Here is a 46,875-nt window from a genome sequence, read left to right as displayed (position 1 = left end):
ATCAACCGGCTCAAACGCCACCGGGCACTGGCCACCAGGTTCGACAAGCTCGCCGCCCGCTACCAGGCCACCGTCCACATCGCCGCCATCAACGAATGGCTCTGATCAACTTTGAAACAGGCCCTAGATGCCTCGGCCATCACGGACGGCGACAGACTGACCTACCGAGCACGCCACCACCGCATCGGACCAGCGCGGCGCGCGGTCCTCCTGGCTTGGCTCCATCACCGAAGCCGGTACAGCTCACCAATCACCTTCGAGGGGCGTGGGGCGCCGATGTGGGCGTCCGGGCGGTTAGTGTTCTCGCCGATCCGCTTGTGCGGTTCTCTGCCAGAGGGCGGTTGGTTGGAGGTTCGGGCAGCCAGTCGCGGGTCGGGTCGTATTCCAGCCATCGGCTGCGTCCGGCCTCCGCGGCACAGGCGGCGGTGAGGCCGTCCAGGCCCGGGTGGCCGTTGCCGGTGCGCCACAGCAGCGACCAGGCGTACAGCGGCGTGGGGTCGACCAGCGGGACGGAAGACAGCCCGGGAATCTCCGGTAGGGGCACGTCGGCGGGTAGCAGCGAGAAGCGTCGCGGGTCGCCGGCGATTTCGGTGAGGAAGTGGACGAGCCCCAGGTTGATGCCCGCGGCCCTGTCCGGGATGTCGAATCGGTCGGCGAACTGGTGGAGGAAGTCGAGCCGGTCCAGCGTGCCGGGCACCCACAGCAGGCTGCCGCGCAGTTGGTCCGGTCGCAGCGCCGGTTCGGCGGCGAGCGGGTGGTCGGTGCTCAGTACGGCGTCCACCGGTTCGAGGCGGACGAGGCGGTGCGCCAGCCCGGCGTGCAGCGGGGGGTGGACGCGACCGAAAGCCGCATCGATGTCGCCGTGCAGCAATGCCGCCGTCACCGCCGGCAGATCGCGGCCGTGTCCCAGTTCCAGGTCCCCGGCCGGTCCGGCGACCTGGGCGAGTGTCCGCATCGGGGCGTAGAGGTGGCCCCAGACGTCGATGCGCAGCGAACGGTCCTGCCCGATGGCCGCGGCGACGCCGGCGTCCGCGGCGGCGAGGATCTGCCGGGCCGGCTGGAGGAACCGTTGGCCGGCTTCGGTGAGGAGTATCCCGTTGCCGCCGCGCTGGAACAGTCGCGTCCCAAGTAGCGATTCCAGTCGCGCGATCCGTTTGGACAGTGCCTGCTGGGAGATGGCGAGCGTCCCGGCGGCCCGTCCGAAGTGCAGTTCCTCGGCGGCGCGTACGAAGGCACGTACCTGCGCCAGGTCGAGATCCATGGCTCTCACCATAGGTGACAACCGATAGTTGTCGGATACTTCCGGCTGTTGTTGGATCGCGGGGCGGCCGCGGGGGTTGCATACGCGGCATGCGAAGACTGATTCCGACGGGGAAGGCGGCGCGCCCGGTCGCCTTCACCGATGCTCCCCAGCCTGTGCCGGAGCCCGGTGAGGCGCTGGTCAGGGTCGAGGCGTTCGCGCCGAACCGGGGCGAGACGTTCCTGCTGGAGAATCCCCGGGCGGGGCTGCTGCCCGGCAAGGACGTCGCGGGGCTCGTCGTGCAGGCCGCGGCCGACGGCTCGGGACCCGGCACCGGCGCCCGCGTGGTCGGGCATCCGGCGCGGGGCGGCTGGGCCGAGTACGCCGCCGTTCCCACGCACTCGCTCGCGGTGCTGCCGGACGGCGTCGACAGCGTCCGGGCGGCGGCCCTGCCGCTGGCCGGAATCACTGCCCTGCGGCTGCTGCGCACGGCCGGTTCCCTGGCGGGCCGGCGGGTGCTGCTGACCGGTGCCTCGGGCGGGGTCGGCCACTACGTCACGGAACTGGCCGCCGGGGCCGGGGCCGAGCTGACCGCGGTGACGGCCACGCCGGCGCGGGGCGAGCGGCTCGCGGAGCTGGGCGCGGAGGTGGTGCACGACGTCGCGGCGGCCCGGGAGCCGTTCGATATCGTGCTGGAGTCGACGGGCGGTCCGGACCTGCCGATCGCCCTGTCCAAGGTGCGTCCGGGCGGGCTGCTGGTCTGGTTCGGGCAGGCGAGCCGCACTCCGGTGACCCTCGACTTCTTCGATCTGCTCAACGGACCCGAGCGGGTCATGATCCAGCACTTCCACTACGCCGGCGCCCCTTACGGCTCGGACCTCGCGGCCCTGGTGCGCCTGGTGGAACAGGACCGGCTGCACCCGGAGATCGGCCGGACCGCCGACTGGGCCGAGACCGCCGCCACCCTGGTCGACCTGCGCGAGCGCCGGATACGCGGCAAGGCCGTCCTGCTGACCGAAGGAGCGATGTGAGCGTCACCGATTTCGCCGCCGCGCAGTGGACACGCGCCACCGGCGCGGGCGTCGACCCCCACGAATACCGACGCGTCACCGACGGCCTCGCCTCCGTCACCGACTGGGGCCCGGCCTTCACGCGCACCGGGAACGCCTACCTGCGGCGCGCGGAGGAAGCGGGCTCGTCCGTCTCCGCGGGCGAGCACCTGCTGACGGCGGCCCGGTGGTTCCACCTGGCCACACTGGCGCCGTACGCGGAGGCCGCCCGTGCCGCCGCCGCGGCGGACCGCGCCCAGGGCAAGGCGATCACACTGCTGGAGCCCGGTGCCCGGGAGGTGAGCGGAGAGGGTTTCACCGGCTGGCTGCGCGGCCCCGCCGACGCGCCCGCCACCGTGGTCGTCGTCCCCGGCTTGGACTCGGCCAAGGAAGAGTTCCTCGACCTGGCGGCCGCGCTACTGGCCAGAGGACTGGCGGTGTTCGCGATGGACGGCCCCGGGCAGGGCGCACTCGCGGCCACGACGACCCTCAGGCCGGACTACGAGCAGGTCGTCGGCAGGGTCATCGACGCCCTCGGCGTCACCCGCATCGGACTCGTCGGTCTAAGCCTCGGCGGCTACTTCGCCGCGCGCACGGCAGCGCTGGAACCGCGCGTGGCGGCGGTCGCCACCGTCAGCGGCCCCTTCCGCCTCGACTGGGACGCATTGCCGCCGCCGGTGAGGGACATCATGACCGGCCGCACCGGCGGTCCCGACGCGGCCCGCGGGTTCGCCCGCCAGGTGGACCTGGCAGCCCTCGCGCCCCGCATCGCGGCCCCGCTGCTGGTCGTGGACGGAGAACAGGACGCCATCCCCGGCGTGACGAACGGCGAGCCGCTGGCCCGCCTCGCGCACGGCACCTACCTGTCCGTCCGGCACGGCGACCACCTGCTCGGCAACGCAAGGCCCGACTGGCTGCCCCGCCTCTGCGACCACATCGCCCACGCCCTGATCGGAGTACCGGCATGAACCGCTTCACCGGGAAGACCGTCCTCATCACCGGCGGCACCAGCGGCATGGGACTGGCCACCGCGCACCGCCTCACCGATGAAGGCGCCCAGGTCATCGTCACCGGCCGCACCCGGGCTCGGGTGGACGCCGCCGTCCGCGACCTCGGCCCCAACGCCTCGGGCGCCGTGGCCGACACCGCCGACCTCGGCGCGGTGAGCGCGTTGATGGACACGGTCCGGGACCGTCACGGCCACCTGGACAGCCTGTTCGCGAACGCGGGCACCGGCACCTTCCTCCCCTTCGAGCGCATCACCGAGCCGGACTTCGACCACGGCGTCGACGTCAACTTCAAGGGCGTGTTCTTCACCGTCCAGAAGGCGCTGCCGCTCCTGGTGGACGGCGGCTCGATCGTCATCAACGCGTCCTGGACCCTCCACCGCGGCAACAGCGTCCTCACCCTGTACTCGGCGACCAAAGCCGCCGCGCACAACCTCGCCCGCACCCTCGCCGCCGGACTCGCCCCGCGGGGCATCCGCGTCAACTCCGTCAGCCCCGGCTACATCGACACCCCGATGTATCCCGCCGCGGCACTGAGCCCGACGGAGGCGCAGGCGGTCACCGACCGGATCGTCGCCGGCCGCTTCGGGCGCCCCGACGAGGTCGCGGCGGCCGTGGCCTTCCTCGCCTCCTCCGACGCGTCCTACATCAACAGCCAGGACCTCGTCATCGACGGAGGCCTGGTAGGAGCCGTACCCGCCTGACCGCCCGCCCGTCCGGCAGCCGAGCACGTCGAGTCATCCGCCGGCCGGACCTCCATCCGGGGTCATCGGCCTGCCTGCCGATTGGGCCACAGGGTCGAGGGACCGGGGTCACTCCAGTGAGTGTTCGGCCCCTCGGCCTTCGAGGGCACAGAAGCCTGGCCCCGCAAGACGAAGGCCCTGGAGCTTGCTGTTCCGATACGGACCAACCCCCGCGCGTGAGGAGTAAATGCGTCCGCGCCTTCTGGAGAAGGCATGCCATGGCGAGCGGACGGCCAGCGGGTCCATGTTGGCTCGTTGTTGGCTCGGCGGCATCGGTACAGGACGGCACCCGGCGACACAGCCCGACACCGAAATCGGGCCGTACGCGGACGGAACGGCACGGCGCAACACCATCTACCCCTGGGTATCCGGATGTCTAAGCGCTTTTAATCCGTAGGTTGTGGGTTCGAGTCCCACGCGACCCACCACCGTTGACTAGGGCGGACGCCGTACCCGGCGCCCGCCCTCTCTCGTCCCGGTTGCAGTTCGGGTTGCACTTCGGCCTAGATCAGCCCCAGAGCGCGGCCCCGATCCGCCCCATGGCGCCCGCCGTGAGCCCGTCCGTGGGGTGGGTGTAGCGGCGCGTGGTGCTGAGTTGAGCGTGGCCGAGAATCCGCTGGATCACGTGGATGTCCACCCCTTGCTCCCCCAGTAGCGTCCCTGCGGTGTGCCGGGCGTCATGGAGCCGTTAGGCGTCGGCTCGGATGCCCGCGGCCGTCAGGAGGGCTTTCCACGCGCCCCAGTCGGACCGCCGTTCGATCGGACGGCCGTCCGGCAGGCTCCACACAAGGTCCCAGTCGTGCCAGTCGTCGCCAGCGGCGTCCCGCTCGGCCTCCTGCGCGGCCCTGTGCGCCTTGAGCGGCCCAAGCAGCAGCGGCGGCGGGATCGGGATCTCTCGCTTGCGCTTGCCCTTGGGCCGAATGAACTCCCATCCCCACCCGTTCCGGGCACGAACGGGCGTGTGATGTGCAGTCGGGCGGGCAGAGCTTGGGGCACTTCCCCTTGGCGTGCTGGCGGCATCTGGCGGCGCACCGTACCCGGCAGACGTGGCGCCGGCCGGACGTGCGCTTGACTTTGGGGCAGTCGTCCGGACAGGGCCAGCGGTGGAACCGCTCGCCGCACGCGTGGGCGTCCTCGCACCCGTGCCGGTACGACTTGAACTTGATCTGCCAATGGACCTTGATGACGCCCTTCTCAAGGTCGACGTACTTCCAGCGCAGGCCCAGGGCCTCGCCCTGGCGCAGGCCGAGAGCGAGAGCGATCGACCAGCGCGTTCCGTTGCGCTGCTCGCTCGCCATGGTCACGAGCTTCCGAGCCTGCGCAGCGGTCAGCGTGTCTCCTCGGCCTGCGGCGCGTCCACAAGAGTGGCCACGTTGCGCGCGACGACTTCGCGCTGTGCGGCGACCTTGAGAGCGCGCGACAGGATGCGGTGGATCTGGAGGATGGTGTTAGCCGCCAACCCTTGCTCGGCCAACCACATGTAGAAGGCATCCAGATGTTCCGGGCGGAGACGGTCAAGGCGGTGGTGCCCTAGTCCGGGGATGATCCACTGCTCGACCTTCGGCCGGTAAGTGCTGTCCATCGTGGACGTGCTCACCCTGCGGATGGCGATGGTGTTCAGCCACGTCGTCATCCACGCGGCGAGGGTGGGTGTCCTACCGGGCTGACTCGTCGTTGTGGGGCGTCCAGGGCGTGGCCGAGCCAGTCGCGCGCCTGCTTGGTGATCTCGCCGCCGGCGACGATGTTGGCGTGGTCGACCAGGACGCGTTTGCGATAACGCTGGAGCCATCGCCAACCACATCGGTGCCACGGAGGCGGTCGAGGCCGTCTCCGTGGCACCGACGCGTGAAGCTCAGATGCCGCCGTGGCGGACGCCGAGCAGGATTCATGCGGGCCGAACCAAGAGCAGCACTCCTGCCCGGCACCGGCCTCGGGACCGTCCATCACCGCATCGCGGGCCATCTCGAGGACTCGCTGCTGAGCAGCGAGTCCCACCTCCTGGCCGGCGCGCCGGTGATCTGGCTGTCCGCGACCGTCTGGAACGCGCCGGAGGGCGAGGCATGGCGAAGCGAGCGGCGGGCGCGGCGGCGGCTCGGCGACCAAGGGCGTGTCCGTTCACAAGCGCGCCCGCAGGACAGCGGATCCTGCGAACACGGCAACACGGCCCGACCTGGGGCCTGGATTGGCCCGTCCGGGGGAGAACAGTGGTTCTCGCGGGGGAGGTCCGGCGGACGGGCAACGGCGATCTTCTAACGGACGGGTTCACCGTTCACGAGAGGACGCCATGTCTCGGATCAAGACCGGGCTCAAGGTCAAGCTGTTGATGGTTGCCGCGCTGACGGCGCTGATTGCGGGGGCGATGCTGGCCACCGGCCCAGGCTCCGGTTCCATGGACGGGTCCAAGAACGGCGCGGCCGACCAGCGGAGCACCGGGAGCGCGCGATGACCGCGGTCACCGAGGCGCCGCCCGCCACGACTTGGGCGAAGCCCGCGAGCCACGCGGACTCGGTGTACTCCGGGATGAGCGGGCCGGTGCCACGCTGGGCCGACTGGGCGGCGCAGGCGACGATGTGGTGCGCGCTGCCGTCGGGCATCTGGCGGATCCTGTTCGCGCTCGGCCTCCCGGCAGGGTTCACCGGTTCCCTGGACCCGCAGGGCGAACCGGAGCTGCTGGCCTACGTGGTCGTGCTGACCGTGGCGGCCGAGGCGGTGGCGTTCCTGAGCCTGGGACTGGTCCGGCCGTGGGGCGAGATCTGGCCGCGGTGGGTGCCGGTCCTGCGGGGGCGGCGCATCCGTCCGCTCGCGGTGGTCATCCCGGCCGCGCTGGGCTCGGTCGCGCTGATGGTGACCTGGGCGAAGCTTTTCAACGGCTTTGGCACGGGCGACCCTGAGGAGGCGCACGGCGCCAAGCTCGTGATCATCTACGTCTGTTACGCGCCGCTGCTCGCCTGGGGACCGCTGCTGGCGGCGGTGACCGTCGCCTACGCCGTCCGTCGTCGGCGGCACGGTTGATCATGAGCGCCTTCAGAGTCGGGCCCTCAGAGGCGGCGACGGCCCCCACCGCGGTGCTGACCCGGCGGCGCCACCCAGCCACTCCCCGCGGTCCGGAGAGCTCGGCAGGGGCCGGCAAGCTCACCGGGGAAGGCCGAAGCGCCCACTCGACCCGGGCGAGCGCGGAACACGGTGGGCTTGTGGACGGGGCGTGCCCGGGGCTCAGGTGTCGGCCGGCTGCCGTCCGCTGTCTCCGAGGGAGATGAGCAGGCGGCGTAGCAGCGCGGTGAGCTGATCGCGTTCGGCGTCCGACAGGTGTTCGAGAAGCCGGCGCTCGTTGGCGAGGTGGTGTTCGACGACCTGGTCGGCCAGGCGCAGGCCCTGTGCGGTCAGGGAGATCAGGACCCGGCGCCGATGTGCAGGGTCCACCTGGCGGTCGACCAGCCCCTTGTCCACCAGCCGGTCGACCCGGTTCGTCAGTGCCGCCGAACTCACCATGGCCGCGGTGCTCAGTTGCCCGGCGGTGAGGACGTGGGGCGGGCCGGAGCGCAGCAGTGTGGCCAGCACGTCGAACTCCCAGGGCTCGAGGCCGTGCCGAGCGAACTCGTCCTTGACGGCGCGTTCGAGCAGCCGTGACGCCCGGGACAGGCGGCCGATGACCGCCATGGGAGAACAGTCGAGGTCGGGCCGCACCGCCCGCCACTCCCGAAGGATCACATCGACTCCGTCCTGCTGGGTCGTGTCCGTCACGGTCGTCCCTTCTGCTCGGGGTGCTTCGCCCACAGACTAACTCCTCGCCGTCCAAGAGTTTGACGTCTAGAAACACTGGTGATTAAGATTTCGACATCGAAATTTTCGAGCAAGGAGCATGCCATGCGCATCCTGATCGTTGGGGCTCGCGGTTACGTGGGGTCGGCCGTCGCCGAGAGGTTGTCGGCCAAAGGGCACGAGGTGGTGGAACTCGTCCGCCCAGGCGGCGACCGGCCCGAAGGACCGTACGAACGGCGTTTGGGTGACCTGACCGACCCCGGCTCGCTCACCGCGGCGGTCACCCCCGACATCGACGCGGTGATCGATCTGGCCACGCCCACCGGTGACGCCGCCACCGACGCCGCGGCCATCGCCGCGCTCACCAACCCGCTAGGCGGCACCGGACGCGCGTTCGTCTACACCAGCGGCGTCTGGGTCCTGGGCGCCACCGGGGCGGCGGCCGCCCACGAAGACATGCCCACCAACCCGATCCCGATCGTGGGATACCGACCCGGCATCGAACGCCAGGTGCTCGCCACCGCCCAGGACGGCGTCCGCGCCACCGTGATCCGTCCTGGCATCGTGCACGGCCGCGGCGGCGGCATCCCCGCCCTGCTGGTCGACCTGGCGCGCAAGCACGGCGCGCCCCGGATCGTCGCTGATCCGGCGGTGCGCTGGCCGATGGTCCACATCGACGACCTGGCCGACCTCTTCGCCACGGTGGCCGAGCAAGCGCCCGCCGGAACGCTGTGGCATGGCGTGACCCAGCAGGCGGTCCCGGTGCGGGAACTGACCATCGCCGCCGGCCAGGCCGCCGGGGTCCTCGGCGAGCCGCAGGTCTGGCCGCTGGACCAGGCGCGAGAGCAGCTCGGCACGCTGTTCGCCGATGCCCTGGCACTCGACCAGTCCGTCAGCGGCCAGCGGGCACGCGACCGGCTGGGGTGGCAGCCCCGACACCCCGACGCCGTCACCGACCTGCGCGAGGGCTCCTACCACTGAGCCTGGCAGGGCCCGCCTGCCGCCTCTCTCCGGACACCGACTCATCTGACGACAGCAGCTATCGAAGGAGCAGAAAATGAGCATCGAAGTCTTCGGCGCCGCCACCGACCAGCAAGCCGACATCGACGCGATCGTCACGCTGGTGGCCGCAGTCGAGCACGCGCAGCAGAACGAACTGCCCGAGGCGTTCATGGAACTGTTCCGCAGGCAGGATCCGGTATGGACCACCTCCCACGGCATGCGGCTGGCGGGCTGGGAGACCATCAGCGAGTTCACGCACAAGGTTCTGCCCGGAGCGATGAAGGACTCGACCGCCTCCTACGAGGTCGTCCGCATCCTCTTCATCCGCCACGACGTGGCCGCCGTCAACGTCCACCAGCGCCCGATCGACCTGGACGGCCGTCCGCTGCCCGGCGCGCCCGAGGGCCGGCCGCTCTACGTGCTGGCCAAGGACAACGGCGAATGGAAGATCGCCGCCGCCCAGAACACCCAGGTCAAGAGCGACTGAGACGCCATCCCCGCTGCCCTTCCACGCCGAGGTGGAAGGGCAGCGGCATTTCTCGCAGCGGAGTCGGTGCACGACCCGGAAACCCGCGAATGGGGCCCGGTCGTGGCACGAACGCCCAGGTCGTGGCGTCCCGGAACCCGTCCCCGGAACTCCGGCCTGAGCTGCACGCGCAGGCGGTCGGTTCGCGCCGCAGTGGCTCCCCGGCCCCTCACCCGGCTGCGGTCCCGTCGCCGGGGCTTTTGCGGCCTTCCACTCCGGCACCCATGGTCCCGCAGCGATGCTCCCGTCTGGAGTGCGAATGTCACCGGACGACCGGTCCTGGACATGGGCACGGAGCCGATCGTTGCCGACCGGCTTCGCCGCCTTGGGCCGCCGGGCTCGGGTCTGCTCTGACCGTCAGGCCATCCGCTGAAGGAGGGTGTCGGTCAGCACACCGGCGGCCCAGTCCATCCACGCTTCGCGGGTCCAGCCACGTTCGCGGGTGAGCAAGTGATAGGTCTCGGGCGCGAGGACGGCCAGGGCGATGTCGGCTGCCCGCCTGGCGTCCAGGTCCGCGCGCAATCCGCCCTTGGCGGCGAGCTCTCTGGTGAAGACGGCGAGGACGGTGTGCCGTTGCGTGATGTTGGTCTGCCACAACTCGGCGATTTCGGGATCGGTGGCGGCTGCTGATCGAACCACCTCCAAGACCGGCGCGACGCGGGCGTGGATCTCTGCGGTGGCCTGGGCAAGGCGACGCAGCATCTCGGCGGGTGGTGCCGCCAATGCCTGCGCGACCCAGGGGCGATCGAGGGTGGCGACCGGTGCCGTGTCGCCGGCCACCTCGACGTCGAGCAGTTCCTTGAGTATGGCTCGTTTGGTCTCGAACGTGAAGTACAGCGTCTGCACGGCCACCCCCGCCCGTTCGGCGATGGCCTGCATGGTCGTCGCGGTGTAGCCGCGGTCGGTGAACAACTCCCGGGCGGCGGCGAGCATGCGGGCGCGGGTCTGGGCGGCCCTCGCCGCGCGAACGCCGGCCTTGGGGCGTGCCGTCACATGACCTCCCTTGACTAGAGCGACACTCTAGCGTAACTTCCAATCACTAGAGCGCTACTTTAGCGAAAAGAGACGCCGGGAGGGCGGGCTTCCCGGGGCGGCGCCCCGGGCCCTCCTCGGCTGCCCGCCCGCCTTCACGTCGCCACGTCCGAACCCCTCATCCGCCGCGCCGGACTCCGCAGAAGGGACACACCGATGACCCATGCCCGCCCACCAACGGCCACAATGAACAGCCGCCGCCCCGCCTCGCTGACGACCGTGACCGCGATCGTCGGGGCGATCCTGTTCCTGGCCGGGACGATCCTGCATCCGGCCCGCGACGGCCACGGCGTCGCCGAGGCCGGCGACGTGTACGGCATCACCCATGCGATCCAGGCCATCGGCCTGGCCGTGCAGGCGATCACCCTCACCTGCCTGGCAGCCGCCTCGCACCGCTTTCCGGCATCCCTCAGCGCGGCGCTCGCGGGCACGCTCGCCTGGCTCGCTCTGATCGTCTACGACGGCTCGCACAACCCGGTCACCGCCCGATACGCACCTGAACTCGTCCACACGCCGGTCGATCTCGACCCGGTCGGCGCGCTGCTCGCCCTGCCCGCACTACTGCTCTTCCCGGCCGGCCACGCCTTGCTCGCCACGGCGCTGATACGCAGCGGGACCCGCTTGCCCGGGCTGCTGCTCGGCGCCGGCGCGCTGACCTACTGGGCCGGGGGCCTGCTTGTCTTCGCCGCCGGCCCACGCTCACCGTTCATCCAGATCCTCGAAGTCGTCGGCGCGGCGCTGTTCTCTCTCGGCTTCGCCCTGCTGGGTCGTGCCGGGTTCACCGGAAAGCCCGCGGGGCAGGCGACGTGACGACCACCGTGGTCATCATTGGCGCGGGCTCAGCCGGGCTCGCCACCGCAGCCGCACTACGGCGGTACCGGATCGACCCGGTCATCCTGGAACAGGGCGACGCCGTCGGCACCTCCTGGCGGCACCGCCACAGCGAACTGCGCCTGAACACCATCCGCTGGCTGTCCGACATGCCCGGGCTGCGCATCCCGCGCTCCGCCGGCCGGTGGGTCAGCCGCGATGACTACATCGCCTACCTCGAACGCTATGCGCAAAAGCAGCACCTCGACATCCGCTTCGGCGTCCACGTCCAGCGGATCGTTCCCGCCCCCGGCGGCTGGCAGGTCACCACGAACGACGGGGAGCTCCACGCCGACCATGTCATCGTCGCCACCGGCCACGAGCGTGTCCCCCGACTGCCCGACTGGCACGGGCGGGCGGGCTTCACGCGGCCGATCCTGCACGTCGGCGACCTGCACCGAGCCGCCGACCTCACCGGAGCCCAGGTCCTGCTCGTCGGTGCCGGCAACTCCGGCATCGAGATGGCCGGCCACCTCGTCGACGCCGGCGTCGCCCGGCTTTGGCTCTCCGTCCGCACACCGCCGAACATCTTGCCGCGCGAGCTCTACGGCGTACCGCTCCACCCGCTCACCCTCGCACTGCGCCACCTGCCCGAACGGCTTCGTGACGCTCTCGCCCTGGCCGTTGCCCACCGCGCGTTCGGCGACCTCAGCCGCTACGGCCTGCCCGCCGCGAGTCAAGGCCCGTTCCAGCGCATGCGCACCACCGGGGTCACCGTCGCGATCGACCAAGGTTTCGTCGAACACCTCACCGCCAGACGAGTGCGCATCGTCAGCGCCATCGACCATCTCGACCGCGCCGAGGCGGTCCTCCAGGACGGCACCCGGCTCCAACCCGACGTCATCCTCGCCGCCACCGGCTACCACCCCGGCCTGACCGACCTCGTCGGGCACCTCGACGTCCTCGACCACCGCGGGCGGCCCACCAACGGCACCAGCCAACACCCATCCGGGACGAACCTCTGGTTCATCGGCTACCATCCGGCGATCGAAGGCAACCTCCGCCAGCACCCCATCGAGGCCCGACGGATCGCCCGCGCGATCGCCCGGCAGCAGCGAGGCGGGGATACGTGGGCGACTTTCGCGGAAATTGGCCGGTACCGGGCACAAGCAGTCCCGGGCCGCGGCACGCGGGAATCCAGGTGACGCCTGGGCGGGAGATGAGAGCGGCCCCGCACGCGTCGGCGTGCTGGTGAGGGTCCGCAGGACTCTCCGGGGAGAGGTGGCCCCGGTCTTCGGATCGGTGGCGATGATCTTGTCGCCCACGCGGACGTCTTCGATTGCACGGCGGCTGCCGTCCGCCATGAGCACATCGGTACCGGGGACGAAGCTGCTGAATCTGCACAGTCTCTCGACCCGGCGTGCGGCGTAGACCATGCGCTCGATCGTGCGGACGAGCGCCTGGGCGACGGAGACGGCGGCGCGGAACGCCCGGTAGCCCGTGGCGATGCGCCAGATCGACTTGCCGATCGCCTTGGCCTTCAGCCCGAGACCCAGGAGTTTCAGCGGGGGAATGGCGTTCAGCGCGGTGAAGAGGCATCCGGAGATGCGTGGTAGCCGTGCTCGCGGTGCTCACCTACGCCAAGGTGGTGCGGTGGTCCGAGCGCCGCGCGCCGGTGGAGGTCGCCGCGAAGGACGCTCGCGCCGGCCTCGGACGGGGGACACTGATCGGGGTCGGGATGTTCACGGCCGTCATCGCGATCATCGCCGTCTTCGGTGGCTACCGCATCGACGGCTTCGGATCGGTGGGCGGCCTGGTCTCCCTGCTGGGGATGATGGCCACCGTCGCCGTGACCGAGGAGCTGGTCTTCCGCGGGATCCTGTTCCGCATCGTGGAGGATCGCACCGGCACGTGGCTCGACGCCGGCGGCATACGGGACGGCATTCTCCTGGGGCGGGCGGGCGGGCGGCCGGGAGCGGCGATTTTTTGTGTGTTTCGGTAGCGCGGAGACGTCCTGGACAGTCACGGGTGACCTCTACGCTGCTCTGCCGTACCCGATCTTCGGCAAGGAGCCATGGAGACCGACCTGAGCACCGCATCGGACGAGAACACCCTGGACTTCCCGGCCGCCTGGCGGCGCTCGCTGTATCCGCGGCGCGGCGGGCAGCCGGGTTCCCGGATTAGGATCGACCGCTCCGCGAGCGCGACTTTACGGGAGCGGTTCGCCCAGCTGGAGGCGTCGGCACCGCTCGCCGAGCGGGCCGGTGTCAGCGCGGAGTCGACCGAGGCGGCGCACGAGTACGTGTCCGGCGGTGCGAATCCGCTCGGTGCGGCCGTGGTCGCCGTCCTGCTGACCGACGCCACGGCCACGGCTCCCCACCGGCGCGGGGAACCGATCGCGAAGCCGCTGGCGGACGCCTGGGTGAGCGAGCACGGGCTGACCTTCGCCGCCTGCGCGTTCGCCGAGCTCAGCGGGCTTTGCTGGGGCAACCACGGGATCGCCGCCATCGAGGACCTGATGGAGGTTCGCGGTCACACGGTCGGGTCGACCGCGCTGCCACTGACCGGTGCGCGGTTGCGCGGCCTGCTGGCGGCCGCCTCCGACGAGGAGTACCGGGAGGTGGTGGAGCGGCTGGCGGAGCATCGCCGTACCCCGACGAAGCGGGTGGCGGTCTCCTTCATGGTGCCCGACCGGCACGACTGGGTGGAGGAGTGCTTCGCGGCGACCCAGCATTACGACCACCGCGGCTGGGGCTTCTGGAGGATGCTGTTCGCGTCGCTGGGGTCGTCCCGGCACGTCGATCTGGCCATCGGGGCGGTCCAGGCGAACAGAGGGTTGCTGTGGTCCTGGGACCGGTCGCTCGCGATCACCATGCTGGACGGGGTCGGGGACGCCATCGCGCCGCTGTTCCTCCAGGCGCTCGACCTCGACCCCAGCCAGGAAACCGTCCGCAAGAGCGTTCTGTCGGTCCTGCCGAGCGACGAGGCCTTCCAGGGCCTGGTGGAGCGTGCCGACCTGGTGGACCACACCGGCCGCAAGATCGTTTGGCCTGCGCTGCTCGACGCGATGCGGCGCTTCCCCGTCCGGGCGCTGCGCCTGCTGGCACCGGCCGCGTCCGGTTCGCCGCAGCTCGGCAGGCTGCTCACCGAGCACGTCAAGGCCAACCGCGACCTGGTGGCCGAGGCTCTGCCCGGCCTGGCGCCCGAGGTACGCCCGGTCATCAGCGAGCTGCTCGACGGCGACAACAGGCTGCCGGACGCCCCGGCGGACGCGCTGCCGCCGCTCCTGGTCGACCCGCCGTGGGCGCGCACCACCAAGCCGGGCGTGGTGTCAAGGCTCACCCCGCCCGGGCCCGCGATGCGCTGGGCGCCCGGCGAGCGGGACCGCTGGGCGCAGCCCGATTCGGATCGCAAGCCGGAAGGGTGGAGCTGGGACGAGCTCGCCGACGATGCGATCGCCAAGGGGTATATCCCGTACTCTTCGCTGCAAGCCATGATCATCTACTGCTCCGAGGGCAAGGCCCGGTCGCTGCCGCCCATGCGGGAGCCGAAGGGACATGTCGCGATGAGCTGTGCACGGCAGGTGGCGGCGCGGTTCGAGCTTGAGGGACTGCCCACCGCGATGGCGGCGACCAAGGACGATCCGGTCGAATACGCCGATGTGCTGATGCCGTTCCTGGACGTCGGCGTGGCGCGGTTGATGGCCGGGTACCTGCCCCGGCCGAGCAAGGATCGGCGGGAGGTGGCGCTGGCCTGGTTCGACCGGCATGGCCTGGATGCGGTACCGCTGCTGGTCCCGGATGCGGTGGGTCGTCCCGGCGCGCGGCGGCGGGAAGCTGAGGAAGTGCTGCGGCTCCTGGCCCGCAAGTACCCGGCCGAGGAGATCGCCGAGGCGGCGGCGCGGGCACACGGTGACGAGGCCGCGCGTGCCGTCAAGGCGCTGGTGACGGTGGACGAGCTGGAGCGGCTGCCGGCCCGCATGCCGTCCGTGGGCACGTGGGCGAGTCCGCACTTGCTGCCGCAGATCCGGTTGCGCGGCAGGCAGGATGCGGTCCCGGCCGACGCCACGGGCCACGTGCTGACGATGCTGGCCATGTCCACACCCGAGGAGGTCTACGCGGGCGTGGACGTGGTCCGGGAGCTGTGCGATCCGGGGTCGCTGGCCGGGTTCGGGTGGGCGCTGTTCCAGTTGTGGGAGCAGAGCGGGGCACCTGCCAAGGACAACTGGGCGTTGGCGCAGCTGGGATGGCTCGGCGATGACGAGACCGTTCGCAGGCTCACCCCGATCATCCGCGCCTGGCCGGGCCAGAACGGTCACCACAAGGCCGTGGCCGGGCTGGAGATCCTGGCGGAGATCGGCACGGACGTGGCGCTGATGCACTTGCACGGCATCGCGCAGAAGGTGAGGTTCGAGGCTCTCCGGGACCACGCCCAAGACAGAATGAGGAAGGTCGCGGACGGGCTGGGCCTGACCTCCGAGCAGCTGGCCGACCGGCTCGTCCCCGACTTCGGCCTGGACGCCTCCGGCGGGCTCGTCCTGGACTACGGGCGGCGCCGCTTCCACGTCGGCTTCGACGAGAACCTCCGCCCGCTGGTGCGGGACGAGGACGGCGCCGCCCGCAAGGCACTGCCCAAACCGGGCGCCAAGGACGACCCGGAGCTGGCGCCCGCCGCCTACAAGCGGTTCGCCGCCCTCAAGAAGGACGTGCGGATGGTGGCCGCCGACCAGATCCACCGCCTGGAGAAGTCGATGCTCGCGCGGCGCCGCTGGCCGGTCTGCGACTTCCGGCGCCTGCTCGTCGGGCATCCCCTGCTCGGCCACATCGTGCGGCGGCTGGTCTGGGTCGCCGAAGACCGGGGCACGGCCACCGCGTTCCGCGTCGCCGAGGACGGCACGTTCGCCAACGCCGCCGACGACGTCCTGACCGTCCCGGACTCCACCGCCATCGGCATCCCGCACCCCGTCGACCTGGACGGGTCACTGGAGGCGTGGTCGGCGCTCTTCTCCGAGTACGAGATCCTGCAACCGTTCCCGCAGCTGGAGCGCACCGTCCACACCCTGACCGACGCCGAGCGCGCCGCACGCCGCCTGGAACGCTTCCAGGGCAAGACGGTCGGCACGCGCACGCTGGACCGGCTCGGCTGGCATCGCACCGTTCCCATGGACGCGGGACTCCAGCACGCCTTCTATCGAGCGGTCCCAGGCGGCCGTTCCCTCAACATCAGCCTGGACCCCCCGATCGCCATCGACGAATTCGACGCGTTCACGAAGGAGATCTGGCTGGACGACTACACCCCGAACGACTCCCGTGCGATTCCGTACGCCGAACACCCCTTCGGCGACCTCGACCCGGCCACCGCATCGGAGGTGCTCGCCGAACTGACCGCCGCGATGTCCTGACCCGAACGCACTCGCAGGTGTGTGGCTCACAGATCAGTCGCTCACCGGCCAACCGTGCTTCCCACCATTGGGGCATCAGGAGGCTCGTGAGTAGCCGGCGTGTCACGGTCAATCGGGTTCCGATGTCGATGTTCCACAGCCGGACGGTGTCGCCGCTGCTGCTCGCGTCCAGCCGCGTAGGAGATCCGTGCGTTCAGGATGGGGGGTGCGGAGTTCGGGCGGCCCAGCAAAGGCTCCGGCAGGTTCTGGTAGCTGACCGGTCGGACGATCGTTCGATCGACGCGGTGCCGATGTCCGCGCCCCGTGCACGCGCGGCGCCGGGGCGACCCGGGGGCCTGGGACCACCCCCCGCGCGGGCATGGTCGACAGAATGCATGAGCGGCGGGGCTCCCTGAACGCGGTGGATCTCGGTCGTTTCGCTCGTTCTTTGCCCCGTCCGCGCGTCCCGTGCCACACCACATGGTCAAGAAGTGATCGGCACCTCGCGCTCATGGACGCGTTCCAGGAGAACTACAGGGATCTCCCGGGTGATCCGCTGCTGGTAGGTCGCGTACTCCGGCATGGCCGACACCATCAAGCGCCACAGGTGTGGACGCTCTGCCGCGGTGGCGGGACGCGCGCGTGCGGGGAAGGTCTCCGTACCGACCTGCACGGTGACGTACGGGTCGGCGAGCAGGTTGAGATACCAGGCCGGATGGTGGTCCGCGCCGCGGTTGGAGGCCGCCAGGACGTAGCGGTCGCCGTCGCGTTGGTAGACGAGTGCGGTGCGGCGCAGCTCGCCGGATTTGCGGCCTCGGGTCGTCAGGAGCAGGTCGTTCACGCCCGACCTCGGTCGGCCATCGGTCTCCTCGAAACGGCGGATGTGCTCGGCGACCCAGGCGTTCGGGCTGTCGTGGACCTCGGGCATCACGCCTCCCGGATGCTGACGGCGGCGCTGTGGTGGCGGGGGTCCTCGATCTCGTCGAGCAGCGCGATCGCGAAGTCCGCGTACGTGATCCGGTCGGCCGGGTCGCCGTGCTCGGCGACCCGGTACCGGCCGACGCGCCCGCCATCGTGGTCGAAGTCACCTGCCGGGGCGACGTACGCCCAGTCGAGGTCGCAAGTCCGCAACTCGTCCAGGCCCGCCGCGTGCCCGAGATAGAAGGAGCGGTACTCGTTCGGGTAGCCGGGCTCGTCCATCAGCGGAACTCCGGACGCCCCGGGCAGGACCGAGGCAAGACCGACCACCACCAGGCGGCGCACCCCTGCCTTCGCCAGGCCGGTGGCCAGGGCACGGGACGACGCGGTGAAGAAGTCGTGCGGCGGCACGGACAGGCCCGCAGCGGCGCTGATCGCGGCGTCGTGCCCGGCGGCCGCCTGCTCGACGCTCACCGCGTTCGTGACGTCTCCCGCCACGACGTTCGCGCCGGTCAGGTCGCCGTGGCGTGCGGGATCGCGCACCACTGCGGTGACCCGGTGGCCACGCCGGTGCGCCTCGGCGACGGCCTGCCGCCCGGCCCGGCCGCCCGCACCGAAGATCACGATGTTCATGGGTGATCGCCTCTCACCAGGGCCGGAGCCATGTGCGCCGGCCGGTGCACGGACGTTATCGAGGACCGCGGTTACCGCCGAGATACCGCAGTTATCGTGAGCCCATGAGTGAACCCCTGCCCGCCGACATGTTCGACGAACTGTGCCCGTCCTCGCTCAACCCGATCCGGTTCGGCGACAAATGGGCGGCGCTCATCATCCGCTGCCTCGAGCACGGGCCGCGCCGGTTCTCCGAGCTACGCGTGGCGCTGAGCCGCATCACCCCCAAGGTCCTCACCACGTCGCTGCGATCCCTCGAACGGGACGGCCTGGTCAAGCGCACCGTCTACGACGAGACCACCCCGCGTGTCGAGTACGAACTGACCCCGCTAGGCCGCAGCATGCTCGAGCCACTGGCGGCCGCCTGCGCCTGGGCCGAGGAACACTGGGACGAACTGCTCGACGCTCACGAGTCCTACGACAACGCCACCCGCCTCAACCGCGCCGGATAATGCGACACACAGCGGCCCCGCGCTGCCTCACCATGTGGACTTGACACCGCCGTGAGTGGGGGCCGGCGTTCCTTGCCATGGACAGCTCCCGCGCCGGCTCGCGCGCGGGCATCCGGTCGGACCGGCCCGCTACGGTATCTTCCCGTGGAAGACACTCTCCACGAGATGCCCGCGTCGTGGCTGGAAAAGGTTCATCCACGACGCGGCGGCCGATACGTTCCCAAGGTCGAACTCGACCGGTCCGCGCCCCAGCGGCTCGCCGACTGGATCCACCGTGAGACGCAGCGGGTCGAGGAGGCGATCCGGAGGAGCGCGAGGCCCGACCTGGTCGAGAGCGCCCGCCGCTACCTGAACGGCGAGGTCGACGCGACGGGAGCGGCGGCCGTTTTCCACGTGCTCGCCCTGCCTGTCTGCGACCCCGGATCCCCGGCCTGGGTCGCCGACGCCCTGACCTGCGAGCACGGCCTTCCGTTCGCCGCGTCGGCAACGGCCCGGACCGGTGATCTCGTGCTGGGTGACCACCGGTACGTCTCCGAGCCGGAGGCGTTTCTCCGCCGCATGCGGACGTTGCTGGCCGTCGCGGACGACAACGACCACGCGGCCGCGGTCGAGGCCCTGGCGCTTTGCATGGAGTCGTACAGGGCGGCCAGGCAGGCCACCTACCTGGCCCCCACCCGGCACGACTGGGTCGAGATGTGCCTCGACCGCGAGATCCGGAGCAGGCTGCCAGTACCCCGATGGGAGGTGATGTGCTCGCTGGGCACACCCGAGCACGCCGACCTGTGCGCGACCGCGCCCCCCCCGCAACCTGTGGATCAGCACCGACGTGGTCGCCACCATCGTCGACGGTCCGCGGTCAGCAACCGGTGTGGTCGCTGGGGGCGTAGCGGTTCCGTATCCGCCCGATCTTTCCCGATTACCGCGGGGACCCCGTTTCTTGAGAGACGTTTCTGCGCGATCAAAGATCCGGGGCGGTGCGGCCGCGAGCAGGCCCGCCCGCGTCGTGCGTCGGTTGTCGGGCTGCTTAGGCCCGTCTCACGTCCGGGGTATCGCCACTGTCGGGCCCCTGCCCGAACCGCGACCGTTCCCGGCGATCACTGATGCGGAGGAGTTCACCGAAATGCCTTGCGGCGACGGCCCGTTCGACCGGCGCGGTGACCTGGGCTCGGTCCCTTAGGGGCAGATCGATCCGTCAACCATTCTGCCACGGGGCCGTGTGGGCCCCGGCCGTGACCAGTTGCGCAACGGCGGCGCGCGGGTCGCCACTGACGACCAGGCTCTCGCCCACCAGCACCGCATCGGCGCCCGCCGAGGCGTAGACCAGCAGGTCTCCCGGGCTACGCACGCCGGACTCGGCGATTTTAACGACGTCCTCGGGGATCAGCGGGGCAAGCCGGGCGAAGACGTCACGGTCGACCTCCAAGGTCTTCAGGTTGCGCGCGTTGACCCCGATGACCTTGGCGCCCGCGTCCAGGGCGCGGGCCACCTCCTCCTCGGTGTGCACCTCGACCAGCGGGGTCAGCCCGAGCGACTCGGCCCGCTCCACCAGCGACACCAGGGCATCCTGGTCCAGCGCGGCAACGATCAACAGGGCCAAGTCCGCGCCGTAGGCCCGCGCCTCCCACAACTGGTAGGAGGTGACGATGAAGTCCTTGCGCAGCACCGCGACGTCGACGTTGGCGCGCACTGCGGCCAGATCGTCCAGGCTGCCGCCGAACCGCCGCCCTTCGGTCAGCACACTGATCACCTTGGCGCCGCCCGCCTCGTATTCGCGGGCCAGGGCCGCCGGGTCGGCGATCGCGGCCAGCGCACCCTTGGACGGGCTGCTGCGTTTGACCTCGGCGATGACCGACACACCTGATTCGCGCAGCGCCGCCAGCGCGTTGCGCGGCGGGTCGGCCCGGCTGGCCTTGGCCTTGAGGTCGTCGAGCGACACCGCCTGCTGCCGCCTGGCGATATCGGCCCGGACACCGTCCATGATCTCGTCGAGCACCGTCGGTCGGGCCACGTCGCTCGGCGCGATCCGGGCCCGCCCGATATCGGCCCGCTCGACTGCTGCTGCGGCGTCTTCCGCACGAACACGGGCGCTCAACTGCCGGGTGGTTTGATCACCGAGCGTGCTGGCCGCGAGCAGCACGTCGAGTTCTTCCGCATCATCAGACTCGTTCACGGGGTCGGGTGCGTTCACGACGGGTTGCCTCCCTTCGCCCGGCGGCGGTGGCGGTAGAGCAGCCCTTCGACGGAGCGGGCCGTGGTGCCGTCCCCCAGCACCTCGGCGATCTCCGCATATTCGTAGCCGTCGGCGGCCAGAACCACCACAGCCTGGAGCCTGGCATCGCCCAGGTTCCGCAGGGCTTGCCTCGCCTGGTCCCTGATCACCGCGATCTCCTCAGGACCAGGCGAGGACTCCATCAGCCGTTCGTCGGGTTCTGCGGGGCGTTGGTCCCACTGATCCAGCGAGCGGTGCCATGCGCGGTACGGCTCGGTGAACTGGTAGACACAGCCCCGGATGAAGTAGGTCTTCAGCCCTGCCCCCCGGTCAGCGTCCCACTTGCCCGCGACCAGATGGCGGTGAAGCCGATTCATCGCCCGAGCCACCGTTTCCAAAGTCAGCTCGAACTGGTCCTCCCGAGACCAGTCGAGCGGCGGCGGCAGTCTTATCCCCACCTCAGCACACTTCACGAAGATCAGCCCCGACCGTAGCCAGGCCTGGAGCACAGCGATCCCGTAGCGCGCCATCTCGTTGGCGAACGCATGGTAGGCGGGACCACCGAAGCCCTTGGCCGCCAGAAACTCCACCAACTGCCGGTCGGCCTTGAGCCGCGCGGCGTCATCGAGGCCGTCCCCCATCCGCTCCTCTTTCGCCCCGCCTGCCTGATCGTGGTCATTGCATCCCACACCGTCTCTGGAGATTCCGCTCCGTCTTCACAGTGATAGGGCCCTCGGCAGCCGCACCCCACAGAACCTCAGAATCAGGCCCGACCCGGCCACCTGCGTGGGCTAGGAGAGCGCATCACCCTATGCCTTCGGCAGAAGGATAACCAGCAAACCACAGGACCGAAGGAGCGGTGATGATCGGACCCGAACCCAAGGACAAGTCCCTGATGAGCACCAGGGCGGCCCTGGTGACGCTGTTCGCGGCGCTCGCCGGGATCGGTGCGGGACTGCTCACTCTCGCATCCGATCGTGGCGCGGCCGACTCCATCCTGGCCGGCTGCGGCGTCGCCGGAGCCGCACTCGCGCTCTTCAACCAGGTCATTTCCGATGACTGAAGCAGCGCTGGGCTCTTGACCGCCACCCTCAGTAGCTGTGGCAGGAGTTCAGAAATCCGAGCCGGCGATTCGAAACCGACAGTCCGCACGCCGGTCCAGGCCGCCTGGGAATGTCAAGAATAGTTCGGAAAGTACGGCTGTCGCTCACCGGCCGCCCGCCGGATCCGACGGGCGGCCAGCGTGCGGTTCAGGTGGGTCAGCGATGCGGGAGCGTTCCGGCGTGCGAGAGAAGACAAAGCCGGTCTGTTGTCGACAGCTCTGGCGGGTGCGTGATCTCGCGACGGGCCCAGAGGGCTTCTAGAGTCGTGACGAAGGCGAGGCACGGCCGCCACTCAAGGCGCATGTCCTAATTGTCCAACTCTTCAAAAGTGCTCCAAATCGTATTACTCGCTCGTAGAACACCAGGCCAGCCAGCCTGCTCCCGCGCACGCGGGGATGGTCCCGGCCAGGCGACCGCGGGCGTGGCACTGGCCCGGTCGGGCGACACCTACCGTGTGCTCGTCGAGGGTGACCTGTTCGATCAGGCGGCCCCAGAGCGGGCATCCGAGGAGCGCGAGGAACTTCGGGCCCGGCAGCGTTCGGCGAACCTCACCCGGGAGGAACGCAACGAGGTACGCCGCACCCAGATCATGGAGCACCTTGGTAAGGCCGCCGACATCGTCAAGCAACTCGGCGAGGAGGCCCCCGACCACCCCGCCAAGTGACCGAGCACCCGTTCGGCACCCGCGCCGACTGGAAACTGATGCGGGCCAAGATCAACGACCTCAACGACACCTTGGTGAACGTAATCCCGCCTGAGCTCGCGGGTGGCGTCTCAGTGTCCCGTTGCGGTGCGGTCCATGATGGAGCCGATGGTCATGGTCATCCGGCGGCGGCCGGCCAGCCGTCCCACGTGCGCCATCAGCCGGTTCCGCCTGCCAGTGATCACGCTGGGTGGCGGGTTGCGCCGGTCCAGAGCCCGCAGGGCGATCTCGACGACCTCCTCCGGGTGCATCCGCCCGGTGCCGCCGTCGGCCCCGTCCCCGGCGACGTCAAAGAACTCGGTCTCGGTCGCGCCTGGTGACAGCGCCATCACGCGCAGCCCGCTGCCGCGCGACTCGTACCACAGCGCCTCGGTGAAGCTCAGCACGAACGCCTTGGTCGCGCCGTAGACGGCCATGGTCGGGGTGGCCTGGTAGGCGGCCATGCTGGCGACGTTGACCAGCACGCCGCCGGGCCGAGTCCGCAGCCGTTCGATGAACACGCGGCTGAGTTCGGTCAGGCTGGTGACGTTGACGGCGATCTCGGCGGCCAGCCGCTGCGGGTCGGCTCGGTGAAAGGCGATGTTGGTGGCGAACCCGGCGTTGTTCACCAGGCTGGTCACCGTGAGGCCCCGCCCGGTCAGGGTGGCGTCGAGTTCGGCTGCGGCACCGGGGGCGGCCAAGTCCACGGCGATCGGGGTGGCGGTGACGCCGTACGCCGTCGCGAGGTCGCCGGCGAGCCCCTCCAGTCGGTCCAGGCGGCGGGCGGCGAGCACCACGTCGGAGCCGCGGGCGGCGAGCCGCCGGGCGAACTCGGCTCCGATGCCCGAGCTGGCGCCGGTGATGAGGGTGGTCTGGCCGTGGTAGTCGACCGGTGTCATGACGTCTCCAAGGTTCGGCGCAGGATGTAGTGGCACCGTAGGTCCGCTTGGCACTGAGTGTCAAACAGTCACTGAGGCCTTAAGATGTGAGGATGGGGGATTCCATCGAGCACAAGCTGTGGGCGCGCACCCGCCAGGCCGTCCACGCCGAAGTCGCCCGCACCGCGATGGAGCTGTTCCTGGAGCGCGGCTTCGAGGCGACGACCATCGACGACATCGCCGCCGCGGCCGGCATCTCCCGCCGCTCCTTCTTCCGGTACTTCGGCACCAAGGAGGACCTCGTGCTGGGCGACCTGGCCGCCCACGGCGAACGGATCCGCGAACTACTGCAGGCCCGGCCCGACAGCGAGGACGCCTGGACCGCGCTGCTCAACGCGCTGCTCAACGCCCCTCGCCTCGGCCGAGACCAGGCGACCATGCTGAAGATCTCCAAGATGCTCTACGGGACACCGTCACTGCGCGCCCGCAGCATCGAGAAGCACTTGCACTGGCAGGCACTGCTCACCCCCGAGATCCGCCGCCGCCTCGGCGCCGCGCCCGGCGACGGGCAGGACCTGCGCGCCGACGCGATCGTCGCCTGCGTGCTCGCCTGCCTGGACGTCGCCGGCGAGGCGTGGACCCGAAGCGAGGGCGCCGAACCCCTGGAAGAACTGGTCATGGCGGCCATCACGGCAGTACGCCAGAGCACGCCGGGCACCTGAACGCCCCGCACTCTCGGCCACCGACGGCTCCTGCGGGGAACCGGCCATCGCGGGTGACCTGCTCATCAGAGAGAAATTCGAAGGGCATGGGCCCCGCCGGGCGCCCCCAAGCGCCTTCGGGGGAGGCCCCACGGCCACCCGCGCTGGGCCTGGCACCACGCCTTCCCCGAAGGGCCTCACCGCCCGGGAGGGGCGAGGGGATCCGGCAGCTCCGCTGGCCGAGGGGGTGGCGAGATGCCCAGGACGAGGGACCATCCCCGCGCGCGCGGGGCGCGGACGAAAGTCTCAGCCTCACAGAACGAAACGGCCCCGGAGCTGGCATGCCCCGGGGCTCTTGTTCGTTACGGAGGTCGGTCTGCTGTGACCGCTGGGGCCGAAGGGACGGGAGCCAGGAGAGTGCCTCGGCCGCCGGGGCCGGTTCGTGGTGGTGTCGGTGTCGTGAGTGCCGGGGGTTCAGGCTGCGGGTGGGGTGATGTGCCCGGTCGATCCGGCATGACCGGTCGGTGATTACGCCCAGGCGGGATCACGGCCGGTCAGGCCGAGGATGCGGTCCAAGGCGGGTGCGTCGGCCGGCACCGCGACCTGCGGTCCGTACATGCCCATCTCCCGCCCCTGCTCCACGTTGGCGAACACCGTGTCGTGCAGATGTGCCAGCAGGTCGGCGGGCAGTTGCAGGCGCTGCCCGGTGGCGACTGCCAGGTCCCAGGCGTGCATGGCCAGCTCGCCGGTGATCATGTCGCCCAGGACGGGTGCGGGCAGCGTGTGCGGTGTGCCCATGCTCGTCTCGCCCTCCCAGGCGCTCGGCGGCGCCCACGACGAGGTGATGTCGTCCAGCAGGGCGAGCAGGCGGCCGCGCCAGTCGCCGGTCGTCAGGTCGATCTCGGACTCGGTGGCCGCCGGCTGCGGAACGGACTCCTTGCGGCCGCCGCCGGCGAGCGACGGCCCCCAGAACAGGAGGTGGTTGACCAGTGCCCGCACGTCGTATTCGGTGCACGGAGTCTTGTTGGAGAGCTGGGCGTCGTTGATGGGGCGGGCGACTGCCGCCATGGCTTCGGCGGCGTTGGACAGATGCGACATGGCGAGGAGGCTAGGTGGCGCCTGCCGGAGGGGTATTGGACAAAGGCGACATAAACTTTGCCGTGTGGGGCGGGACGTTCGTGAGCTGCGCGGTGCGTGGACCAGGTATCAGCGCCACACGTTCCACGACCCGTCGCCGGCGCTCGCGCCCTGGGTGGAGCGGTACTGGGAGGCTCGCTGGGACTACGCCGAGCCCTACCGACAGAAAATCGTGCCGTACCCGAATGTGCACCTGTCATTGGGCGGCGGCCGTGCGGACGTCAACGGCGTGTGCAGCGGCTACCGGATCAAGATCCTCCAGGGCCGCGGCCACGTCTTCGGTGTCGCGTTCCGGCCGGGCTGCTTCCGTCCGTTCCTGGGTGCCTCCGTTTCGACGATCACCGACCGGGTCGTCCCGGCGGCCGAGGTGTTCGGCCCGGACCTGCCCGCGACGCTCGACGTGCCGACCGTGGACGCGTTCCTGCTGGAGCACCTGCCAGACGACGACCCCCGGGTACGCCAGGTGGTGGCCGCGGTCGAGCTGATCGCCAAGGACAAGGCCGTGACCAGGGTCGAACACCTCGCCGGCGAGCTCGGGCTGAGCATGCGGGGGCTGCAACGGCTGTTCGCGGAGTACGTCGGCATCGGGCCCAAGTGGGTGATCCGCCGCTACCGCCTGCACGAGGTGACCGCACGCATGGCCGCCGGCGGGGCGATCGACTGGGCCGCGCTGGCGGCCGACCTCGGCTACGCCGACCAGGGCCACTTCATCCGCGACTTCAAGGCCATGTTCGGCGAGCAACCGACCTGGTACGCACAGCGGTACTAGCCCGCCTCCCCGGATCCGAGGGCGCGGGCCCGCACCGCGTTGATCTACTCCGGCCTCGGCAAGTGGGGAGGAGTCGAGGACGGAGACGCCTGAGGACTGGGGATAGGGGGTTGCCAGCGGTTGGCCCAGCGTTCGAGTCGCATGAGGTCTCTGCTGAGTTCCTGCCCGTCGGGGGTGAGGGTGTATCCGCGTTCCGCGCGCTGGACGATGCCGGCCTGGCCTAGTTCGGCGAGCCGTTGGGTGAGCACGCTGGAGGAGATGCCGTCACATCGCTGTTGGAGTTCGCGGAAGGTGGGCCCGGGGGTGTGGGTCAGTTCCCAGATGATGCGCAGTGCCCAGCGCCGACCGAGCAGATCGAGCAGGGCCATGATCGGCCGTCCGGTCCTCGATCCTCGGACCGGCCTGCCGGGCAGCGGCGTCGGCGGTCGGGTGTCTGGCTGGTCTGAGCCGGGTGTCACGGTGGCGCTCCCTCCCGCGAATGCTTCTGTTTCCGAAGCAAGCAATGCTACCGTGCCCCTGTGCCTCGATTTTCAAAGCAGACGGTACCGCCGCGCATCGCTCCCCTCGAACCGCCCTACGATGCCGAAACCGCCTCGGCCTTGGAGGCGCTGGGTCCGCCTATCGCCCTGTTCAGGATCTTCGCTCGTCGGCCGGAGCGGGCACGCGGCATTCACGGGTGGGGCCGGTACTACCTGTCACGCCAGTCGGCGCTGTCCTTGCGGCATCGCGAACTGGTGATCGACCGCACCACCGCCCGTTGTGGAGCCGAGTACGAATGGGGAGTCCACATGGCCACCTTCGCCGCAAAAGCCGGCCTTGACGCCGACCAGATCCGTTCCATCACCGTCGGGGCTCCGCACGACGCCTGCTGGACCGATCCGGCCGACCGCGCGGTGCTCCACGCCGTGGACAGCCTGTGTGACGCCAACGACGTGCCGGACGAACACTGGCAGGAACTGACCCGCACGATCGGCGAGGAAGCGGCCGTGGACCTTCTCCTGGTGTGTGGCTGGTATCACGCGATCTCCTTCGTCGCGCGCGTCCTGCGCCTTCCTCCCGAACCCGGCACCCCGGCCTTCGACGACCATCGGCGCTGAGATCGCCCGCTGGCCACCACGGGATCGCACGCGGGCGCAGGTACGGCTCGTCACCGTTAGCTGCACCTGGAGGGCAGCGGCGTCCGTCTCGCTTGACCTCTTGCGCGTCAGTCCGGCAACCAGTGCAGCTCGCGCGCCAGGGTTTCGGCGACGGCGCGGATGCGGTGGTGCAGTGGCGACTGCTCGCGTGGGAGGACCAGGTGGATCGTCAGGCTGGGCGCGCCCCGCAACGGTCGCCAGGTGAGACCGGCCGGTTGTGCCGTGGCCGCGGCCTCTCCGGCCGGGGCGAGTGTGACCCCGTCGCGCAGGTCGCGCTGAGACATGTCGAAAGAGACCGCGGGCGTGTGGAATCGGGGGTGTGGTCGGACGTCTCGAAACAATGCGGACAGCTGATCGTGGATCACGGGGTTGGCCGCACGGTCCGGGAGTCGCAGCGGATACGCGGCCGCGTCGGCGATCTCGATCTCCGGGTGTTCGGCCAGCGGATGGTGCTGCGCCAGTTGGACCCCGATGCGAGCACGCCGCAGCAGGAACCGGCGCACGCCACGGCCCGGCTGTTCACCGCGGGTGATCCCGGCATCGATGCGGCCGTCGCGGCCGCGCGGGTGAAGTTCAACTCCTGCGCCAGCACCAGGAAGTACCGCAGGCTTACCGTGTCCGGCGCCACGCGCCCTCCCGCCGATTGATAACGATCCGTTCTGAGGCTATCCCGTACCGGTCTTTCCCTCGACCGCACATCCAGCTCTAACCTGCACATATGACGATTCGACCGGCCGCAGCACTCATCGCCGGAATCGATCGATCTGAGCGTCAATTTCGGAGTCGGACGCGTCCGGCCGAACACGGGAGGTTTCCATGGCCAAGGGCTACTGGGTCAGCGTCTACCCCGCCGATTCCGACCCTGAAGGGCTGGCTGCCTACGACGAGCTGGCCGGTCCGGCCGTCCAGGCCGGGGGCGGGCGCAACCTGGCCCTCCTCCCGTCCCGCGGCGGTCGAGTCGTCGCCCACGAGGCCGGAAACACGCAACGCGTCGTTCTGATCGAGTTCGACAGCTTTGAACAGGCCGTCGCGGCGTACGAGAGCGAGACGTACCAGAAGGCGCTGGTGGCCCTCCCCGACGGCTTCGAGCGCGACTTCCGCATCATCGAAGGCATCGGCTGACCGGCGAGCCCGGCCATCACCGCTCTGCGAGACGCGACGAACCCGTCGGCCTGCGGCGGCGACGTGAACGTGGACGAGCAGGTTCCACGCTAAGGAAGAGCGCTTTCCGTAGATGGCGCAGGCCGGTCGACGAAGTACCCGGGGTACACCAAGGACTTCACCGAACCCGGTGGACTTCAGCTCAGGACCTGCGCTCGCAGCGTCACCGTCTTGCTCGGCAGAATCCCGCCACCGCTTCGGGGTGCCGCATCGCGAACACCGTGCCGCGCACGACGGCCTCCTTGACGCGCGCCGCCGCGCGTCCGGTCAGGACGGCCCGATCGATCGGCGTGTCGTCGGCGCGGCTGAACTGGACCAGCGCGTCGTGGCGCCCCAAGCTGAGGCACTGCCCGACGTACCGCAGCCGCGCCGGCCGCGGCTCGCGGCCCTGGGCGAGGGCCGCGGCGGCCGTCCCGCCGTGCAGGCCCATCGGGAGGCCGATCTGGCAGGACATCCGCGCCGGGCGGCCCCGCACGGGGAGCACGGCGGCGTCCCCGACGGCGATCACGTCCGGGTGGCTCCGCGCCCGGAGCGTCCCGTCCACGCGGACGCGCCCGCGCTCGTCGACGTCCAGCCCGGCGTTGGCGGCCAGCGACGGGGCGCGGAACCCGGCGGCCCACACGACCGCGTCCGCCGGCAGGTACCGGCCGTCCTCCAGCGTCAGGCCGTCCGCGGCGATCTTGGCGACCGGCGCGTTCTCGTGCACGGCGACGCCCATCCGCTCGAACGTCCGGTGCAGGTAGCGGCGCGCGCGGGGGCCGAGGCCGGCGCCGAGCGACCCGGCGGTCACCAGGGCGACGCGCAGCCCCGGCCGGGCCTCGGCCAGCTCGGTCGCCGACTCGATCCCGGTCAGGCCGCCGCCGATCACGGTCACCGACGCGAGCCCCGGCAGGCGGTCCCGCAGCGACCCGGCGTCGGCCGCGCCCGCGACCGTCAGGGCATGCTCGCGCGCCCCCGGCACCACGTCCAGGTCGGCGGTGCTGCCGAGCGCGTAGACGAGCGTGTCGTAGCCGAGATCGGCGGCGCCGTCCAGGCGGACGGTCCGGGCGTCCAGGTCGAGACCCGCCGCGCGGGCGACGACGAGGTCGACGCCCGTCCCGGCGAGCAGACCCGCCAGCGGCAGGTCCGCGGGCTTCTGCCCGACAGCGAACTGGTGGAGCCGGACGCGCTCGACGAAGCGGTCGGACGCGTTGACGAGCGTCACCCGCGCGTCCCGCCCGGCGGCATGGGCCGCGCGCTTGGCCGCGCCGAGCCCCGCGTACCCCGCGCCGAGCACCACGATGCGGTGATTCATGCTTCCTCCTCGATCGAGTTCCGGAAGCTGAACCGGCCAGGGCCCGGATCCGTGACGACCCGCGCGCGTGACACCGCTCACACGAGCTGCGCCGCGACGAACGCCAGCTTGCGCGGCGCCAGGACCGTCCGCACACCCGCGACCCTCCCGCCCTCGACCTGCACCGTCAGCACGCCGTACAGCGCGTCCCCGAACCACAGCAGGACGGCCGGCTCCCCGTTGACCTCCGCGATCCGGCTCGTCACCAGCGCCGCCTCCGGCCGCGCTGCCAGCCCGGCCAGGTACCGCAGGACGGTCGCGCGCCCCACGATCGGGCGCCGCGCGGCCGTCCCCTCGCCGCCGCCGTCCGTCACCGTGACGACGTCCTCGGCCAGCAGCCGCTCGAGCGCCGCGACGTCCCCGTCCAGCGTCGCCTCGAAGAACGTCTCGACGATCCGCCGGTGCTGGCCGGCGTCGACGTCGCGCCTCCGGCCGTCCTCCCCGACGTGCGCGCGCGCCCGCCGGTGGAGCTGGCGGGAATGGTCCTCCCCGATGCCGAGGATCTCCGCGATCTCCCGGTGCGGATGCCCGAACGCCTCCCGCAGGATGAACACCGCGCGCTCCGCCGGGGACAGCCGCTCCAGGAGCACCAGCATGCCCAGCGACACCGACTCCCGCTGCTCCGCCGTCTCCAGCGGCCCCAGCGCCCCGTCCGCGGTCAGCACCGGCTCCGGCAGCCACGGGCCCGCGTAGCTCTCCCGCCGCACCCGCGCCAGCGACAGCCGGTTGAGGCACAGGTTCGTCACCACCGTCGTCAGCCACGCCGCCGGCACCTCGACGCGGCCGGCCTTGTTCCACCGCAGATAGGCGTCCTGCAGGACGTCCTCGGCCTCGGCCGCCGACCCCAGCATCCGGTACGCGAGCCCCATCAGCCGGGGCCGCTCCCCCTCGAACACCTCGACGTCCGCCATGGCGCCGACAATAGGGTCAGACGCCGAAGAATCGGCAGGCGGGGGGCGAGCCCGCGGATCTCGACGCCACCGCGCGGCGCCGTTCCCACCCGAGGCCGTGCTGGTAGGCGGGCGGGTCGTGATGGACAGGCCCGGCCCGCCCGCCGACCCTGACCGCGACCTCGGCTCGCTCCGGCTCCTCCAGGCCGGCGGCGTCCGGCTGGCCGACGAGGTCGCCTGCCAGGCCCGTGAACCCTGCGGCAGGTGTTCGGCATGGCCGAGGAAATGCTCGGCTACACCCGGCCGGGCGGCGAGATCCTCGTGGTGGACGAATCCGGCGAACCAGTCACCCCCGGCACCGTGAACGCGAGAACTGATCAGGCCGCCGCCGGTCTGTCAGTGAGTGAAGACCGTGCTGGCCGGGATGACGTGAACGGTGGGTGCCGCCGAGGATGCTGAGCAGGGCGTTGCGGCGCCACAGGTGCAGGGCCATGGTGACGGCCAGGGCGGTCAGCGGGGCCAGCGCGCGTGGTTGATCGAGCGGTACTTCGCGCAGGCAGTAGACGTTCAGGATGATCATGACCTCGGCGGGCGGCCAGGCCGCTGAGGACGGCCAGCGCCGGGGTGGATCGTTCGCCGCACAGGTCGCGGAGGGCGTCCATCCCAGGACGGTGAACAGTGCGGTCAAGGCGAAGTCGAGGCCGGTGACGCCGTCGGGCAGGAGGGAGCCGAGGAACGCTCCGGCGGTCGCGCTTCAGCCACGCTGGCCCCTGCTAAGCCCGCCAACGAGACCTCTTGTTCCAATACTGATCGTCCTCTCTTCCATGCCGGGTTCGGGGTGCCGTGCGATCGCGTGCGGCGGAGCGTTGAGCTTGCAGGTCAGGGGCGGGTCGTACCAACTTCTGAGATGCGGCGTTGACCTGGCCCCGCGGGGCCGGGTTTACGGTCGGTCGCGTGCGATGGAGGGAACATGCGGGCTAGTGAGGCGGCCAAGGCCGCGGGTGTCACCAGGAAGGCCTTGCGGTACTACGAGGAGGCCGGGCTGCTCACGCCCAGCCGTCTGGCCAACGGCTACCGGGAGTACTCACCGACCGACGTCCGGCTGGCGGCCGAGATTCGCAGCCTGACGGCGATCGGGCTCACCCCCAGGGAGACCAGGCCCTTCCTGGAGTGCCTGCGCGGTGGGCACGGCAGCGGTGACGACTGCCCGGAGTCGCTGGCGGCCTACAACCAGAAGATCCGCGCGCTCGACCGCCTGATCGCCCGTCTTACCCACACTCGCCACCAGCTGGCCGAGCAGCTGCGCGCCGCGGCCGGCCGACCCATGAGCGACGACCAGGAGGATTCCATGCCGTCCCCAGAATCCATGCTGCCCGCAGCCGACCCCCTGCCGGACGACCTGCCGGCACCGGCCGACGACGGAGCCGCCGATCATCTGTCCGGCCGACAGCTGCCGCCGCTGACGTTCCTTGCGACCGACGGCTCGCAGGTCCGTCTGGACGCGGCCTGCGCCGGGCGGTGGATCCTGTTCATCTACCCGCTCACCGGTGACCCGGCGGCCGACATCCCCCAGGGATGGAACGAGATTCCCGGCGCGCGCGGTTGCAGCCAGGAGGCGTGCAGTTTCCGCGACAACCTCGCCGAGCTGCGCTCGTGCGGCGTCGATCAGGTGATCGCGCTGTCGTCTGACCGCGCGGAATATCAGCAGGCGCTCGTGCGGCGGCTGCACCTGCCCTATCCGCTGCTGTCGGATCCCGACCACTACCTGAGCCGAATCCTGGACCTGCCGACGTTCGAGGCCAACGGCACGACCCTGTACAAGAGGATCACCCTGGTCATGCGCGGCGCGACGATCGAGCACGTGTTCTACCCGATCTTCCCGCCGGACACCCATGCTCAACAGGTCGTGGAATGGCTGCGCGAACGGTCATGAACGGCCGGCGGTCGGTGGGCGACCGGCAGCCGTAGCACGCTCATGCTCGACCCCGACACCGGTGATGTCGTCGCGGCGGCGGCGATGGCCGGACCGGACGAGGTCGAGCGGGCGCTCGGCGCCGCCGCGGCCGGGTGACACCGCGGCAAGCGACGCTGATGTCCCCGGGGGGCGGGGTTCGTGCATCGTGATCCGGGGGGAGTCGTCGTAGCAGTCACCCCCTAACAACGACCCGCTGAACCTGGCCACGCTCGCGGACCGTGCCGTGCGGCTGCACAGCGGAGAGCTGTGCTGCCCCGGCCTGTGGATCGCTGCCGTCGATGATGGGCATGAACGGAGCCGAGCGTGATCGGCGAACGCCGCAGACCAGGTTGCGCGCCGCCGAGGCGGCTCGGTCCGGCTGGGACCGTGTCGGGCTGCCGCTGTCCAATCCAAGCGGACCTGTCGGCATTAACACGCACCTATCGGTGTTCATGTCGGTGCTCGTGGAATCTGTCTGCGCGCAGCGTCAAGCACGGCCAAAGTGGAGGCGAGGCGCTAACTTTCGTTCAATACGCGGAGCGGAACATCGCCCGCATGATGATCAATGTGCCGCACATCCTCACCAAGTCATCCCCCAAGCACGCCGACGACGGCTACTTCCTGTCCTTGCTTCACCGGCTGGGCGGCGTCGCCATGCTGATCTCGCCGCTACTGCTGCTGGTCGGGGAATCGATACGGATCCAGGCCCGCCGTCTCGTACCCGACGGGCCGTCCACCGGATTCGACTACCCGGGGCAACTGGCCGCCTACCAGAACCATCCCGCGCTCATGACGGCGTCCTACGTCATCTTCGCCCTCGGCTGGTTCGCCCTGTGGCCAGCGTTTCTCTCGCTCGCCGCCCTGATCGGCAGGACGAGACCCTGGTGGGGACTGCTGGGCGGCGCGTCCGCCTTCACCGGGCTCATCGCCCTGGCCTTCTACGAGGGCATCAACCACCTCGCCTTCCAACTGGTGGACCAGCAAGGCCTGACCACCGCCACAGCGTTCGTCGACGACGCCTACGCCTCGCCCAACCTCGCGTACGCGCTGACCGCCGCCTACAACCTCGGCTGGATCGTCCTGGCAATCGGCGCCTACCTCTCCCGCACCCTTGGCCCGTGGCAATCCCTCTGCCTCGCCCCAATGGCCCTGCACGCCACCGGAGTACTCAAAGCAGGTGAACCACACGGCATCGCCTTCATCCTGGCCCTCGTGATCGCGTTCATCCCGCTGGGCCTCTCCCAAGTACGCGGCGCAACTCCCGCCCTCCACGTAACGCCTCACCGACCGGGAATCGACGCCACTACGTGACGCACCGACACGTTCGCGCAAACAGCGGCGCCCGACATTGTCAACTCAACCTGCCAGCGTGCAGATCGGCGTATCCCGCCTCGACAGCTTCGACCTACGGAGCCACGCCCTTGCCGGACCGGGTCGCTCAGGCCGCCCGCCGCGCCGTCCAGCGCGGGGCAGCCCGGGCGTTCCCGCTGTGTTCTGCTGGCCGAGGCCTGGCGCGAGCCTGCCCCGTTGGCATCGGCTACTTGAGCGACACTGTCACTCCACTGCTAAAGGCCGAGTCGTGCAACTCGATGCTGGCCGGCGTGGTGTCCTGCGGGACATCGAAAAGGACCACGCCTTGTACCTGGTTTCCAGGGTTGATCTGTTCGTACAGCGAGGTGGAGTCTTGGAGGTAGGCGGCGGCCTCGTCATCAGCGGAGTACTGGTTGCCGGCGGAATCGAAGAGTTTCTGGTCGCTGCCGCTGAAGCTCTGGGCCTGGTCTCCGACGTTCTTTACGGTGACGTGCACGAGAACGAACTGGCCCTGTGACTGCTTGCTCAGGTATTGGTCTCCGACCTGTTCTCGGGTGGAAGTTCGGGTCACGGTGAACTCGAATCTCCCGTCTCGCACGGGAGTTCCGATGGCGCCTGATGTCTGCGCGTCCTGCTGTCCGCCGCCTCCCGGTGAGGTGGTGCGGGTGTCGTCGCCGCCGCTGATGGCGACGGCGAGCACGCCGGCCAGTATGGCGGTTGCGAGCCCGATATAGCCGAGCACCAGGCCTGCGATCGCGAGCCCCTTGCCCGCCGCGCCCGTCCTCTTGATCTGAGCTACCGCCAGGTGTCCGCATATGACGGCGAGGATGCTTCCCAGCCAGAAGATCCACAAGATGCCCAGGACGAATGAAGCCACGGCGAGCTTGTTGGTTCCAGAAGCCGGCCGAGGGGGCGGCCCTCCTTGCGGGGCCTGATGCGGATAGGTAGGTGCGGCCATTATTGTCCCTCCACGGATCTGTTGTGGGGGACATAAACACGATACCGCCGACCGCGGAACCTCTCCAGCGCGTGCCAGGGATTTTGCCGGTGTTTCCCGGACCAGCCGGGCGCGACTGCGGGCGCGGGCGTACTCGGTGTGCAGGTCGGGCTGCCATGTCCGGGCGAGCGGCTCGGCGGTTCCCTAACGCAATCACGCGGCCGCTGCTCGGATCCTCGCAGCCGCATCGCGGTACGCGCCGTCGGCACTCCTCACTCTCCTCATGAGCTCATGGTGAGTCCAAGCGGAACCCTCGGCCTGACAGGCGAACTTCCTGGCTCTGCGGCCTATCAACGGTCTCAAACAGCCCGTGGCTCCTCAGCGAAGGACACTCCGGAGTGTTGTAGATAGCATCATCGGGTATGCTGTAGATAACTACAGCGCATCTATCGAGAAGGGTGCAGCGTTTGCCCAGGTACACCTACCGGCCGGTGGCGAACGGCCTTCGCACCGACCACCCCATCCCCGACCTCGGGTTCGTCGACGACTCCCACATTCCGCTGGATGACCCGGCCGCGATCGAGGCGGTCGGACGCCATCCCGGCAGCGAGATGTGGGGCCGGGAGGACCGCTGCCGCGATGGCGGCTGGGTCGCCTTCACCACCGACCCGCTCCGTCACGATCTGGGATGGTGCGTGCGCTGGCATCCCGAACACGGCAGGTCAGTCGTGCTGTACCGCGACGACGACACCGCTGCGGTACACAGCGTTCTGGACGGGCCCGCCCTGCTGTTCCGCTCGGGCGGCTACTGGTGGGACGGCACCATCTGGTACCGCCCCTCCCAGGTATGGGACGCCGCCGGGGAGGACTACTACCTGCGCCCGGTCCCGGCCGCGACCACCGTCACCGCCGCCGACCTGCTGGACGACACCGCTCATCCGGACCGGGCGCAGGTACGAACCATCACCAGCATCGATCTCGACGCGCCTTCCGCACCCGCGAACTGGGCCGACGATCTGGCCCTGTGGGCGTCTCGCCGCCCTAGGCCCGCACACCTGGACCGGTGTGTGGTCAAGCTCGCCGCACCCGAACTCACCGGCGACCAGCTCATCGGCACCGCCCAGATGGCCACCGTGGCGGGCATGTCCGCCTCCACTTTGCGCGCCTACATCTCCCGCGGCGAGAGCGACGTACCGCTGCCGCAAGCCGTCCTGGGCAACCGCAGCCTGTGGTCCAGGCCCGTAGCCGAGGAATGGGCCGAACAACGTCGCCGCTCACACGAGGGTGTCACCGAATCCGTCTCCACCGACCAGACAAGTAGCTCTCACCCGGTCGGAGTAGCCGACCTGCTGGACCGCTTCACCCGGATGTTCACCACCCGCATGTGGGAGCGCCCCGACTACCGCAAACGCTGGGCCCTGCGCTGGCGCACCAAGTCCGCGGTGGAGGAGATCGCCAAGGACCTGGCGTGGGACGTGGCCGCCAACGTGAAAACGATCATCCCGGTCCCGGCGCTGGGCAGCACCGTCCGCCAAGCCTTCCTGGACGAGTTCTCCACCGGCCAGCAACTCGAGGCCAGCATCCACAACCGCAAAGTCCGGGAGGCCGCCAAAACGGGTGAGACCGTACCCGAGCCCGACCCGGTCTTCTACGGCATCGACCACTCCATCAGCCAGATGCTCGACTGGCTCATCCGGCACGAGCCGGCCACCGGGCGCCGCGTGATCGGCGAGATCATCGGTGAGGCCGAACGCCGGCTCAGCATCCCCCGACACGTCAGCCAGCGGTCCATCCGCACCGCCCTGGGGTTGGACGGCAAACTCGACGCCGACACCCTCAACGACTTCCTTGAACGCGTCTTCGACCCCTCCCACCCCGAGCCATAACCCGGGCGGCACCGAAAGCCCAAGCCTTGTCCCCACCCTCCGCACGACGAAAGGCCCTCTCGTGGCGGACTGGAAGACACGCAAGAGCCTCGGCGACCAACACGAACTCCGCGTCCTGACCGAACTACAACGGCATGGCTGGACCGTCCACCCTTGCGGCCAAGGCACCTACCCCGCCGCGATCCAACGCGCACTGCGCGCCTGCGACTCCGCATTGCGCCAGTTTCCCGACATGATCGCCGCCCGTGGTCCCGACGTCGTCGTCATCGACGCCAAGACCCGCTCGCGCCCCCACACCGGCCGCTACGCCATCTCCCGCACCTGCGTACGCGCCGGCCTCCAGTTCGTCGGCGCCAACGCACCCATCCCGCTCTACTACGTCCTAGGCGACATCTCCGACAACCTGACCGTCCTGACCCCCGCCGAAATCTCCGCCTACACCAAAACCGGCCACCTACACCCCAGCGGCGCCTACTACCTCATCGAAGCCCGCCACGCCCACCCTTTCGAAGCAGTTTTCGGAACCACCCCACAAGCGATGACAGCCTGAACCCGCAGCGCACCCGCGGCCAAGCGACGAACTCACGGCCGACACCATGGGCTTCACCGAAGCTCCTACCACACGGTACGGACGTCAACATCGACGCCGCCCGTGCGCGGCAATGGGAGCATTCCGGCGCGGATGAAGACACAAGACCGACCCGGTGTCTGCTCCCCGCGCAAACGGGGATGGCCCCGGCTACGGACGGTAACGAGCACGCCGGCGGGCCTGCTCCCCGCGCACGCGGGGGTGATTCCAAGGCCCGGGCCGACCGCAGCACGATGTCGATCTGCTCTTTGCGCACGCGGGGAAGCGGGGAAGCGGGGCCGGGCGCGTTCGGGTCCTCACCGATCCGGGCATGGCGCCGACGGGTTCCCCGTCACCGGCGAGATGTGCCGCCCGGCTCTCACCCATCTGCTTCGGCCACATCATCCTCCTCGGCCGCTACGCCTTCTCCCGCGCCGAGCTGCGCCCCTTCCACGACACCGCTCAGGAGTCTTAGAGCGGCGGCCGGTTGCCTGTATGTCTCGGCGATGAGTTCAGCATGGCCGCCGGATCCATTCATGTAGAGGATCCGAACGCTGGAGGACTGATGGACAACGCACGAACCTACGCTGTGACCGCAGCGACCGGCCACGTCGGCGGATACGCGGCGCATGGGCTCCTTCGAGCCGGTCACCATGTCCGCGTGATGGGCCGCGACCACGCGCGTCTGAAGGAGTTGGAGGCGGCCGGAGCCGATGTCCTCGTCGGTGACCTGGCCGACCAGGGCTATGTGGAGGACGTGTTCGCCGACGTCGACGGCGCCCTGCTGATCGTCCCGCCGCGTCCTGCCGCACCGGACTTTCCCCGCTACCAGCGTAGGATCGCCCGGGTCTACGCCTCGGCCGCCGAGCGGACCGGGCTGCGACATGCGGCGTTCATCAGCACGAAGGGGGCCGACGACGGTCGCGTGGGCGGCCTGATCGCCGGGCACGCCGCCATCGAATCCATCTTCAACCAGGTGGATGGCCTCAATGTGGTGCATGTCCAGCCGCCGAGTTTCTTCGAGATCCTTTATTACTTCCTGGGGCCGCTGCGGGAGCGGGCTGTTCTCAGCTCGCCCCTCGGCACCGACGCCATTCTTCAGCTGGTCAGCGCACGCGACGTGGCGGCCGTTGCCGTACGCCTGCTTGGGGATCTGCATTTTCGCGGGGTCAGCGCCGCACCGGTCCATCCCATCCGGCCCATGACCATGCGGGAGATCGCCACGTTGCTCGGCGAGCACCTCGACCGGCCCGTAGGGGTGGAGCAGACATCCGCCGAGGCCGACATCGCGGACCTCATGGCGGCGGGCACCGGCCGTAGCTTCGCGACGCTGCTCAACCAGACCTGGGCGATGGCCACCGCGCTGGGTGAGGCACCGCAGGAAGAATCTCCGCCCGCGGCTCAGGCGGCGTACCGCATCGAAGACTTCATCCGCGACGAGCTAGTGCCGGCCCTTCGCTCGTCGCGGCCGATATCTGACTATTCAACCGCGACCCGCCCGCGGCGCGCCGCCTGAGGCGTCCACATCCGTGCTCCGGTCGAAACCGACGATGAGTTTCGGCCGGTCGCCGGATCAGTAAAGGCGGGATGTCGTACGCCACGCCGGGGCCGGCCGGCGGCGTGATTGAGCGTTGGAGAAACACGGAGGAGTGTTCATGGCAGAGCGCGGAACAGCCGTCGACGTCGCGACGGTGTTCATCAAGGCATTCGGAACCGGTGACATGGCCACGGTCACGGAATGCCTGGCCGAGGACGTGGTGTTCCAAAGCCCCCGAGTCCGACTCGAAGGCGCCGAAGCGGTGACGGCCGCGATCGGGCGGTTCGCTCAAGTCGTCACGGGCGTGGACATCATCGCAGCGCTGGGTGACGCCGAGCAGGCGATGGTGGTCTACAACATGAGAACCGGACCGTTCGGCACGTTGCGCACCGTCGATCACCTGGTTGTCCGAGACGGCAAGATCGTCTCCGATGTGGTGGTGTTCGACACCTATGAGATGCGCAAGGCGGAGGAGACGCAGGCGTCAGCCGCCGGGTGAGCTCCTTCCGGGGTGTTCCGCGCCGCAAGCTCGGGGGCGCGGAACACCAACCCAACGATCCGCCGCTGCGGAGGCGGACGGGAGTCGATGTGACACAGCCAGCGGGGCCTGGCGAGGAGTTCACTCGCCTGACCGACCCGTACCGCGACGAACTGCTGAAACTGTGCTACCGCATGGTGGGTTCCGTGCATGACGCGGAAGACATCGTGCAGGAGACCTACCTGCGCGCCTGGCGCTCCTACGGGACGTTCGCCGGCCGGTCCTCGCTGCGGACGTGGCTGTACCGAATCGCGACCAACGCTTGCCTCCGCGCCGCAGAGCAGGCCAGCCGCCGCCCACTGCCGTCCGACCTTAGCGGGCCCGCCAACGACCCTGCGGCACCGGCCGAACCGCGCTGGGACATGCCGTGGTTGCAGCCGTTCCCCGCCCGCGTTCCCGACGAGGCGCGAGACCCGGCCGAGGTGATAGCTGATCGAGCGTCCCTGCGCCTGGCGCTGATAGCCGCCCTACAGGTACTGCCGCCCAGACAGCGTGCGGTGCTGATCCTGCGCGATGTGCTGATGTGGCGCGCCGCCGAGGTCGCCGAGCTGCTCGACACCACCGTCGCGTCCGTGAACAGCCTGCTGCAGCGTGCCAGGACACAACTCAACGGCCTCCCCCGGCCTGATCTGAAGCTCGCGGAACCCACCGAAGACCGTCAGCGCGAGCTGCTGCGGCGCTACGTCACCGCGTTCGAAAAGGCCGACATCGACGCGCTGACGCAGACGCTGGCGCAAGAGGCGACCTTCGAAATGCCGCCGATCCCCACCTGGTTCGCGGGCCGGGAAGCCATCGCCCGCTTCCTGGCCCCCCGCCTGCCGGCACCCGGGCAGGCACGGTTCGTCCGCGTCGGCGCGAACGGCCAACCCGGCGTAGCGATCTACCTCGCGACCCGGCACGGTGACTGGCGCGCCCACGCGCTCCACGTGCTTGCCGTTTCCCCGGCCGGAATAGAGCGCCTCGTCGCGTTCATGGACAGCAGCGTCTTCTCCCTGTTCGGCCTACCACAGATCGCCCCGGCGATCGGCCAGGCGGTACGCCCATGACGGCTGGAGTGGGGGTTGCTGGAGGCGGCCGTTCGGTACGCCTGGCACGGAGCGCACGCCGTCGGCCCTGCCGACCTCGTCCGCGCCACGCCGTACCAGCGGGAAGGGGCCATCTCACACCCGGAATGTCGTGATCGCGGTGCGGAAGGGCGACTGGTCGATCTCGTCGTTGTAGCTTTCCAGCCGGTAGTCGATGACGATCTTCCATTCCCCTTCGCTGCCGCTGTAGTACATCTCCTGCTTGCCCCGGACATGGTTGTCGTCGTCGCGAAAGATCATGGTGAGGACCTTGGCCGCTCGTCCGTTCACCGTCGCATCGCCAACGTGGATCTTGGGGTCGTGCACACCGCGCGCGGACCCGAAGAACCGTGTCCAGTACCTGGCGCGGGCGGCGGCCCCTTTCGGCGCGTCCGAGGAGTCCTCGTGACTGCATACGAAGATCTGGATGATCTGGGTCTTCTGCTGCCCGGGGGGCGCCTTGAACATGTAGCGATAGCCGTCGAGCTGGTCGGCGAGGTAGCCGGACGGGACGGCCAGCCGCGCCGCGAAGGCCCTCCCCACCACATATCCGGGCGGGATGGACGCCCTCACCGACCGCTTCGGTGAGGCGGAGCGGGGCTTGGGCGTGGTCGGCGTGGACCTCGGCGCGGGAGGCGTGGCCGTGGTCGTCACCGCCCTGGTCGGGCCGGCCGTCGCCGCCTGGTCCGGTTGATTCGCCTGCGACTCCGGCCAGAAGGTGGTGGCGACCGCACCGGCCGTCGCGAGCAGGGCCACCGCCGCAGAGACGGAAACCGGGATCAGCCACTTGCGGCGGGAGGGTCCGCCGCTCCTTGCGTGTCGGCGCGCGCCCGCGGGCGGCACGGAGTCCCCGGTCGACGGCGGGCTCACGGCCGCCTGACGGGCGGACGACCGGTCCCCGGGTGTGTTCATGGCGGCCCGCCGGGGCTTGGCCGCTCCGGCATCGGCCGTGTCCGGGATGGTCGGGCCGGCGTCCGCCCGCGGCGGCTGGGGGGCTTGTGGCGTCTCGGATCTGGGCGGTGTCACGGGGTCCCGCGCCGTGGACGCGGCGTCGGGTGCCGTCAGCGAGCGCTCGGTGACCATCTCGATGACGGGCGTGGGGAGCCAATCGTCATTCCCGGCGTCCGCGCTCAGGCGTTCGATCAGTTCCGCCACGTCCGGACGGTCTGCCGGTTCCTTGGCGAGGCATTCGGTGACCAGGCCGCGCAGCGGGTGCGGAAGGCCGGTCAGGTCGGGTTCCCGGTGCAGGATCCGGTAGACCGCCGCCGCGATCGAGTTCGCGGCGAACGGGCTGCGTCCGGTGGCCGCGAACGCCAGCACCGCGCCCAAGGAGAAGACGTCGCTGGCCGGGCCGAGCCCATCGTCTCCGCGCGCCTGTTCGGGAGACATGTACGCGGGCGTGCCGATCACCGCGCCCGACGCCGTCAGCGTGGACGCGTCCGCCAGGTGCGCGATGCCGAAGTCCAGGATGCGCGGTCCGTCGGCGGCGATGAGGACGTTGCCCGGCTTGAGATCGCGGTGCACCAGCCCGCACGCGTGCACTGCCGACAGCCCCTCGGCGATCCCCGCGCCGAGGGTCAGCACGCTCGCGGCAGGCAACGGCCCGTGCTCGTTCACCGCGTCTCGCAGGGACGGGCCCGGGACGTAGGCGCTGACGATCCACGGCGATTCCGCCTCGGCGTCCACGTCCACCACCTGCGCAGTGTGGAACCCACCGACCCGGCGTGCCGCCTCCACCTCACGCCGGAACCGGGCGCGGAAGGTGGACCCGGCCACGACCCACGGATGGATCACCTTGACCGCGACCGGGCGCCCGCCGGGAGAGCGACCCAGGTAGACCTGGCCCATGGCACCGCTGCCAAGCTGTCCGAGCAGGCGATATCGACCGATCATCCGAGGATCGGAGCGGCGCAGCGGTTCCATGATCACTGTCCCCCTGGCAGGCCGATGAGCGACGCGGTATCCGGAGTTCGCGAACGAGCGCCCGCAGGCCTGATCATTTCATGAGGCCACCGCATTCATCGCAATAGTCACGGAAAGCCGCGTTGGGCGGCCCGATCGCCCCGCATGCTCAAGCGCGCGGCACGCCATCAGGAAACAGCGGCGGCCTGTCGGGTGCCGAGAACTGTTTCACTGCGCTCGACCTGGGCCCCAAGCCGCAAGGGGCACTCGGCGCCGCCCGTTGGTTGGCACGCCCGCCTGGTCGACGGACGACGCGTCGCCGGCTGGCGCGAAGCACCCAACGAATTCCCTTCGCCCACCCGGCACGTTTCAGTGACGGCAGAAACAGCGTTCTACCAGCAAGACTTTCAGACTTGAAGATACCGGCCCACCGATCCCTCCTCGTTCGACTCTGTCCCGAACGACAGATTCTCCCTGGCCGTTCGGTGAGAGCAGTGAGCAATCGGGCTCCTGGCATCTTGCGTCGGTCTTCTCGCCGCGCACGGTGCCGTCCAGTGGAGGCTCTGACTCTGTGGCGAACCTGCCCAGGGTTCTGCCCGTCGTAGCCGATTGAGCACCGACCTGATCAGTGATGGGAGAGGGTCGAAGGCCGCCTGGCCGCAGCCCGGAACCAGAACCAGCAAGGCATCGGCCCGCGAGAACGCCTCAACAAGGAGATCCGGCGGCGCGCCGACGTGGTCGGCATCTTCCTGACCGGAACGCGACCGTCCGGCTGGTCGGCGCGGTTCTGATGAAGCAGACCGACGAATGGATCGAAGCTCGCCGCTTGACCTGCGGAAATATGACACGCGGAGACGTGCTCATACATCACTCCGCTGGACGTGACCAGCCCGCGATTTGGAGCACCGGCTTCACCGCGCCTTATGTACGACGTTCCCGACCCAGACGATTCGGGTTTGAGGGCTATGCGGCGTCGTCGGCCTGGCGCTCAGGTGCGGAACGGGAAGACCCGGCCCGGCATCGCGGATCCGGCCATGATCGCCGCGAGCCGCGAGCCGCGGGCCCTTGCCCCGTACCCAGTGGTCAGCGCTTCGGCCAGTGCCAGGGCGGCTCGTCGAGGAGACCCTGCCCCTCGACGGCCGTCGCACCGCTCTGTTTGACCAGCCCGGTCGTGGCGAGGGTGTCCGGTGCGTAAGCCAGCTCCTTTTCCAGGCCGGAGGCCAGGTGCCCGGCGTGGGTCACCACGAGGATCTGGGTGTGGTCGGCGGCGGTGGCGATCAGCTCGGCCAGCGGCCGCAGCAGCTCAGGGTGCAGGCTGGTCTCGGGTTCGTTGAGCACCAGCAGTGCCGGCGGTCGCGGGGTGAGCAGTGCCGCGATCCACAGCAGGTAGCGCAGCGTGCCGTCCGACAGTTCCGCGGCGCTCAGCGGACGCAGCAGGCCGGGCTGGCGCAGTACCGGCTCGAACCGTCCGCCGTGTTCGGTGATCTCGACGCGGCTGCCGGGGAAGGCGCGGTCGACGGCCGCGTCCAGCGCCGCGTCGTCGCCGATCTCCCGGATGGTCTGGAGCGCGGCCGCCAGGTCCGAGCCGTCACCGCTCAGCACCGGCGTCCGGGTGCCGATCCGGGCGGACCGCGCGGGCGCGTCGGCGTCGGTACGGACGTGGTCGTAGAAACGCCAGGACCGGATGTGCTCGCGCAACGTCATCAGCTCGGCGGCATGCTGCGGGTCGGCCAGCTCGCTGAGCATGCTGTCGTAGGGCCGCAGCCGGTGCGGTACCCGATGCCAGCCCCCGTCCTCGGTACGGATGCGTACCGCGCTCCCCGCGCGTTCGGCCAGCAGCGTCGCCGGACGCAGCACCGGCCCCGCCCAGGACGCCTCCGCCTTGATCTCGGGGTCACGGACGAACATCGAGCCGGTGATGTTCGGCAGCCCGAAGTCGATCGCGTAGCCGAACTCGTCCCCCGCGAAGCCGAGCCGGAGACCGGCAGGCCCCCCACCTGGCGCGCCGTCGCGCTGAGAAAACGTCGCCTGCTCCGGGCCGGCCCACAGCGTCGACGCCAGCCCGCCCTCGCCTGCCAGCGCCGCCACGGCGCCGTTGCGCGCGGCATCCGCCAGGACGCGCAGCGCCCGGTACAGGCTCGACTTCCCCGTGCCGTTCGCCCCGGTCACCACGGTCACGCGCCGCAACGGCACCACCAGACGGCGCAAGGATCGGTAGTTCTCAACGGCCAAAGCGGTGATCATCCAGGCAGGCTACCCACCGACGTCACTCCCCCGTCCCGACCGTGCCACGCCAGAACGCGCCAGGACCTTCGGTGGTCGCCCCCATGCGCAAGGCAGGACGTTCTCGCCGCTTTCACTTCTTGTCGGGGACTTGGCCACCGCCAGCAGACTCCCCGCCGAGCCACGCAGCCACGCCAATGCCCCAAGACGGCCTGCGGGTCCGGGAACCGCCACGGTCGGCGATGCGGTTCTCCCGGCATCGCAGCCGGGTTCTTGACGTAGTGAGCCTCGTCCACGACAACACGGCCGAGGTCCCCGGCCGCGCGGGCGTGACTCTCGAACCAGCCGAGCGTTTCGTAGGTGGTGACCGCGACCCCGCCGTCGCGGGTCCAGTTCCGTGTCGCGGCCTCGCGGCCAGGCCCATGGACCCGATGGGGTTGAAGCGTTGACTTCGAGGCGACTTCGCGGACCCAGGTGGTCACCACGGCCGCCGGGCAGACGACGATCGAGTGGTGGCGGCCGTTGGCGCGCAGGTGGGCGAGCACGGCGAGCGCCTCGACGGTCTTCTTCTTCGTTGCAGGAAGGTCGTCCAACGGCCTGACGCCTATGACGATGCGATCAAATCCAGCAGGCCCGGGAAGCGGGTTTCGAGGTCGTCGATGCGGACCTCGCTGCGGCGTTCCAGGCCGTACTGGCGCTGCCGCAGGACGCCGGCCTCGCGCAGGGCCTTGAAGTGGTGAGTCAGCGACGACTTCGGGCGGTCGAAGCCGAACCAGCCGCAGGAGTGGTCGAACTCCTCGCGCTCCAGCAGGAGCCTGCGGACGATGGTCATCCGCAGCGGCCCGCTGAGCGCGCCGAACACCGTCTCCAGCCGGAGGTCCTCGACGGCCGGTTCCGGCAGCGGCTCGGGCAGGCCGGGCGGTTCAGGCATTCTCCTGATCTCCGCTCGCGTGGTGCCCGCCGTCGTCGCCATGCCGGATCCCCTCCCTTGTACGAACTTCATCGTACTACATGTTAAGTTCGAAAAAATTCGTACTGAAGCGACGGAGGCCCCATGCCGCACACCCGCACCGCCCGCGCCCTGCAGGACGCCCCCGAGGAGGCCGCGCCCGCGCACGTCCCCACCCACCTGGTCTGGCTCGCCGCCTGGCCCGTCTCCGCCGTGTTCGTGCTGTCGAACGCCGCCACCCCGCTCTACGTGCTCTGGCAGCGAGACATCGGCTTCTCCAAGGGCACGCTCACCGTCGTCTTCGCCTTTTACATCGTCGGGCTGCTCGGCTCCCTGCTGGTGTCCGGCGTGCTCTCCGATCGGTTCGGCCGCCGCCCCGTCCTGCTGCCCGCGCTCGCCCTGGCCCTCGCCGCCTGCGGCGTCTTCGCGACCGCCGCCACCGTCACCGCGCTGATCGTCGCCCGGCTGCTGACCGGCATCGCGGTCGGCGCCGTCGTCTCCGCCGGGATGGCCGCCGTCACCGACGTCGCCGGACCGTCCCGCCGCCGCCTCGCGGCGCTCCTCGCCTCGTCGGCGATGGTCTTCGGCGCCGGACTCGGGCCGTTCCTGTCCGGCGTCCTGTCCGAGACGCTGCCCGCCCCGACCGCCACCGTGTTCGCCGTGGAGGCCGTGCTGCTGGTCACGGCGGCGCTCGCCGTCCTGCGGCTGCCGCTGCCGCGCCCGGCCGGGCCCGCGGCGCGGGCCTGGATCCGGGTGCCCCGCGTCCCGCGTGGAAGCGTGATGCGGCTCGTCCTCGGGATCGCGGTGTTCGCGCCCGGCATCACCGCGACGTCGTTCGTGCTGTCGCTCGGCCCGTCACTGCTGTCCGGACTGCTCGGCACCGGCAACCGGATCATCGCCGGCGGCATGGCGTTCGTGATGTTCGCCGCCGCGACCGGCGTGCAGTTCGCCGTCCAGCGGCTGCCGCGGCGCACCGTCCTGCTGGCGGGCGCCGCCACCACGACCGCCGCGATGGCCGCGCTGGTCACCGCCGTGCACGGCGCGTCGGTCGGCGCACTCGCCGCGTCCGCCGTCCTTGCCGGCGCCGGGCAGGGCCTGGGGCAGCTCGGCGGGCTGTCGCTGCTGAACTCCGCCGTCCCGCCGCGCCGCCTCGCCGAGGCCAACGCCGCGTTCAACATCGGAGGCTACGTCCCGGCCGGCCTGCTGCCAGTCACCGCCGGCTACCTCAGCGACGCCGTGGGCCTGACGGCCGGCGCCACCCTCTTCGCCACCGCGCTGGGCGCTCTCGCCGTGGCCGGCGCCCTCGTGGTGGTGGCGGGCCGCCGCCACGCCGGCGAACGCCTGCCCTCCCACGTCTAGGGCGTGTTTGGGGCGGCGCGTCCTGACCGGCAAGTGGCGAGGTCTCCGGTGAGTGGTT

General features: G+C 70.2%; 47 protein-coding genes and 2 pseudogenes. 28 read left to right on the top strand and 21 right to left on the bottom strand.

Features of this window, described 5'->3' with window-relative positions; translation table 11 throughout:
• Window positions 1–250 precede the first annotated feature (250 nt).
• On the bottom strand, window positions 251–1,261 hold the full coding sequence (locus ACA361_RS27450) for a LysR family transcriptional regulator (protein ID WP_375016460.1): 1,011 nt from the start codon (window positions 1,259–1,261) through the stop codon (window positions 251–253).
• 89 nt (window positions 1,262–1,350) lie between these two features.
• On the opposite strand from ACA361_RS27450, the gene ACA361_RS27445 reads away from it, so the two are divergent.
• Genes ACA361_RS27445 through ACA361_RS27435 form a run of 3 tightly spaced genes read left to right on the top strand, consistent with a single transcriptional unit; the run spans window position 1,351 to window position 4,000 of the window.
• Window positions 1,351–2,271, top strand: a complete 921-nt coding sequence (locus ACA361_RS27445; protein WP_375016458.1) for a zinc-binding dehydrogenase — start codon at window positions 1,351–1,353, stop codon at window positions 2,269–2,271.
• Entirely contained in the window at window positions 2,268–3,257 is a 990-nt protein-coding gene (locus tag ACA361_RS27440) for an alpha/beta hydrolase family protein (RefSeq protein WP_375016456.1), read from the top strand. The genes ACA361_RS27445 and ACA361_RS27440 overlap by 4 nt, the downstream gene beginning before the upstream one ends.
• Window positions 3,254–4,000, top strand: coding sequence for an SDR family NAD(P)-dependent oxidoreductase (locus tag ACA361_RS27435; RefSeq protein ID WP_375016454.1), 747 nt, complete (start codon window positions 3,254–3,256; stop codon window positions 3,998–4,000). Before ACA361_RS27440 ends, ACA361_RS27435 begins: the two co-directional genes overlap by 4 nt.
• A gap of 547 nt (window positions 4,001–4,547) precedes the next feature.
• On the opposite strand, the pseudogene ACA361_RS27430 reads toward ACA361_RS27435, so the two are convergent.
• A pseudogene (locus ACA361_RS27430) lies at window positions 4,548–4,709 on the bottom strand (tyrosine-type recombinase/integrase); the annotation flags it as partial.
• A gap of 657 nt (window positions 4,710–5,366) precedes the next feature.
• Window positions 5,367–5,828, bottom strand: a complete 462-nt coding sequence (locus ACA361_RS27425; RefSeq protein ID WP_375016479.1) for a hypothetical protein — start codon at window positions 5,826–5,828, stop codon at window positions 5,367–5,369.
• Window positions 5,829–6,323: 495 nt separating this feature from the next.
• Between ACA361_RS27425 and ACA361_RS27420 the strand changes: the two genes are divergently transcribed.
• Entirely contained in the window at window positions 6,324–6,485 is a 162-nt protein-coding gene (locus tag ACA361_RS27420; RefSeq protein ID WP_375016452.1) for a hypothetical protein, read from the top strand.
• Window positions 6,482–7,051 carry a hypothetical protein gene (locus ACA361_RS27415; protein WP_375016450.1) on the top strand — a complete coding sequence of 190 codons (570 nt, stop codon included), beginning with the start codon at window positions 6,482–6,484 and terminating at the stop codon, window positions 7,049–7,051. The genes ACA361_RS27420 and ACA361_RS27415 overlap by 4 nt, the downstream gene beginning before the upstream one ends.
• A 201-nt stretch (window positions 7,052–7,252) precedes the next feature.
• Here the strand turns inward: ACA361_RS27415 and ACA361_RS27410 are convergent, their stop codons facing one another.
• On the bottom strand, window positions 7,253–7,780 hold the full coding sequence (locus tag ACA361_RS27410) for a MarR family winged helix-turn-helix transcriptional regulator (protein WP_375016448.1): 528 nt from the start codon (window positions 7,778–7,780) through the stop codon (window positions 7,253–7,255).
• Window positions 7,781–7,903: 123 nt separating this feature from the next.
• Here ACA361_RS27410 and ACA361_RS27405 point away from each other — a divergent pair, with 123 nt between their 5' ends.
• Both ACA361_RS27405 and ACA361_RS27400 read left to right on the top strand, forming a co-directional pair.
• Window positions 7,904–8,779, top strand: coding sequence for an NAD-dependent epimerase/dehydratase family protein (locus ACA361_RS27405; RefSeq protein WP_375016446.1), 876 nt, complete (start codon window positions 7,904–7,906; stop codon window positions 8,777–8,779).
• Between the two features lie 76 nt (window positions 8,780–8,855).
• Complete coding sequence (locus ACA361_RS27400; RefSeq protein WP_375016444.1) at window positions 8,856–9,287, top strand: SgcJ/EcaC family oxidoreductase; 432 nt, start codon at window positions 8,856–8,858, stop codon at window positions 9,285–9,287.
• A 396-nt stretch (window positions 9,288–9,683) separates the two neighbouring features.
• Here ACA361_RS27400 and ACA361_RS27395 read toward each other — a convergent pair whose 3' ends face one another.
• Window positions 9,684–10,319, bottom strand: coding sequence for a TetR/AcrR family transcriptional regulator (locus ACA361_RS27395; protein WP_375016442.1), 636 nt, complete (start codon window positions 10,317–10,319; stop codon window positions 9,684–9,686).
• Between the two features lie 258 nt (window positions 10,320–10,577).
• Between ACA361_RS27395 and ACA361_RS27390 the strand changes: the two genes are divergently transcribed.
• The 4 genes from ACA361_RS27390 (at window position 10,578) to ACA361_RS27375 (ending at window position 16,569) form a co-directional block, all read left to right on the top strand.
• A complete protein-coding gene (locus tag ACA361_RS27390; protein ID WP_375016440.1) occupies window positions 10,578–11,168 on the top strand; it encodes a hypothetical protein in 591 nt (196 codons plus the stop codon).
• A complete protein-coding gene (locus ACA361_RS27385) occupies window positions 11,165–12,373 on the top strand; it encodes a flavin-containing monooxygenase (protein ID WP_375016438.1) in 1,209 nt (402 codons plus the stop codon). The genes ACA361_RS27390 and ACA361_RS27385 overlap by 4 nt, the downstream gene beginning before the upstream one ends.
• 413 nt (window positions 12,374–12,786) lie before the next feature.
• On the top strand, window positions 12,787–13,170 hold the full coding sequence (locus ACA361_RS27380; RefSeq protein ID WP_375016436.1) for a type II CAAX prenyl endopeptidase Rce1 family protein: 384 nt from the start codon (window positions 12,787–12,789) through the stop codon (window positions 13,168–13,170).
• Between the two features lie 72 nt (window positions 13,171–13,242).
• Entirely contained in the window at window positions 13,243–16,569 is a 3,327-nt protein-coding gene (locus ACA361_RS27375) for a DUF4132 domain-containing protein (RefSeq protein ID WP_375016434.1), read from the top strand.
• 463 nt (window positions 16,570–17,032) lie between these two features.
• Here the strand turns inward: ACA361_RS27375 and ACA361_RS27370 are convergent, their stop codons facing one another.
• Together ACA361_RS27370 and ACA361_RS27365 are read right to left on the bottom strand one after the other, a co-directional pair.
• On the bottom strand, window positions 17,033–17,476 hold the full coding sequence (locus ACA361_RS27370; protein WP_375016432.1) for a nitroreductase family deazaflavin-dependent oxidoreductase: 444 nt from the start codon (window positions 17,474–17,476) through the stop codon (window positions 17,033–17,035).
• On the bottom strand, window positions 17,476–18,099 hold the full coding sequence (locus ACA361_RS27365) for an NAD(P)-dependent oxidoreductase (protein WP_375016430.1): 624 nt from the start codon (window positions 18,097–18,099) through the stop codon (window positions 17,476–17,478). The genes ACA361_RS27370 and ACA361_RS27365 overlap by 1 nt, the downstream gene beginning before the upstream one ends.
• 104 nt (window positions 18,100–18,203) lie before the next feature.
• Between ACA361_RS27365 and ACA361_RS27360 the strand changes: the two genes are divergently transcribed.
• Both ACA361_RS27360 and ACA361_RS27355 read left to right on the top strand, forming a co-directional pair.
• Window positions 18,204–18,590, top strand: coding sequence for a winged helix-turn-helix transcriptional regulator (locus ACA361_RS27360; RefSeq protein WP_375016428.1), 387 nt, complete (start codon window positions 18,204–18,206; stop codon window positions 18,588–18,590).
• A gap of 144 nt (window positions 18,591–18,734) precedes the next feature.
• Entirely contained in the window at window positions 18,735–19,691 is a 957-nt protein-coding gene (locus tag ACA361_RS27355) for a hypothetical protein (protein ID WP_375016426.1), read from the top strand.
• Between the two features lie 91 nt (window positions 19,692–19,782).
• On the opposite strand, the gene trpC is transcribed toward ACA361_RS27355, so the two are convergent.
• Both trpC and ACA361_RS27345 read right to left on the bottom strand, forming a co-directional pair.
• Window positions 19,783–20,598, bottom strand: a complete 816-nt coding sequence (gene trpC, locus ACA361_RS27350) for an indole-3-glycerol phosphate synthase TrpC (RefSeq protein ID WP_375016477.1) — start codon at window positions 20,596–20,598, stop codon at window positions 19,783–19,785.
• A 176-nt stretch (window positions 20,599–20,774) separates the two neighbouring features.
• A complete protein-coding gene (locus tag ACA361_RS27345) occupies window positions 20,775–21,440 on the bottom strand; it encodes an RNA polymerase sigma factor (RefSeq protein WP_375016424.1) in 666 nt (221 codons plus the stop codon).
• A 221-nt stretch (window positions 21,441–21,661) separates the two neighbouring features.
• Here ACA361_RS27345 and ACA361_RS27340 point away from each other — a divergent pair, with 221 nt between their 5' ends.
• Both ACA361_RS27340 and ACA361_RS27335 read left to right on the top strand, forming a co-directional pair.
• Window positions 21,662–21,862: a hypothetical protein gene (locus ACA361_RS27340; RefSeq protein ID WP_375016422.1), complete on the top strand. Its 201-nt coding sequence runs from the start codon at window positions 21,662–21,664 to the stop codon at window positions 21,860–21,862.
• A gap of 461 nt (window positions 21,863–22,323) precedes the next feature.
• On the top strand, window positions 22,324–22,566 hold the full coding sequence (locus ACA361_RS27335; protein ID WP_375016420.1) for a hypothetical protein: 243 nt from the start codon (window positions 22,324–22,326) through the stop codon (window positions 22,564–22,566).
• Between the two features lie 110 nt (window positions 22,567–22,676).
• Here the strand turns inward: ACA361_RS27335 and ACA361_RS27330 are convergent, their stop codons facing one another.
• On the bottom strand, window positions 22,677–23,483 hold the full coding sequence (locus ACA361_RS27330; RefSeq protein WP_375016418.1) for an SDR family NAD(P)-dependent oxidoreductase: 807 nt from the start codon (window positions 23,481–23,483) through the stop codon (window positions 22,677–22,679).
• Window positions 23,484–23,575: 92 nt separating this feature from the next.
• Between ACA361_RS27330 and ACA361_RS27325 the strand changes: the two genes are divergently transcribed.
• Window positions 23,576–24,184 (top strand): TetR family transcriptional regulator, encoded by a 609-nt coding sequence (locus ACA361_RS27325; RefSeq protein WP_375016416.1) that lies wholly within the window; start codon window positions 23,576–23,578, stop codon window positions 24,182–24,184.
• A 507-nt stretch (window positions 24,185–24,691) separates the two neighbouring features.
• Here ACA361_RS27325 and ACA361_RS27320 read toward each other — a convergent pair.
• Window positions 24,692–25,261 carry a TIGR03086 family metal-binding protein gene (locus ACA361_RS27320; RefSeq protein ID WP_375016414.1) on the bottom strand — a complete coding sequence of 190 codons (570 nt, stop codon included), beginning with the start codon at window positions 25,259–25,261 and terminating at the stop codon, window positions 24,692–24,694.
• A 64-nt stretch (window positions 25,262–25,325) separates the two neighbouring features.
• On the opposite strand from ACA361_RS27320, the gene ACA361_RS27315 reads away from it, so the two are divergent.
• Window positions 25,326–26,069, top strand: a complete 744-nt coding sequence (locus ACA361_RS27315) for a DUF6597 domain-containing transcriptional factor (RefSeq protein WP_375016413.1) — start codon at window positions 25,326–25,328, stop codon at window positions 26,067–26,069.
• A 44-nt stretch (window positions 26,070–26,113) separates the two neighbouring features.
• On the opposite strand, the gene ACA361_RS27310 is transcribed toward ACA361_RS27315, so the two are convergent.
• On the bottom strand, window positions 26,114–26,437 hold the full coding sequence (locus ACA361_RS27310) for a winged helix-turn-helix transcriptional regulator (RefSeq protein ID WP_375016411.1): 324 nt from the start codon (window positions 26,435–26,437) through the stop codon (window positions 26,114–26,116).
• A gap of 150 nt (window positions 26,438–26,587) precedes the next feature.
• Here ACA361_RS27310 and ACA361_RS27305 point away from each other — a divergent pair, with 150 nt between their 5' ends.
• Window positions 26,588–27,166, top strand: coding sequence for a carboxymuconolactone decarboxylase family protein (locus ACA361_RS27305; RefSeq protein WP_375016409.1), 579 nt, complete (start codon window positions 26,588–26,590; stop codon window positions 27,164–27,166).
• 107 nt (window positions 27,167–27,273) lie between these two features.
• On the opposite strand, the gene ACA361_RS27300 is transcribed toward ACA361_RS27305, so the two are convergent.
• On the bottom strand, window positions 27,274–27,708 hold the full coding sequence (locus ACA361_RS27300) for a LysR substrate-binding domain-containing protein (protein ID WP_375016407.1): 435 nt from the start codon (window positions 27,706–27,708) through the stop codon (window positions 27,274–27,276).
• 313 nt (window positions 27,709–28,021) lie between these two features.
• Here ACA361_RS27300 and ACA361_RS27295 point away from each other — a divergent pair, with 313 nt between their 5' ends.
• The gene (locus ACA361_RS27295) at window positions 28,022–28,327 is read left to right on the top strand and encodes a DUF1330 domain-containing protein (RefSeq protein WP_375016405.1); all 306 of its coding nucleotides are present in this window, start codon (window positions 28,022–28,024) and stop codon (window positions 28,325–28,327) included.
• A 202-nt stretch (window positions 28,328–28,529) separates the two neighbouring features.
• On the opposite strand, the gene ACA361_RS27290 is transcribed toward ACA361_RS27295, so the two are convergent.
• From ACA361_RS27290 to ACA361_RS27280, 3 genes are all read right to left on the bottom strand, one after another.
• Window positions 28,530–29,660, bottom strand: coding sequence for an NAD(P)/FAD-dependent oxidoreductase (locus ACA361_RS27290; RefSeq protein WP_375016404.1), 1,131 nt, complete (start codon window positions 29,658–29,660; stop codon window positions 28,530–28,532).
• 77 nt (window positions 29,661–29,737) lie between these two features.
• Complete coding sequence (gene sigJ / locus ACA361_RS27285; RefSeq protein WP_375016402.1) at window positions 29,738–30,610, bottom strand: RNA polymerase sigma factor SigJ; 873 nt, start codon at window positions 30,608–30,610, stop codon at window positions 29,738–29,740.
• A gap of 325 nt (window positions 30,611–30,935) precedes the next feature.
• Window positions 30,936–31,277, bottom strand: coding sequence for a branched-chain amino acid transporter permease (locus ACA361_RS27280; protein ID WP_375016400.1), 342 nt, complete (start codon window positions 31,275–31,277; stop codon window positions 30,936–30,938).
• Window positions 31,278–31,559: 282 nt separating this feature from the next.
• Here ACA361_RS27280 and ACA361_RS27275 point away from each other — a divergent pair, with 282 nt between their 5' ends.
• A complete protein-coding gene (locus ACA361_RS27275; protein WP_375016398.1) occupies window positions 31,560–32,522 on the top strand; it encodes a MerR family transcriptional regulator in 963 nt (320 codons plus the stop codon).
• Between the two features lie 576 nt (window positions 32,523–33,098).
• On the top strand, window positions 33,099–33,854 hold the full coding sequence (locus tag ACA361_RS27270; RefSeq protein ID WP_375016396.1) for a hypothetical protein: 756 nt from the start codon (window positions 33,099–33,101) through the stop codon (window positions 33,852–33,854).
• 226 nt (window positions 33,855–34,080) lie between these two features.
• Here ACA361_RS27270 and ACA361_RS27265 read toward each other — a convergent pair whose 3' ends face one another.
• Complete coding sequence (locus ACA361_RS27265; protein WP_375016394.1) at window positions 34,081–34,731, bottom strand: DUF4352 domain-containing protein; 651 nt, start codon at window positions 34,729–34,731, stop codon at window positions 34,081–34,083.
• 551 nt (window positions 34,732–35,282) lie between these two features.
• On the opposite strand from ACA361_RS27265, the gene ACA361_RS27260 reads away from it, so the two are divergent.
• The 5 genes from ACA361_RS27260 to ACA361_RS27240 all read left to right on the top strand — a co-directional run bounded on the left by ACA361_RS27260 (window position 35,283) and on the right by ACA361_RS27240 (window position 40,366).
• On the top strand, window positions 35,283–36,677 hold the full coding sequence (locus tag ACA361_RS27260) for a helix-turn-helix transcriptional regulator (protein WP_375016392.1): 1,395 nt from the start codon (window positions 35,283–35,285) through the stop codon (window positions 36,675–36,677).
• Between the two features lie 61 nt (window positions 36,678–36,738).
• Window positions 36,739–37,227: a hypothetical protein gene (locus ACA361_RS27255; RefSeq protein WP_375016390.1), complete on the top strand. Its 489-nt coding sequence runs from the start codon at window positions 36,739–36,741 to the stop codon at window positions 37,225–37,227.
• A 535-nt stretch (window positions 37,228–37,762) separates the two neighbouring features.
• Window positions 37,763–38,761, top strand: a complete 999-nt coding sequence (locus tag ACA361_RS27250; protein ID WP_375016387.1) for an NAD(P)H-binding protein — start codon at window positions 37,763–37,765, stop codon at window positions 38,759–38,761.
• Window positions 38,762–38,900: 139 nt separating this feature from the next.
• Window positions 38,901–39,281 (top strand): nuclear transport factor 2 family protein, encoded by a 381-nt coding sequence (locus tag ACA361_RS27245; protein WP_375016385.1) that lies wholly within the window; start codon window positions 38,901–38,903, stop codon window positions 39,279–39,281.
• 89 nt (window positions 39,282–39,370) lie between these two features.
• A complete protein-coding gene (locus ACA361_RS27240; RefSeq protein WP_375016383.1) occupies window positions 39,371–40,366 on the top strand; it encodes a sigma-70 family RNA polymerase sigma factor in 996 nt (331 codons plus the stop codon).
• Window positions 40,367–40,480: 114 nt separating this feature from the next.
• On the opposite strand, the gene ACA361_RS27235 is transcribed toward ACA361_RS27240, so the two are convergent.
• Window positions 40,481–42,307 (bottom strand): protein kinase, encoded by a 1,827-nt coding sequence (locus ACA361_RS27235; RefSeq protein ID WP_375016381.1) that lies wholly within the window; start codon window positions 42,305–42,307, stop codon window positions 40,481–40,483.
• A 671-nt stretch (window positions 42,308–42,978) separates the two neighbouring features.
• On the opposite strand from ACA361_RS27235, the pseudogene ACA361_RS27230 reads away from it, so the two are divergent.
• A pseudogene (locus ACA361_RS27230) lies at window positions 42,979–43,112 on the top strand (transposase); the annotation flags it as partial.
• 257 nt (window positions 43,113–43,369) lie between these two features.
• Here ACA361_RS27230 and ACA361_RS27225 read toward each other — a convergent pair.
• Genes ACA361_RS27225 through ACA361_RS27215 form a run of 3 tightly spaced genes read right to left on the bottom strand, consistent with a single transcriptional unit; the run spans window position 43,370 to window position 45,440 of the window.
• Window positions 43,370–44,530, bottom strand: coding sequence for an AAA family ATPase (locus ACA361_RS27225; RefSeq protein WP_375016379.1), 1,161 nt, complete (start codon window positions 44,528–44,530; stop codon window positions 43,370–43,372).
• The gene (locus ACA361_RS27220) at window positions 44,527–45,102 is read right to left on the bottom strand and encodes an SNF2-related protein (protein WP_375016377.1); all 576 of its coding nucleotides are present in this window, start codon (window positions 45,100–45,102) and stop codon (window positions 44,527–44,529) included. The genes ACA361_RS27225 and ACA361_RS27220 overlap by 4 nt, the downstream gene beginning before the upstream one ends.
• Before the next feature lie 11 nt (window positions 45,103–45,113).
• A complete protein-coding gene (locus tag ACA361_RS27215) occupies window positions 45,114–45,440 on the bottom strand; it encodes an ArsR/SmtB family transcription factor (protein WP_375016375.1) in 327 nt (108 codons plus the stop codon).
• A gap of 123 nt (window positions 45,441–45,563) precedes the next feature.
• Here ACA361_RS27215 and ACA361_RS27210 point away from each other — a divergent pair, with 123 nt between their 5' ends.
• On the top strand, window positions 45,564–46,817 hold the full coding sequence (locus ACA361_RS27210) for an MFS transporter (RefSeq protein WP_375016373.1): 1,254 nt from the start codon (window positions 45,564–45,566) through the stop codon (window positions 46,815–46,817).
• Window positions 46,818–46,875 lie beyond the last annotated feature (58 nt).

Origin of the sequence: Actinomadura sp. 21ATH (genome assembly GCF_041951345.1) — a bacterium.
In the GTDB taxonomy this organism is placed as follows: domain Bacteria; phylum Actinomycetota; class Actinomycetes; order Streptosporangiales; family Streptosporangiaceae; genus Spirillospora.
Note: the sequence above shows the minus strand (reverse complement) of the source record. Positions and strands in the feature narration are given on the sequence as shown.

What these genes read in the sequence shown, in the direction of transcription:
- ACA361_RS27360 (WP_375016428.1), top strand. Translation starts at nt 18,204, where the DNA reads ATGAGTGAACCCCTGCCCGCCGACATGTTCGACGAACTGTGCCCGTCC.
- ACA361_RS27345 (WP_375016424.1), bottom strand. Translation starts at nt 21,440, where the DNA reads ATGGGGGACGGCCTCGATGACGCCGCGCGGCTCAAGGCCGACCGGCAG.
- ACA361_RS27215 (WP_375016375.1), bottom strand. Translation starts at nt 45,440, where the DNA reads ATGCCTGAACCGCCCGGCCTGCCCGAGCCGCTGCCGGAACCGGCCGTC.
- ACA361_RS27245 (WP_375016385.1), top strand. Translation starts at nt 38,901, where the DNA reads ATGGCAGAGCGCGGAACAGCCGTCGACGTCGCGACGGTGTTCATCAAG.
- sigJ (WP_375016402.1), bottom strand. Translation starts at nt 30,610, where the DNA reads ATGGCGGACGTCGAGGTGTTCGAGGGGGAGCGGCCCCGGCTGATGGGG.
- ACA361_RS27445 (WP_375016458.1), top strand. Translation starts at nt 1,351, where the DNA reads ATGCGAAGACTGATTCCGACGGGGAAGGCGGCGCGCCCGGTCGCCTTC.
- ACA361_RS27405 (WP_375016446.1), top strand. Translation starts at nt 7,904, where the DNA reads ATGCGCATCCTGATCGTTGGGGCTCGCGGTTACGTGGGGTCGGCCGTC.
- ACA361_RS27210 (WP_375016373.1), top strand. Translation starts at nt 45,564, where the DNA reads ATGCCGCACACCCGCACCGCCCGCGCCCTGCAGGACGCCCCCGAGGAG.
- ACA361_RS27330 (WP_375016418.1), bottom strand. Translation starts at nt 23,483, where the DNA reads ATGACACCGGTCGACTACCACGGCCAGACCACCCTCATCACCGGCGCC.
- ACA361_RS27325 (WP_375016416.1), top strand. Translation starts at nt 23,576, where the DNA reads ATGGGGGATTCCATCGAGCACAAGCTGTGGGCGCGCACCCGCCAGGCC.
- ACA361_RS27290 (WP_375016404.1), bottom strand. Translation starts at nt 29,660, where the DNA reads ATGAATCACCGCATCGTGGTGCTCGGCGCGGGGTACGCGGGGCTCGGC.
- ACA361_RS27415 (WP_375016450.1), top strand. Translation starts at nt 6,482, where the DNA reads ATGACCGCGGTCACCGAGGCGCCGCCCGCCACGACTTGGGCGAAGCCC.
- ACA361_RS27310 (WP_375016411.1), bottom strand. Translation starts at nt 26,437, where the DNA reads ATGGCCCTGCTCGATCTGCTCGGTCGGCGCTGGGCACTGCGCATCATC.
- ACA361_RS27400 (WP_375016444.1), top strand. Translation starts at nt 8,856, where the DNA reads ATGAGCATCGAAGTCTTCGGCGCCGCCACCGACCAGCAAGCCGACATC.
- ACA361_RS27425 (WP_375016479.1), bottom strand. Translation starts at nt 5,828, where the DNA reads ATGGCTCCAGCGTTATCGCAAACGCGTCCTGGTCGACCACGCCAACAT.
- ACA361_RS27270 (WP_375016396.1), top strand. Translation starts at nt 33,099, where the DNA reads ATGATGATCAATGTGCCGCACATCCTCACCAAGTCATCCCCCAAGCAC.
- ACA361_RS27420 (WP_375016452.1), top strand. Translation starts at nt 6,324, where the DNA reads ATGTCTCGGATCAAGACCGGGCTCAAGGTCAAGCTGTTGATGGTTGCC.
- ACA361_RS27235 (WP_375016381.1), bottom strand. Translation starts at nt 42,307, where the DNA reads ATGGAACCGCTGCGCCGCTCCGATCCTCGGATGATCGGTCGATATCGC.
- ACA361_RS27295 (WP_375016405.1), top strand. Translation starts at nt 28,022, where the DNA reads ATGGCCAAGGGCTACTGGGTCAGCGTCTACCCCGCCGATTCCGACCCT.
- ACA361_RS27435 (WP_375016454.1), top strand. Translation starts at nt 3,254, where the DNA reads ATGAACCGCTTCACCGGGAAGACCGTCCTCATCACCGGCGGCACCAGC.
- ACA361_RS27370 (WP_375016432.1), bottom strand. Translation starts at nt 17,476, where the DNA reads ATGCCCGAGGTCCACGACAGCCCGAACGCCTGGGTCGCCGAGCACATC.
- ACA361_RS27375 (WP_375016434.1), top strand. Translation starts at nt 13,243, where the DNA reads ATGGAGACCGACCTGAGCACCGCATCGGACGAGAACACCCTGGACTTC.
- ACA361_RS27320 (WP_375016414.1), bottom strand. Translation starts at nt 25,261, where the DNA reads ATGTCGCATCTGTCCAACGCCGCCGAAGCCATGGCGGCAGTCGCCCGC.
- ACA361_RS27450 (WP_375016460.1), bottom strand. Translation starts at nt 1,261, where the DNA reads ATGGATCTCGACCTGGCGCAGGTACGTGCCTTCGTACGCGCCGCCGAG.
- ACA361_RS27275 (WP_375016398.1), top strand. Translation starts at nt 31,560, where the DNA reads ATGCGGGCTAGTGAGGCGGCCAAGGCCGCGGGTGTCACCAGGAAGGCC.
- ACA361_RS27365 (WP_375016430.1), bottom strand. Translation starts at nt 18,099, where the DNA reads ATGAACATCGTGATCTTCGGTGCGGGCGGCCGGGCCGGGCGGCAGGCC.
- ACA361_RS27225 (WP_375016379.1), bottom strand. Translation starts at nt 44,530, where the DNA reads ATGATCACCGCTTTGGCCGTTGAGAACTACCGATCCTTGCGCCGTCTG.
- ACA361_RS27340 (WP_375016422.1), top strand. Translation starts at nt 21,662, where the DNA reads ATGATCGGACCCGAACCCAAGGACAAGTCCCTGATGAGCACCAGGGCG.
- ACA361_RS27250 (WP_375016387.1), top strand. Translation starts at nt 37,763, where the DNA reads ATGGCCGCCGGATCCATTCATGTAGAGGATCCGAACGCTGGAGGACTG.